The organism is Rubritalea sp. (genome assembly GCF_051252225.1).
GTDB lineage: Bacteria > Verrucomicrobiota > Verrucomicrobiia > Verrucomicrobiales > Akkermansiaceae > Rubritalea.
The window spans coordinates 1-57,671 of record NZ_JBPOGE010000004.1 but is presented as its reverse complement, the minus strand read 5'-3'; the positions used below and the strand labels follow the sequence as shown (position 1 = coordinate 57,671).

Below are 57,671 nucleotides of genomic sequence, written 5' to 3'. Positions count from 1 at the left end.
GACGGTGCTGATGCTACTACTGGTCTAGCAGGTGCTGATGGCACGGCTGGAACAGCAGGGGATTCAGGAACTGATACAGTAGGTGTTGCTGCAACAGGAGACGATGGAGCTGAAGGAAACGATGGAGCTGCTCAAGTTGCCGCAGCAGCTGGTGCACAAGGTGCAACTGGAACGGACGGAACTGATGCAACGGCTGTATCAGCTGATGGAACTAACGGAACAGCAGGAGCTAACGGTACTGACGGAGTAGCTGCTGGTGAGAGTGGAACGGACGGAACGGCTGGAAGCGCCAATGCACAAGCTGGCCAAGCTGGTCAAGCCGGTGGTGATGGCACGGCTGGCCTTGCCGGAGATATCGGAACAGATGGTCTCGCTGGAAATGATGGTGAGACAGGTAGTCAAGGAGTTCAAGGTGATACCGGAGCTGAAGGCGGTATAGGAGGCGTAGGTTCTAATGCATTATCCGCTGGTACAGCAGGTATAGCAGGAACAGCCGCAACGAATGGAGGCAATGGCGATATTGGAGCCAATGGCAATAATGGTCTTGCTGGAACGAACGCAACTGATGGAGCGGACGGACTAGCTGGAGTCAATGGCGGTGCAGGTGCTGCAGGAACAGATGGCGTAGATGGAGCCGATGGTGCAGCAGGTGCTACTGGCGGAGCTGGTATGGTTGTAGGAAATAATTCTGTAGCCACGAATAATGGAAGTATTACAGGTGGCACAGGTGGTGCCGGCGGTGCAGGTGGCACGGGTGCTCAAGGTAGCACGGGTGGAACCGGCGGCGCAGGTCAGGACGGTCAAGATGGTGGCGATGGAGGCATTGCTGGAAATGGCGGAAACGGTAGTGACGGCATTGCTGGTGCTGACGGTGGAAATGGCGGAAATTCCGTCGTAGGAGCCGATGGTGGTGCAGGCGCAGACGGAGGCGTCGGTGGTCAAGGCGGCACTGGACAAACTGGAGGCGCAGGCGGCATTGGCGGCGCAGGTGGAACCGGTGGCGAAGGTCAAGCTGGAGGAGCTGGCGGCCAAGGTGGCACAGGCGGATCTGGAGGAAATGGAATCGTCGGAGGAGCTGGCGGCACTGGTGCTGCTGGAGGAAATGGTGGACTCGCTGTTGCTGGAAGTGATGGCACTAACGGTGTCGATGGAGCAGCTGTAGGCGCTGTAGCCAATGGCACCGACGGTGCAAATGGCGCGGACGGATTGAATGTAGGTTTAAATGGAGCTACTGGCACAGATGGCGCAATAGCAGCCAATGGTGTAGACTCTACAGAAGTCGCTGCAAATGGCACTGATGGAGCCGATGGCACCGACGGTACTACTGGAGGAGTTGGCGGAAATGGTGGCACAGGCGCTAACGGCGGAGCTGGTGATGATGGCACTAATGCAATTGGGGCGATCCCAGGTCTAGATGGCACTGATGGTGGAGACGGAGCTGAGGGACTTGAAGGTGCGGCAGCTATTGCTGGCACTGACGGCACTGATGCTGAAAATGGAGGTAACGGAGCAGACGCTACCGTTTCAGGCACTGATGGCGAAAACGGTAATGCTGGTGAAGCTGGCGAAGCTGGTGGCGTAGGTGATGCAGGTCAAGATGGCGAAAATGGAACTGATGGCGAAAATGGCCTAGCAGGTAATGCAGGTGGCGATGGCGTTGCTGGTCAAAACGGAGGCAACGGCGGAGCTGGTAGTAATGGACTTACTGGAGCAGAAGGCGGAGCCGGTGGAGCTGGTGGTAATGCTGCTGATGGCGGCATTGGTGGCATCGGTGGTGATGCTGGCACAGGCGGTATCGGAGGAATCGGTGGAATTGGCGGCACTGGTGGAATCGGTGGCGTAGGCGGAATCGGTGGAATCGGCGGAAATGGTAGTGCTGGTGGAGCTGGTGCTGCGGCTGCAGCTGCAGGTGATGCTGGCTCAGGAGGAGCTGGTGGATTTGGTGGCTCAGGTGCTGCTGGAGGAAATGGCGGCAGCGGTGGAATCGCCGGAAATGCTGGTAACGGCGGAATCGGCGGTGACGGAGGAAATGCTGGAAACGGTGGCTTAGGTGCTGCTGGTGGCGATGGCGGAGTAGGCGTCGCAGTAGGCGAAAATTCTTATTTATATAATACCGAAGGCGCTACCATCGCAGGTGGTGCTGGAGAAGTAGGTGGTGACGGAGGAGACGGTGGCCTAGGAGGCACTGGCGGAACCGGTGGAGTTGGCGGCGATGGCGGTCTCGGTGGAGACGGTCAAGACGGTGGCACAGGCGGTGACGGTGGACTCGGAGCCAATGGAGGCAACGGTGGAACTGGAGGTGATGGCGCTTCTGGTGGTGCTGGCGGCCTCGGTGGTTCTGGAGGCACTGGTGGAGTTGGCGGCACAGGCGGCATAGCTGGAGTTGGCGGCGAAGGTGGAGTAGGCGGCGATGGCGGCCTCGGAGGAACTGGCGGAGCTGGTGGTATCGGTGGAACTGGCGGTGACGGTGGCTTAGGAGCTACTGGTGGCGTCGGTGGAACTGGTGGAGCTGGTGGCATTGGTGCAGACGGAGCTAACGGTGGAGTTGGCGGAAATGGCGCAAATGGATCAGTTGGCGGAATCGGCGGCGACGCAGGTGCTGGTGGAACTGGCGGCAATGGTCTGGCCGGTGGCACTGGTGGTAATGGCGGCAACGGCTCCAATGGTGGAGACGGCGGCTTAGGAGCTATAGGCGGAACTGGTGGAGCTGGCGGTAATGCTGGCAACGGCGGTGACGGTGGTGTTGGCGGAGACGCTGGCACTGGCGGAAACGGCGGAAATGGCGGTGATGCTGGCGACGGTGGAGCTGGTATAGATTTCGGGCTTTTTGCTGCCGATGGCGCAGATGGAGGCGATGGTGGCGACGGCGGTGATGCTGGAGCTGGCGGAGCTGGAGCCGAAGGCGGAACTGGTGGCAACGGCGGACTCGCTGGAGTTGGCGGAAATGGTGGTGCTGGATCCGATGGCGGAGCAGCTGGAAACGGCGGCGATGCTGGAGCTGGCGCCGACGGCGGAGAAGGTGGCGCAGCTGGAAATGGCGGAAACGCTGGTCTAGCTGGAGTTGGCGGAACTGGTGGAGACGCTGGTAACGGAGCTGACGGCGGTGCAGGAGGTGACTCAGGTGCTGGCGGCGATGGCGGTCTAGGCGGAGTTGGCGGAGCCGGCGGAGCTGGTGGTAATGCTGGAAACGGTGGAATAGGCGGAGACGGTGGTGCAGCTGGAGACGGCGGCATGGCTGGAATCGGCGGAATCGGTGGAATCGGAGGCACTGGCGGAATCGGAGGACTCGGTGGTCTCGGAGGTAATGGTGCTGACGGTGGAGCTGGCGGAGCTGCTAGTAATGGCGGTAACGGTGGAAACGCTGGAGCTGGCGGAAACGGCGGTAATGCAGGACTAGGCGGTGACGCTGGTGATGCTGGAGCTGGAGGAAACGCTGGAAACGGCGGGAACGGCGGCAATGGCGGAATCGGAGGTAACGGCAATGATGGTGGCGACGGTGGTAATGGCGGCGTAGGTGTCAGCCTTGCTGAAGGAGCCACACTACATAATTTAGGAACTGTTCTTGGTGGTAATGGTGCCGCAGGCGGAAATGCAGGTGTCGCTGGAGAAGCAGGCGCTGCAGGAGAAGCGGGCGCACAAGGCACCGCAGGAACAGCAGGTGCAGCGGGAACTGGAGGAGCATCCGGAACAGCAGGAGCTGAAGGCATAGCAGGGACAGCGGGCACGGGTGGTGCAGCTGCTACTGGTGGCAGAGGAGGTGCCGCAGGCGAAGCTGGAAACGGCGGAGCAGGTGGCGCTGGCGGAGATGCTGGTGCAGCTGGTCAAGGTGGACTTGCTGGCACAGCTGGTGTAGCAGGCACCGCAGGAACTGGAGCCGTTAGTGGAGCTGCTGGTGCAGCTGGCACAGGCGGTGCAGCTGGCACAGGTGGAAATGGCGGAGACGCAGGAACCGCAGGCACAGCAGGAACTGGTGGAGTAGCAGGAGCTGCAGGCACAGCAGGAACAGGAGGAGCTGGTGGACAAGGAGCTGCTGGTGGAACCGCAGGCACAGCTGGTGCTGGTGGAGTCGCAGGCACAACTGGATCTGCAGGCGTAGCCGGAACAGCAGGAACAGGAGGAGCTGGTGGTGAAGCAGGTGCTAATGGTCTAGCTGGAGCCGACGGCGAGACTGGATCTGCAGGAAACCTCGGCACACCTGGAACCCCAGGAACACCTGGAACTCCAGGTAATGATGGAGCTGATCTAGGAGCTGATCCCGGAGTCGCTGGAACCCCTGGTGAAGCAGGTGAAGCTGGAGCTAGTGGTGTAGCTGGTGCTGGTGGAACTGCTGGATCAGGCGGTGCTGCAGCGATCGGTGCAGGCACAGCTGGTGCCGCAGGAGCAGATGGTGCTGCGGGCACAGATGGAGTTGCAGCAGCCAACGGAACAGATGGAGCTACAGGTGCCACAGGCATTGATGGAACTACATCTGTTGACGGAGTCGCAGGTGTCGATGGACAAGCTGGAGTGGATGGCACTGCGGGAGCAGATGGTAATCAAGCTTCCGATGGAACCGCAGGCGCTCAAGGTGCTAGTGGAGCGATAGGTGCAACGGGTGCTGCAGGCGTCAGCCCAACGGCTGTTGGGAACAATGGCGCGGAGGGTAGCGCAGGCGCTGCTGCTGACGATGGCCTAGCAGGAAGCGAAGGGTCAACCGGAGCCACAGGTGCTGCTGGAGATAGCGGATTAGCTGGTAACGCAGGTGCCGCTGGAGCTGATAGTAATGCTGGAAACGATGGCGTGGGTGCTGCTGACGGAGTTGCTGGAAATCCAGCCTCAGCCGCCTCAGGTGCCGATGGTGCTACAGCTTCTAATGGTGCTGCAGGAATTGACGGAACTTCTGGATCGGTCGGAACAGTTGGTCTCTCAGGAGGTCTTGCTGGCACAGGCGGAGTCGGTGGCGTAGGAGTAGTTGGTGTTGGTAATACCAAGATCATCAACGGCGGTATTATCGCAGGTGGTCTTTCCTTCGATGGACTGGCTCAATCAAATGCTGTCGAGTTTACAAATGGAGGAAATGACCTAGAAATCTGGGCTGATTCTGACATTCAGGGAAATGCTATCTCCTTCGATGGTAACGATACATTCGCTCTCGGTGGAGCAGATGATCAGACCTTCGATGCCTCTGAAATCGGAACGCAGTATCAAGGTTTCGAATTCTTCGAGAAACGAGGAGCTAGCCTCTGGACGCTTATTAACACGACAGACGAACTAACACCATGGACGCTGGAAGAAGGAACTCTATCAGTTTCTGAAGAAGGTAACCTCGGTGACCTAGCAGGTGGAGTGACCTTCGATGGAGGAAACCTCCAAATCACAGGAACATCCTTCATCACGACTGAACGGGATCTTAACATCCTCGATGGTGGCGGTGGAATCGATATTGACGATGCTTCTAACACATTCACGCTTAATCAAGAGATCACAGGGTCAGATACTGACGGCGGTCTTGCCAAGCTTGGAGACGGAACACTCGTTCTTAATGGAGCCAATACCTACACAGGTATCACAGCTGTGAGGGAAGGTAAACTTGTCATCGGTGATTCAGAGCTGAGTGATGGATCTATCGCTGGAAGTGCTTATGTCGCCGAAGGTGCAACTCTCGCAGGCCATGGAACGATCGGCGAAGATCTCTATAATGATGGTGGACTGGTCACGCCTGGAAACTCCATCGGAACGCTCAATGTCCTAGGAAACTATGCAGGGCAAAACGGTGGTGAATTAGAGATTGAGCTTGATCGGACAGATGATTCTATCTTGAACGATAAACTCATCACTGGCGGAACCGCTGATCTCACAGGGACAACACTACGTCTTGTTAGAAATAACGAAGGGCTAGAACGTCTCGAGCAGATCAATGCTATCGAAACTGGAGGTGGTATTGCTGGAGAAGTAGATGCCTTTGATATTTCAGAATTCGAGCGCTTAATGCTGTTTGATAATGGAACGACTGATGGTCTCAACGGAATCGTTTACGGCACTGGTGTAGATCAAGGTGAAGGCTTAGACGCTATCGCTGGACTTGACTCTAATCAACGAGCTGTCGCTGGAGCGATTTCGGATGAAGTTCTTGATGGTAGCAATACAGTCGATGCCAATGATTCATTCGGTGCCGCTGCGATCGAGATCATAACGGATGAAAGCAATGGTGACTTCCTTGATTCTATATCGCCTGAAGGTTATGCAGGACTGACGGATTACACTCAGCAAACAGTTAGGAACTACAGCAGATTCGCAATGAATATGCCGGGGATTTCTATCAGCTCTAAGGAAGCACCAATTCAGTATACGAATTACAGTGCGAAGGGTGGCAATGCGAAAGAAAGTATTCCAGCTTATCAGCCGCGAGTTGTTAAGGATACCTCGATTTTCGCTGGATACACGCATTTCAATGCGGGAACCGATTCATCATCTGCTGGAGACTACGATCTCGACAGTAATGCTGGAATCGCTGGTATTCGTCATCGCGTTAATAATCTGACTATTGCTGGATTTATCGGAGTCGATTCTGGTAATGTTAATTCTACCTTTATCAACTCTGATGTAGATGGTCTGCTGTTCGGTGGATTTGCATCCTTCCTCGTGAATGCTCAGAATAATACGATTGTTACTGGAGGTCTTACTTACGGAAGTTATGAATATGATGGGACACGTAGCAATGACTTCAATGGAGTTTCTAGCTTCAGCGGAGTTGATGCCAATGCCTTGGATGTTTATACCGAAGCTCAAACTGATATTCATAGCACAGAGAGGCTACGTCTAACACCATCGTTTGGAGTTCATTATATTAGTTCAGAAGTAGATAGTTTTACCGAGAGTGGTGGTTTACTTCCTCTCGATATAGGTCAGATGAATGACGATGCGTTACTTGCTGAAATTGCCTTCCATGCGGAATACAAGGTTAATGAAAACATATTTGTTAACGGAAGCATTGGTTATTCTCATAACTTCATTGATGTTGAGAGAACTGTAGATGCACGTTTCGTCGAAGGATCGACTCCGTTTAGTGTTCGCTCCAATGGCTTCAGCGAAGATATTCTGAGCCTCGGTTTGGGAGCTAATTGGCAAGCAACGGATGCGCTTGGTTTCAATATGAATTACCGTGCTGAGTTCGGCTTAGACCAAGACACGAGCAACGCATTTGGATTCGGAGCTTCTTACGATTTCTAATCTTCTTACGAAAATAAGTAGTTAGGTTCAGGGGTGTGGTAGCAAAGTCTGCCGCACCCTTTTTCTTTGTCCCCAATATTGAGCAAACATTATAAAATATACTAACAGAATAAAAATGACCTCATCGATGGTGCTTCTCTGTATTTTATCATCTTGTGAAAAGCCATCTTCCACAGTCGCGCAGCAGTCAGATGTGAAGGTTTACTCCGAGACATCTGGTGAGAATTTTGATGAAAGCGAGTTCTCGAAATGGATGAGTAAAGCAGATCAGCAGATCAGCAGATCAGCAGATCAGCAGATCGCTTATGATAGCCGAGATCCGAACACCTACTTTGCTTATACGGAAGGGCGCAGCCAGAGCGGCTTCCAGCAATTCCGGCATGTGATCAAACCTCTACCGGTAGAGACTCACTCAGAGTGGGGAGTCATTTGATCCTAGATCTAAAGCGGCGATACTCGGCGCACTCAAAAGCTACGCTCTTAAATATACGTTAACGAAACCGTATAAGTTTTGTGTGCGTGAAGATTTCCGAGGTTTCCGACTACGAGCAGGCCTCTCGCAGGCTCAGCTTGCGGAGATGGCAGGGATCCGACAAGCGACTATCAGTGCTATTGAAAATGGACAGACCCAACCGCATTTTTCGACGATTCAGGCACTCGCGAAGGCATTGAGCTGCTCCTCTGAAGAGCTGCAATCAGCGATCCGCCCTGTTTTCTCTTCAGATGATGCCATAGGACAGTTCACGGGCGATTGGCCATTTCTTGCAGACCTGGACCCTGATTTACGCAAGTATAAAAAATTTGAGAAATATCGTTTTATTACAGTCAACGTCATCCGTAACCGGAAGGACCCACGTCCCGAAAGTCACAAGATTGATTTGACCACACTACATGTCGATGACGAGAAATTAAACATCAAGGATTGCTGGCGGGATCGCCGAAAGTGGGTTCTTGATCGTGCGACTGTCCACACCAATCTCACAGAACTCATCAATAAGGCCAACAAGGAGAACAGTCTTTCCTTGGCTACTTTCAAGCCAACGAAGATCATCAAATTTGTTGCCGAGGAAGAAGAAAACCGGGATTGGGATTCCGATAAAATTGCCAAAATCACCGAAGAATCGAAGCAACAACAGTTGTTTGACGAGTTCCAACCCGAAACTTTAACCAGCCTCGTCGATAAGCGGCCCTATAAATTTTCCTGCGTCTTCGAAGATGACTCAGGGCGGGAATCAAAGATGATGATCGAAGACTGGGAAATCGGAGCCCTTTATCGGAACGCGCTCAAGACCTCGGAATCTGAGGCCGAAGCAATTTCCAAAGTCCGTGAAAAGTATTTCGACGAATTTGGGAAAAAGGACCTTCACCTTTTTCTAGGCACGACAAGAGAATGGCATGGCCGAGGGAAGAATCCGTTTGTGATTATTGGACTTTTCTATCCCGACTACCAAAACGCACCCGAACTTGACCTCTTCGACTAAGTTTCCGTCACCAATCCATATCTATACTTCTGCTGGCCAATGGGGAAGATTTGGATCTCATTCTTTGTTGACAAAGTTGGACAGGATAGACAGCCTACCGAGCACAGAACACTTTATAATGCCTATAGCTACCTTGGACCCAAAAACTAAAGGGGCGTGGTTAGTCCACCATGCGCGCAAACTACAGGACACTAACTGTCAGGATTTTGATTGCATATCTTTTTCTGGAAAATGTGGGACATTGCTGTCCGCCATCTCAGGTGAACAACAGTTGCAGTTAAGTTATACACGGCTTAATGCGCTAGCTAAGGCGAACAGTATTAGTCCTAGGTCAGAGCTACCCACTATTATCGATGAGCTCGAACGACAGAGGCTTGTATCCAAAGGAAACGGAGGAATCGAAACTCTCGGGTTATCAGGTCATCTTGTTTTGGAAAAGACAGCCGCGATTTTTGAAGAATCTGAGAAGACTGCCCACGAACAGGCGGTGATTGATGTTTCCGAGAGCGCATCTGACCTGCCTCTTATCGAGAGTGAGTGTTGTGAAGCGATTTCAGATTACTACAAGCTGACTAGCCAAGACTGTTCGGGGTTATTTGAAGTAGCTGAGGATATTGGGTTTTTCGATTCGGAACAAATTTCAAATGAAGGAAAGCTTATTTTTAATGGCAACCTGTTCAAAAAGGGAGAAGCCCATAAGCTTGCATCAGTTGTAAGTTCATTGAATTCTGAGGAACAAGGGAGGCTGATTGAGTGTAATGAAAAACTCAACTCTTCTGGCTGTATTGCATTGGAGGTTGCTGAACAAATTTTAGGTAAAAATTTGCTGGGCAAGCTCCATTCTATTGGTGTGTTGGAAATTAGTATGGTTGGTAATAGTAGTGGAAAAAGTTACTTTGTCACCCGACCGTCGGCATTTAGCAAATTCAGTAGCACCATAGCCGACGATGCATTAGATTTGGCGAAAGCATTCGTCAGTTCACTCACGTATGGAATGACGAAGAGTTCATACTATCGAGGGCGAATTGGTGCGGTTTCTGCCCTCGTAAATAAATTGATTGATGGTGGTGAAGTTGGTCCAGCCAGCGCGATTGGACAGGACTACCAGGCCCTTGAGTATAGAGGTGTTGTTTCTGTGCGTCATGTTCGTAATGGCATGTATAGTATGAGTTTGTTGAAACCCGAGGTGGGTAGGCTCGCTCTTTCTGTTATTCAACATGGAGATATAACAGCAGAAGCAATCAGCACTCTTCCAGGTGCTGATATTACAGACTTCGCTGGGCCAGAGGTATCGCGTGCAGTTCGCAGGAAAAAATCGAAGCCCGCAATGAAGCAAAGTGCGAAAGAGCTATTGGATACAATTAGAACGGGAGGATTTGGACAATGAATCAAAAATTAGCAAAAGGTGAAAGAGCTGAAGAGGTTTTTCGTAACTACTTTAGAGGTCTGGGTTACTTTGTAGCACGAGGCTGTAAATTTAATTTCGAAGGGTTCGAAATTACAGACGTAGATCTTTTCCTATATTCAAAAACATCTGCGATAGTCCGAGAGAGGGTTAATGTCGATATTAAGAATAAAAGAACCCCTCAAGCAATTGAGAGGGTTTTCTGGGCAAAAGGGCTTAATGAGACTTTAGGATTCGATTCAACTATTGTGTGCACAACCGACAATCGGGAAGCTGTTAAAAATTTTGGACTCCAAAACGAAGTACTTATTTTAGATGGGAAATTTCTAAAGCGATTAGAGTGTAGCGATAAAGGGGAGGACACTAGTCGGTTAAACGAGGAACAATTGTTGTTTGAGATAAATGAATACTCGGGTGGGAAAACTGGAAGTGATTGGAGTGGTCGTTATGAGTTGAGCAAAGGTCGATTACTCGCTCCCCTTACCTTTGATTCAGTGAATAGCTGGTTGTCCGAGGTTGGAGAGTTTGTTAAGTATATACCTATCTCAGGAGAATGTTCTTCTGTCGTATTGCGGATGATCTACTTGTCCGTATCCAAGTTGCTACTTGCGATCGATTTCGTCCTCTCAAGATATATATCAGCGACACAGGACGACCGGCTAGTCCTCCTCTTAAATGGTTTTAGTTTTGGTGGAGCTGGAATTAAACATGCGGAAAAAGTTAGGGACATGGCTGCTGCTCTGGCGAAAGGGGCAACAGGGAGTGAGCAGACCTCCGAATCAATCCGATCAGCTTTCAATGAGCAAGTGGAAGCAGTTAATGCGAATATTTTAGCGGAATTCTTTTGCAAAGGGGTTGTTGGGAAGACCTTGTTTGAAGATGCATGTCTTCTCGATAGAGCAGGATACGAGGCCGAGATTTCTAATCCTGTCACTTTGCCCAATTCTTGTCAGGCTGCTCTTGGAGTACTGGCTGACTTCCATGAAGTGGACAGAAAGCTGGTATTATTTTAATAGCCAGACGGTTAGGTTAATATTATTTTCGGTAAAATGCTAGTGTAGCACTAAGAGGCAGACGTTTTATGATCCAATAACGCTGTGAAACATGGGCTGGTGAATAAGGCGGAGGATTATGATTGGTGCTCGGCAGGGTGGTTTCAGAAGCATGCAAATCCAGCTTTTCAGAAGGTGATTAGTTCCTTCAAGACAGACCAGTTGAGGGTGTATGATGATTTTTAGCCGAAGGTTTTTGAGTGCGGTCGGGGCCGTCCTTCCGGAGAATCACAGCTTTCAATCAGCGGAGGTTTGAGAGGTGTCGAGAGTCGTTTGGCGTTCAATGAAAAGCGGCGATGCTGGCGCGCACTCAAAAGCTTGCGCTGAGCCGGTAAAATGCGCGGCCTTCTGCTTGTAGTTCGTCGGTGATGAGGAATTGGTTTTCTAATAATTCCTCCACAATCCCCGAGCCGAGTGTGCTGCTTTCGTCGTCGAACTCGAAACGATAAACTTCCTCGAAGCTGTCTTCTAACAATGTGGTAGAACGTTCGACGATAAGCACAGTTCCCGCAAGTGGCTCACTACCGCGCCCGAAGGTGAAGGCGATCTTCCCATCAGCGTTTTGCGAAATGGCGGGTCGGGCGGGATTTTTAAAATCAGCCACATCTGGGTCAGTGCCAATCGCGAGTTCGAGCAATAGAGCGACTCCATCTCCATCATTATCTGATGTTAGATCAACTGGAGAAATGATGAAATTAAGTGCTGCTAGTGCATCGATGAGGCCTGCTCCTGAATCTTCGTCGATTCCGGGTGCATTCATATCGATGGCAGTTTCACGAAGAGTGGCGTCGATATCAGAAGGTGATAATGACCCTGGCCCACCCGCTTTCTCGAGGAGAAGTGCTGCAACGGCTGCTGCGTGAGGTGCAGCGGCTGAGGTGCCGAAGAAGTTGGGAAAGGTATCTCCGTCATTAAGCTGCTGTCCGAAAAAGGTCGTGTTGCCACCGTCCGTAGCGGTGATTCTGGGTTGCTTGGTATCGAGTGCTTGTTCGAGTCGGACTCCGTCATCTGTGAACAAAAGAAAATTTCCGCCTGGGGAGGAGAAAGATTCTAACTGGGGAGGGTTTGCTCCGAAGGCTGGCGTTTGGAAAAACGCAGCTGCTGCCACTGCAATGGCCTTTTCTGCATTGGCATGGCCGACGAGGGTGCCGCTCTGGGTATCGAACTCATTGATGGCAAAGGAGCCTCTATCAAAAAATATAATTTTCAAGATCCCTGGCAATGGACCTGCAACTCCTTCTAACACGAGGTTAAAGGTCGTGTCTGCTCCCGGCACACCATCGATGTCGATGGTGCCATCGTTGGCAAAAGTAAAGATTTCGACGGGGTCACCACCCACATTACTGGCAAAGGAACTACCTAGCACCCTAAACTGGCCATTGCCACTGCCCGTCAGAAGTATATCTATATCCGACTGACAACCGGGTGCACCCGAAACACTCGCAAAGGGCTGATCCCACTGCATCGCGAAGGTTACCGATGAGCCTTCGGGAATCGTCAGCTCCATGAATGTGTCAGTTCCCTCGCTAGAGTCAAAGTCATGCAGAGGCCCACCGCTCAGCCCTAAGATTTCTGTCGAGGGTTGAAAGGGGGACTCGTAGGATTGGCGTCCAGAGTTTCCCGCCGCACTGAAGTAGGCGACTCCTTGCTCGGTCACATCATTCACGGCTTGTGCGACCAGTCCGTTTTGAAAGAAAGGTTCTGAGAAATAAAAGACATCATCGACGATAATGTCGCAGCCCGCATCTGCCAGTGCGCGAATTCCATTGGCAAAATTCGCCTGACCATTGAACGCGGTAAAGAATTGCTGCTCAGAGCCAGGTGCTAGATCGTGGATGATTTGCATCATCGCGCGTCCCTCATCGCTTTCTGCTTGGTTAGCATCTTGGAGAACCTCTATCCCTGTGGGGAGATCGTCATTGGTTTCATCCTGCTCTGCAGTGGTGGCTGTTGCAGTCGCTGTGGCAAAGCTGTCTGACAAGGTGCCGATGGTGATGCCCTTTCCAGAAAACCCTGGGGAAATGGCTCTTCCCAGATCCGCTGATAGTGCTAGATCTCCTTGAGAAGTTGTCAGACCACTGCGTGTGGTTCGATAGGCTGGGCGGATGAATTCCACGCCATCTAACTGAGCAGCCTCATCCGTATTCGCGATCGGCAGCCAAGCATTCATTTGCAAGCCAGCGTGGGAAATACCCGTCGCACCTAGGCCGATCAGAGCGGGCTCTAGCTGCATCCATGTCTCATCAGCGCTGCAAGCGATTTCGATGAGATGTTTCCCCTCCACGTAGGGGTAAAGCTCATCTTCGTGCTCATAAGAAACACCAGGATTGATGGTCGTATGGTTCGTCCATTGATAGAGGGTATAAACGAGTGACCAGTCCAGCTTAGATAAGGCGCCGTCAGCGCCAATGAGGTCATTGCCGTGATAGGCCTGCTTAGCGTCCTGATACCAAGTTTTATCCTGATTGACGAAGGCTTGCTGAAGGCCGTCCGGAGAGTTGCCGCTAAATTTGATCCTATCTTCGAAATCGTCTTGAGCGTAGAGGTGACACTGAGTGGAAAGGAGCGTAAGAAAGATGGTGAAAAGTGTTGTGCGTTTCATTATAAAAATATGGGTTCAATAATGGATCCGTAATTTCTGAGGGTGCGTTACAGGCTATTTGGGCGCGATTATTTGTCCACTCGATGGCTCGCTGGATGTATTCCTCAGTCGAATGGGTGATACCTTCTGTGAGCCCTATTTGTGACAAGAGAGAGCTAGAGACGCGTGCACTGTGGCGGTGCCCGTGAAGTGTGAGGACGGGAACTCCCATCCAGAGTGCTTCTAGGGTAGTCGTGGTGCCGCTGATAGGAAATGGATCTAGAATGATATCGACGAGGTGGTGGCTCCTGAGGTGGTTTTCTTTGTGTCCTGTTCTGGCGATGAGTTCGATGCGACTGGGGTCAATACCTCTGCAGGTGAAGCGAGACATCATGAGTTCCTGCCCGCCCAAGTCTTCGGTGCTGGTGATCTTGAGGAGTAGTCGACTTTCTGGAACGGATTTGAGGATGACAGCCCAGGTGTCTAGCGCTTCATCATTCAGCTTGGGCGCGTTATTGAAGCAGCCGAAGGTGATGCCTTTTTCTGTTTCGCAAGGGGCTGATCCTTCTTTTAGCGTAAGGCTAGGTTCTTGGTGGAAACAGTGAAAGCCAGGTTCGAGGCGGAAGACTTTTTCTGAGCTTAGGTGATCATGCTCGGGAGGATCACAGATGGCATCGCTGATGCGGTAGTCTAGGGAGCTGAGTCCTGTTGTTCCGTTATAACCGACGAGATGTGCTTGCACGGGTGCTGGTCTGGTGGCGAAGATCCACGGGCGAGCTTCGCCAAAGTAGCCTGTGAGATCGACTAGGAGGTGGAGATCATCTTCCTTGATGCGGGTGATAGCTTTGTCATCACTTTCCTCAAGGAGGTCTCTCCAATGGTCAGCGTAGGAGCGGAGTTCTTCAGTGACGTGGTTAGGCATTCTGGAGTCGCTGTAGAGGAATACCTCGAATTGTGAGCGGTCATATTCACGGAGAATGGGACGCAGGAAATAGGAGATGGAGTGGTTCCGGAAGTCGGGTGAGTAGTAGCCAATACGGATGCGTCCATTGATGGGCTGAAGGGGAGGCTTAGGAGTAGGCTTGGCATATTTCGCCTCCCATTCTTGTCCTGCGGCTTTGAGATCTTCATCGGTGACATCTGGGATGTATGCGAGGGCCTGGATGAAGTGCATGCCCATCTTTCTGCTGAGTGGGCTACCCTGATCTTCGGCAAGCTGGAAGGCAGCGAGAGCGTCTTCGCTTCTATTTTGTTGGAGATAGACGCTTGCTAGTTTTCCTAAGATTTGAGGGTGATGGTGAGGGATCGCCCACCATGATTATTTCCGTAATTTTGCGCGTGAGGTTACGGTTTCCCCTAGAAAAGATAAAAATCCCTCAAATCAGTCAGAAAATTTAGATTTCTGCTAATTTCTTGTAACGAGGCGGAGAAAAATACGGATTCACTATTGTGAAGAAGTATTTATGAGATTTTTTATTGAAACAACAATGACCGAGCCTTTTGGCTTAGTGGCTTATCTGTGTGGATTATTGAACATCGAGCTGAGGCAAAGATTCTTGCTGCAAGTGAACAGATGATGGGATTTCCAACAACAAATTGGACTGTTCTAGCAGAGGCTACAGTGGATGGTGGCACTTCTGAGAAGGAGGCGCTTGAAAAGTTTTGTAAGCAATATTGGCATCCCATTGCTGCTATGATTCAGATGAAGGGAGGCTCGCCGGATCGCATAGAAGATCTCACTCAGGACTTCTTTCTTAAATTAATAGAGAGGGATTTTATGCGACGAGCCGCTCGGGAAAAGGGAAGCTTTCGTAATTTTCTACTCAAGGCGTTGAACGATTTTCTCGTAGATGATGCCCGCCATACAAGTGCGGCAAAAAGAGGTGGAGGGGTCGAGAACTTAGAACTAACTGAGGATTCTGTTCCCCACTGGGATAACGATCTTGTGTTTGACCGAGCTTGGGCAGAATCCGTCTTTAATATTGCGGTCGAGGAGGTAGCTAAAGAGGTGAAAAGGAAGCGAAGCGATGAGCAATGGCGAGTGTTGCAGTTTTTTTTGACCGTTAAGGAGAATGCGTTAAGTTACGAGGACTTAGGAATGGCCTTGGGATTAAAAGAAGGTGCTGCCAAAACGGAGGTGTCTCGCATGCGAAAAAGGTTCAGAGAGCACTTGAGATTTCAGGTCGGAAAGACAGTGAGTGCTCCTCATGAAATAGAGGAAGAACTGGCATTTTTACGAGATGTGATGATGATAAATCAGGGTTTTCCGCCGAAATAGCTAAATACATAAACTCAGCAGTCATTCGGATATAGTCTAGTTGATCATAGCTTCTATTCGTTGATTTGATAGGTTTTTAAACTTGTAGTATTTTGGTTGAGTTTAATGATTAAAACCGTAAACAAGAATGTGATAAATGACGTTTCCAACAACTAACTGGACAGTTTTAGGGGAAGCCACATTGAGTGGTGGTGATGCTGAGCGCGAGGCTTTGTCGAAGCTCTGTGAATCTTATTGGAAACCAATCGCAACAGTAATTCGGACAAGAGGCGTGCCAGTGGATCGGGTGGAGGATATGACTCAAGATTTTTTCTTAGTGCTCATGAATGGAGGGTTTTTCAGAAGAGCGACACCTGAGAGTGGTAAGTTTAGAAGTTTTTTACTCAATGCGTTAAGAAACTTTCTCGCGGATGATGCTCGGAAAAATAGAGCGAGCAAGCGAGGTGGCGAATTAGAGCGGGTGGAATTAAGAGAGGATTCAGCTGCGCTTGAAGCTGAGGTGTCACGGTTTGATTGGACTTGGGCGGAAGCTTTGTTTGATTCTGCTGTGGAGACGACAGGGGCAGAGATGAAGAAAAAACGAGGTGAGAAGGGCTGGTTCGTGTTGCGTGAGTTCTTAGTTGGGTCTGGTGAGGTGATGAGTTATGAGGATTTAAGTAAGGCATTGGGCTGTAGTGCCGGTGGAGCGAAGACTGAGGTGTCACGGATGCGAGGGAAGTTTCGTGAAAATCTGAGAAGCGAGGTTGCTAAGACGGTGAGTGCGCCGCATGAGGTGGACGAGGAATTAATATTCTTACGGGAAACGCTGATGCAAAAATCAATTAGTGGAGATGTGTGATGAAGAAGCTCGGCGGCAGGTAATGCTCGGCGCCTTCGATGACGTGATCTCAGATCGTGAATTAGCACCGCCCGGTTATGAAATTTTGCACGAGTTAGATCGTGGGGGGATGGCTGTAGTTTATCTAGCGAGGCAACTGCAACCTGATAGAGAAGTCGCGCTGAAAGTGATGCTGCCTCGATTCGCGGGTGTGGAGGAATTTAGGATCCGCTTCCAGAGAGAGGGGCGTGCGATGGCTGCTCTAGAACATCCTGGGGTGCTACCAGTCTATCAAGTCGGAGAGTGGGATGGGATGACATTTCTGTCGATGAAGCTAGCGAGAGAAGGCACTTTACAGGAACGTTTACAGGAAGGGTTACCTGATATCCGTGAGGTTGTGGATTGGATGATTCAGGTGGGTGGAGCTGTGCATTTCGCGCATCAGCGAGGAGTTCTACACCGGGATCTTAAGCCAGCGAATTTGTTGTTTGATGACGATGGATCAGTTTATGTAGGTGACTTCGGTGTGGCGAAGCTGGAGTTCGCTGAGGATGGGGCATTGACCCGGACGGAAGCTTTGGTGGGCACGCCGAACTATTTGGCTCCAGAAGTGGCTTCTGGGGAAACGAATGCAGGGAGTGTCACTGCCGATCTCTATGGACTGGGTGCAGTGCTTTATGAGTGCTTAACTGGCAGACGACCCCATGACAGCGCAGAGAATCTGGCAGCGCAGCTACGTAGTGTGGTTGAAAAAGAGGTGACGCCAGTGCGAAAAGTCAGACCTGAGATAGCCCGAGATCTCGGGGTGATATGCGAAAAGGCATTAGCAAAGTGTCCACTTGAACGTTACGAGAGTGTGGCACGTTTCGTAGAGGATTTGGAACGTTGGAGAGATGGACGCGAAGTTTTTGCAAGACCAGCTAGTGTGCCGGAGAAGATTCTAAGATGGTCAAAGCGGCATCCTTTGCCAGCTACACTTGCCGCAATGCTTACGTTAGCTGTGGTCGCATCAACGGTTCTGTTGGTTGATAATTATCAGCGTCGTGGTGAGGTGTTACAGATGTCCTTGCTAGAACGAGCAAAGGCAAAGCGATTATTAAAGGAGCCTGGATTTCGTGCGCATGCTTTGAGTTTGCTAGAGCAGGCGAAAGGTATCAGTGATTCCAAAAGGATTAGAGAAGAAGCAACGGCAGTGCTAGCCAACTGGGATATTGGTCAAAAACTTGACGTGTCCGAGGGTGAAGCTAAGGAACAAAGGGAGGCGCCCTTTCATTTAGAAATACTCGAAGAGGGTGTGCGTGTTAGCGGAAGAGGATTGGGAAATGAGGGGTGGGTATTACAAGGTGGTGTTCTGCGGTGTGAGCCAGCTTGGTCAGGTGATGGAAGGTTTCTAGCAATGGTGAGAGGGCTAAGAATGGAGGTTGTGGTTTATGATGTTTTCCATAGGAACGAATTTAGCCGGATAGTGGTGAAGGATTGGCCTGAGAAGTTAATTTTTGATGAGGAAGGAGAACGATTGAAGGTTTTGTTCGAAGACGGAAATGCGATGTTGGCAAGTGTACGAGGTAACATTCTACTAGAAGGGTTTTCACAGAAAGTAGAGCTTCTTAAACCGATCGGTTTTACGATGTGGAGGGGTCAAGTTTCCCCGCCGATCGAGGCCAATACTTACGTGGGAAAGCTGTCGAAGAATCAGGCGTTGCTCGCTACGATCAGTGTTTCTGGGGTGCAGATTTGGGATGTAGCAAAAAAATGTTCTCTGGATTTTCATAAGGCAGAAAACCAACGGATTGACGCTCCTACTCATGCTTGGTGGTTGAATGACAGGAAATTACTTTTGCAAGTACCTGGGGCGCTTGAGGTTTTGAATCTAGATGAAGAGGGTAAGTTTTTGGCTGTGGAAGAAATTGAACGAGTGCCAGGAATGATGGTCGAGGAGGTTTTAGAGAATGGAGATTGGATTGTGGAGATGCGTGAGGAAGACGGTCGAATTTCACGGAAAGTTTGGCCAGATGGAGATTTTAACCAGGCCCGAGATTGGTCAATGGATAAGATTCTTCCGCAAAGTGAGGTGTCTGACACAAACGGACGAGTGAGAATTGGAGACTGGGCTTTGACGCAGCCTCAGGGTGAGCTGGTGCAGCAGGTTTTTGTGCTCGATGATGAGGAGCGAGTTATCGTGCTGACTAAGAACTACACTATTTGTGAGTGGGATTTAGCCGTCCTTCGTAAGGAGTTAAATAAACTGGGCCTCTAGCTTAGAAGCGCCATCCTATGGAAACGGCCATGAGGTTTTGAGAGGGTTCGCTGAAGTCTGTGGTGACTAATGTGTAGGCGTATTGTGTTTTAAAAAGAACGTCAGGGGTGATACGCCAGCCGAGAGCTAACTCCCCACGAATCAAGTCCGGTGACCAAGGGACTTCTCCTCCTGAAGGGATGGAGACTTCGTTCGAGAGAGTTTGACCAAAGCGTCCGGCCAACCAAATACCGGGGGCTACTTTATAGCGGGTCTGAAGGTAGTAGCTGAGGGTATGGAAGTCTTCATGCAGCGTATTATAGGTCGTGTGAAAAGCTTCTCCAGATAGAAGCCAGTCTCGATGTGACCAGCGAATATCGAGTCCAACAAGGGTTTGGGTGAAGTCACTACGTTCGAGACCAGCGTCGAGAATGTCGGAAGCATCGGTATTAAGGTAGTGTCCGTAGCTTGCGGAGAGTCCGAACGCCAATGAGGCGTCAGGTCGATAGCCGATGCGTGTCGAGACGGTGGGAGTTTTAAAGTCTCCGTCTCCGAAGTCCCATTCGGATGGTTGAGCGCCGAGGGAGGAGTTTTTCATTTCAAAGGCGTAGTCAAGTGTTTCTGTATTTCCAAAAACCGAGACTCCATTAGAGTAGGCTGGCCCCCAGATGATAGATGACCAGTTTTCTTTGTTATTATGGATGCTTGATCCTCTGAGATTGTTATTAATTTCGATCGCTTCAGGAGAGTTGGCAGCTGGGTTGTTTACATTCACTCCATTGATCGCTGAGTAGGGTAAGGGCGCTAGAATAAAAGGGTTTTCATAGTAGTCGTGAGTCGGCACCCAGTTACCGACCACGGTGGGGGATTTTCCGATTTGAATATTTAAAAGGTTGTTTCCGTGTGGCCTATAAAGAGCAATGAACTCATCAAGGCGCGCTTGACCATCAGGATGAGTCCCTGGGTCAAATCCTCTGTCTGCTCGAAGAGTTGCGTGAAATGAGAAACGGGGATCTGGCTGGTAATCCACGCTAAGGGAAAGTCGTGGATCAACGAGGTAACCTTTTTTAAGTTCTAGAAATGCCGGTGGGGTGCCGTCGGCGAGCCACAGAGTGTTTTCTATGCTGCCACTGAAATTCCAGTCTTGAGCTACAGCTAGATTGTTAAGCAGAACAAAAAGAGATACTCGGGAAAGAATTTTCATTAATTAGGAAATCTAATTTGAGTAATTTGATTAATACCAACCTTAATAGAGATTTTCCATGAAAGGTTACGATCTACTTGAGCGTGGAGAGTGTAATTGCCTTGAGGGATATTCTTGAGAGAAAAAGCGCCGCTGGAATTTGTAACTGTGTAATAAGGTGAATTGACTACGATAATATTTGCTTTCATATGGTCGTGAATCTCACAGTTTAAAGCAATGAAACCGGGTTTATCAAAATGAATGATTGGAGCTGGGCTTTCATCTTTCTTGTAGCGACCTAAGTCGAAACGCTTAGATTTTGAAAGAGAGTAAATGTTATGATAGTCGGGATCGTTGTTTGGAAATGTGACGTAAGTTCCAGTTGGAACGATGATCAATGAGTTGGAGAATTGGTAGTTGATCTGGCTCAGGACGATGGGCTTGGGGGTTTTTGGAGCGGATAAGGAGGAGCTTTCTAGCCAAACTCCGGCGATGGGCGCAGGAGCTGGGTCTACTTTCCCTGAGATTTTACCAAAGTACTTTTTAGCTGGAGCTGTCGTTGCTTCAAATTTTGGAAGAGGTACGATGCCTTTGATTTGACCTTTATTATTTGCACTGAGGTTTAATGAAATCCCCAGAAAAATTAGGAAGCCGAGAGAGAATCTACAATATAAAGATGGATAAATCATTATTGGAATCTTTGTTAGATACGGTTTGATTGTTTACACTAGGCGGGAGAGATGCTAGTAAAATATGTAAGACTTTTGGTTTGAAGGTAAAGGAGTCCACTTCAAGATGAAGCATGATCTTGTGGTCCTCCTCACTAATCTTAGCTCTTTCGGGCTTTAGACGGTTGCGATTCACCTCTAGCAAAGTGGATTGCTGCCTAATTGAAAGTGCATGCTGAGTATAAATCATAGCTTTTCGCTCACATCGATTCCCAGCTGTTCGCACTTTTTTAGAAGGAAGTCCTTCTCTAGCACGAGTTGCCCCACCTTACGCTCCATCTGAGCCTCTTTGACTTCGAGTTTTTTTAACTCTTTCTTGGTGGTGTTAGAACTCTCAAAAAGCTTAACCATTCGAGATTCTAACTCCTTTTTCCACTGACTGACCTGGGACGGAGCTACATCATTGGCTTGGGCTATGTCGTTAACTGAGCGAATACCTTTAAGGGCTTCACTGGCGATACGTGCCTTAAATTCAGCACTAAGGTGTCTTTTTTTACGTTTCATTTGTCTGTTTTTCGGTGATTAAGCCACCGACGAACAGTCAGATCTTTCAATACGCTATTGGCTCCGTTTCACGGGACAACTTCTGTCACCTTATATGCTTAAGTTGACGCCAATGGGAGGTGTCCTTCTGATATTGATGTGGTGAATATTTGTTTCAGGCGTTTGATTTATTGAGTTTTTTGTCAAAATGCGATTTTTAGGTAACCTATTGCGCAGGATTGATAGTGTTCTGTAGTACGTTGCGTATCGGTAAAGGTCTTACTTTACCACTCCATGAAATTCGTTTTTATCCCATTTACTCTATACGCGCTGGCCATCACCAGTGTGGCAAGTGACATCTCTGCACTAGAGGAGGTTAGGCGGGAAGCGATTAAACATTCTAAATATTTGGAAGCTGGGGAGTCTTCCTCAAAAAATAGTGTAGATCTGAAGGCTGATATGGATGGCTTCAGAAAAACGATAGAGCCGATCATTAAAGACAGCTGTATGCCGTGTCATGGCCCTGAGAAAGATAAGGGGGATTTTCGGATTGATGAGCTGGATCCAGATTTAGTGAATGGTCACGATGCTGAATGGTGGTTAGATGTTATTGAGGTCATGACTAATAATGAGATGCCACCGCCAGAGAAGGATGTGGAGCTCACGGATGAGAATAGGGCGAAGGTGATTGATTGGCTTTCAGGGCAGGTGCAGGTCGCGTCGCAAGTGGAACGCAGTGAAGGTGGGCATTCTTCCTTTAGGCGGATGACGCGTTATGAGTACAGTTACGCACTTCAAGATCTGCTGGGACTCACTGAAGATTTTTCTAAGAATTTCCCGCCTGAGACCATTTCTGAAGATGGCTTTCGTAATAGCTCTGAGAGGATGCAAATGACTTCTCAGCAATTCTCGATGTATCGTGAAGTGGCACGCTACGCATTGAATGCAGCAGTCTATAGAGATGAAGAGGCGCAGCCGGTGTATTTCTCCATGACAATGGATGCGGGTGGAGAGCAATTTATCGATTGGGTTGAGACGCGAACACTAGACTTTAGAGAGAGGAAGCAACGTGGAGAGGTTGTGCATACTCTTCCTACTCAATTTGGAAGGGCTTTGAAACACGCCCGAGAGAATGAGCTGGATCGAGGTCAGACGCATTTCCTAAATAAAGAGACAGGTGAGGCGTGGAACCGTGTCGTTCCAGAGGGGTTTAGCTTATGGGAGCCAATGTATGAGAAACCTGTAGACCCTGAAATTCAATCCTACGCTCTGGTTCTTCCTGCGAGGCAAAGTTACGAGCTCGATGTGGGTGTCTCTATGCCTGACCGGGGAATGGTCAAGGTCAGGGTGCGAGCGAGTAAGTCCAGCAATGAAGGTGAAGGCTATCCTAGCTTGTCGCTCACTTGGAAACATGATCCTAAGAATACGCACCATCAGGGCCTCGATTTCAAAGTGTATGATAAAGCGGTGAAAGCGTCGCCGGGGAACCCAGAGTTCTACGAATGGGTAATTTCTTTAGATGGTCTCAAGAGGAATCCCTTTCTGCGCACGGGAACTCTCCACCGCATGGCGCATCCCTCAGAGCAAATTGTTCTCACAAACACCTATCAAGGTACAAAGCGGGAGGAGTCGAACCTACTGATCGACTACATCGAGATTTCGACGATTACAGAGGATGAAATGCCATCAGATTCCTACACGCAGCTTTTCCCTGAGCAGCTGATGACTGGTGATGAGGAACTGGATGCAAAAGAGCTACTGCGGTACTTCATGACAAAGGCGTGGCGACGCCCAGTGGGTGAGGATGAAGTGCAACGTATCACAAAGCTTTATCAGCTCATGCGACCAGCGTACCCAACATTTGAAGAGGCAATGCTAGAGGCCTATGCGACAGTGCTCACGTCTTCCCATTTTCTTTATCTCGCGCAATCTGAGGATGCTGTCTCAGCCAGTGAACTGGCTTCGAGGCTCTCATTTTTCTTATGGGGAAGTATCCCGGATGAGGAATTACAGGCACTTATTTCTGATGAAAAAATTAAAGACCCCAAGGTTTTAAGACAGCAGGCTGAGCGCATGCTGCAAGACCCTAGGGTGGATCGATTTATTAGTCAATTTACGCATCAGTGGTTAGGTCTTGAGATGTTAGAAGCTCTGAGATTAAACAAAAAAGAGTTCCCTCAATTTTCAACTAGCTTGAAAGAATCCATGTTGAAAGAGTCTATGGTGCTCTTCCAGCAGATGCTTAGTGAGAATGCGTCGATTATAGATTTTTTGCATGCCGACTACTCTTATATGGATCAGAGGTTAGCCGCGCATTACGGGATAGAAGTAGTTGGGAATCACTTCCGAAAGGTCGCGTTTCCTCCAGAGCTGAATCGCGGAGGCTTACTGGCGCAGGCTGGTTTGCTCGCGATGAATTCTGATGGGAAAGACTCTCACCCTTTAAGGCGCAGCATATGGTTATTAGAAAACATACTGCATGACCCACCACCGCCGCCGCCTCCAGCAGTACCTGAGATTGATCTCACCGATCCGAGGATTTTAGAGATGACGCTGAAGGAAAGAATGGAGGACCACCGGAATAAACCAGCTTGTGCGTCATGCCATATGAAGATCGATCCGTGGGGGATCGCTCTAGAGGAATTTGATGCCATTGGGTCTTGGCGTAGCGAGGTAGAAGGGAAGCCTGTTGATGCGTCCAGTATGCTGGTGGATGAGACTGAAATAGTAGGGATAAAAGGTTTAAAACGCTATCTACTAGGGAACCGACAAGACCACTTCGCGCAGGCCATGGTGGAGAAAATGGCTTGTTACGCCCTAGGTCGGCCTTTAACTTTTTCAGACCATTCTGAGATAGAACGTATTACACGAAAAACAAGGGAGGACGGTGATGGTCTAAAGACGCTCATCCTTCATCTGATAGAAAGCGACCTTTTTAGAAACACCTAAAAGCCCCTAATTATGAATTTATCTTCTTTAGATCGTCGGAAGTTCTTACGTGGAACAGGCATAGCGCTAGCCCTTCCATGGTTAGAAACATTTGCTGCATCTTTACCTAAAGCAGCTGAAACTAAGAAGCGACTTGCTTGCTTCTATATGCCAGACGGGGTGCCTATGCCTCTCAGTGCGGACCCAGCTTTCCAAGATTGGAGTTGGTTTCCGCACAAGGACGGTGATTCGCACACCTTTACCAAATGTCTCGAACCTCTCAACCCGCTGAAGCAAGATGTTACCGTGATTAGTGGTTTGTCACACCCTTCCGCGAGAATAATCCACGGCCATAAAAATGCAGATATTTTCCTCACGGGAGCGGAACTTTTCGAGGGTGAAAGATTTCTCGATAGAGTGTCTATAGATCAGCTTTTTGCTGAAAAGGTCGGGGATGAAACACGCCATTCGAGTCTCGTCCTCGGAACCGATGGAGGGATTGGGAGTCCAGGTAGGGCGCTTACAATGTCCTATAATAAAAGTGGGAGAGCGATTCCTTCTGAGAATAAGCCTAAGCGTATTTTCGACCAACTTTTTGTAGTTAATAATCAAAAGGCGGCTCGTCAGCTAGCTGCGCAACAATCGGCATTAGATTATCTTTTAGAGGATAGCAGATCCCTTAGGAGGAAGCTTTCCAAGTTTGATCAAGACACTCTAGAGCAATACCTCCAATCAGTGAGAGAGACTGAAGTGAGGATTGAGAAGGCCAAACGCTGGTTAGATATTCCGCTACCATCCGTAAATGTGGATCATCTCAAGCTTGATATCACACCTGAGGATCCGAAAAATTATCTCAGGGCAATGTTCGAGCTTATCTACCTGGCTTTCCGAACAGATTCTACACGGACAGTGACTTACCAGATTGGTCAGGAGAATGGAAAAGGGATCAGTGACCGCTTAGGTAGAGCAGTAGGGTTTAATCTCACACACATGCTTTCACACCATGTAAAGAAGCCGGGGGGCTGGGCAAACTTCGGGGCGTATAATCGATTCTTGATGGAAGAGTTCGGGCATTTTCTGAATTTGCTTCGCTCTACTCCTGAGCCAGAAGGTCAGGGGAATATGCTGGAAAATACGCTTTGTCTCTACGGTTCAGCCTCTAGCGCTTTCCATTTGTCTAGGAATTACCCGTTGATATTAGCTGGCGGGCAAGGAATGGGAATCCGTCAGGGACAATACCTTCAGTACGGTGTAAACGATTTCGATCAAATCTCTGGTCAGAGCCAAGATAGCCTGAGGAGGTCGAATCTAGAGTTAAATGAGGAACCTATGGGACGACTGCTACTCACTATGCTACAGCAATTAGGAGTGGGAACTAAGGAGTTTGCTGGGTGTCAATCCGCGTTACCTGAGATCTTGGCATAGAGTCTTCACTGCCATCCCTTTCCGTGTGGAGGTCGAAATGGTGTTAGGTAATTGAACTTTTTATTCTCTAGTTTACGGGGGCGGAAAAGGCCTTTGGAGGTGTTCTCTCGAGTCTCTTGCATGTATGCATAACTGGAGAAAAGGCTATTAGCAGGTTGTTGTAGATACGTTCTGCGATGGCAGCATCGCCGCAGGTAAAGATATCAATCGCTGCATATTCTTGTTCTGGCCAGCAATGAATGGCGATGTGACTTTCTGCGATGATAACGACTCCGCTTAAGCCTATTGGGTTGAAACTATGGATGACTGTTTTTACAACAGTAGCTCCAGCCGATATAGCGGCTTGCTCCATGCTTTCTTCTAGTCGCGATGCCGACTCGAGGAGTTCGCGATTACAGCCTGAGCATTCTAGTAGATAGTGTATACCGTGGCTACTGTGGAGAGGTGGTTCCATGGATTACTGGATAGTATGTTGGAAACGATTGAATTCGTCTTTTGACTTAGCGAGCACAATGATACGGTCACCTTTTTCAATCCTCATTTGCTTATCTGGATTCAGTATTGGGAGTGAACCTCGGTGGATACCAATAATTTGAAGGTCCTCTTGATAGTCGAGAGCAGCTTTTTGTAATTCGATCACAGTTCGGTCATGTAGATTGGTTTCACAGCTGTAAAATTGACTTCCTCTAGTATTAGTTAGAAGCTGACCAAAGGTACGATGGATACCTGGATGGCAGTATTCTTGCACCATCATTTTGTCGCTCATGCCTTCTACAACAACGAGTCCATCAACAGAGGAACGTTCAAACATTTTCTGGTTTCTGGGACTAACAACTTCCACAACGGTTCTGATAGAATGGTCGAGTTCCTCTTCTATCATTTCCACTATAGTTCCTATGGTGAAAGAGTTATGATCGCTTGAAGTGTCACTTGGATTTTTAGCGAGAATGATAGTACCATTGGCAGTTCTGATAGATGCTTTGTTAAGAATTTCTTCGCTGGTTGGATCACCATGGACGAAACGGATATCATTTTTAAGAAATTCTTCCGGGGTTTCGATGAGTTTGTCATCGATAACAATGATGCCTTTAGAGCTGCCTTCTGGAGTCGCTCTTAGCTCAGTAATGATGTGGAGTACTTTTGCGATAGAGGGGCAGTAGCATACGATAATGTGGTCTTTCATATGAATAGTAACGAGTCCTTTCCGTTTTTTAGCAGTGATGTTGATGAGGCTCTCTGCAAATGAGCCGAGGAGGTAACCGATGAGACCGATACCGAGAAGAAAGCAAGGGTAGCCGATAAAAAATCTGCCAATGAAAGTGACCGGGAAATAGTCACCATAGCCGACTGTGGTCATTGTCACCATAGCCCACCATACGGAGTCGATAAAACTGAGTCCATCTTGGTGCGGCGACTCGACAAGGTAAAAGGCTAAGCCAAACAGTAGATTTAAACAGAGAGCTCCAGCTAAGGTTCGCAGGAGCTTTCCTGGGAGGCTGTGATTCGATTGCTGGAAATAGCGCTTTAGATAGATGACCCACATAAGTGATTAGAGAGTCCAAGGACTTAACCAAATAGGTTTGTCAGATCTTGGTGGCTGTAGAGATGGGTTGTGAATAGCGTGTTGCGGGAACCAAGCATTGAGGTTCGATAAAACTTCAATATCTTCAGAGTAGAGTTCGCGTAAAAGGCTGAATGCTTGATTTGCAATGTCGTCGAGTACAGTTTCTCCTGAGATAATTGCGCCATTGTCATCGTAGCTTAGTTGCTCGCAGCTTATTGCAGAGTCACAGAGATGCCGGATTTTTTTCCATGCCTCGCCGGAAATAAGATCGGTCTGCCAAGCCGCGGTGGTGGTGTCGAGTTGTTCTTCTTGGACGTGTTGGTAGAATACGAGTTCTTCAGGTTCACCACCCAGATGTTTAATGATAGGAATACGAAGATCTTCCCAACGTTCTTCGAGAAGGAAGCGCTTCCATGCTTGTTCTGATTCAAATTCTTGAAAAAATTCGAGAGCAAATGATCCTTCCGCTAGGTCTACATGAGCAAAAATGTCAGTATAGGTGAGGTAGCATTGATAGTGCTGGATGAAGGATTCTGCTGCAGCCTTACCTTGTTTACTAAGCGTGTAATAGTGTGACTTATCGAATTCTACATAACCTTTGCTTAGAAGCCATTGGAGGATGGGTACGAAGTCTTCTGAGCCATCTCCGGCAATAGTATCGTATCGTGTGCCATGCCGTAGCATTTGATGGAGTATGTAGCTCGCAGTGTAGCGTTGGTAGTTCATTTCAATAGATCTCTTAAGCTTAGGAAAAAGATCCAGTAATAATGAGTGCGGCACCGACGCTGGTGGCCACTTCTATAAGAGCAGCTCCCCAGTTTGAGTCGTGGGAAATTTCTTTTTTCAAACAACAAGTTGGAAGTAGTATTTTGTCTACGATTACTCGAGTAATGAAGAGGAGAACAGCTGAGACGAGCGCCCAGATTAGTAAACCTAGCAAGCCGTCGTATCGAGAAATATAGAAGCTAATCAGAAGGCCGTAGCTGAAGAGTGCTCCACCGAATGCAACACCAGTTGCTGCATTGTCCTGCTCTAGCTGTGAGTGGAGTTCTTTATCGATAAACTTATGATAGAGTCTGCTGAATGCATAAATAAGTGTTTGGGAGACTGTAAACCAGATCAGGGAAATCCCGATTTCAACGGGCAGTGTGTAGATGTCTTCTCCTGAAATACTGGCGCGAATAATCAATGCTGTGGTTAAGTAAACTGCAGCTTGCACGGCTCCGACTCCCACGTTCTTATCGATGACTAGTTCGAGCTTAGTAGAAAATTTTGGCAAGACGAAGGTGTCATTGAACCATCGCGAGATGAGAAGCATGGCACAGCCAATAGCTCCCCATATGACAGTGCTAAGAAGGTCCTCAGCTAGAGTTGTAGCTGAGCTAGGAGTGTTTAGAACACCGCTGAGAATGATAGCCACAGCTAGTATAAAGCCTGTAAATGAGAGGGCTATAGCTTTGTTATCGATTTGGGTAATCTGTTCATTCAGCTTGTAACTGGACAGTGCCTGGTTGGCGAGTTTTGCAACGAGAAGGATGACGAGGGAGAGAATGAGGTAGAGTACGACTCTCCAGTCGAGTAACTCGGATAATGGCGCGAGGTTAAAAAAATTATCTAACATTGTATCACTAAGTTGGTGTTATTTTCCGCCTCCGAAAGAAGAGCCAGAGCGAGAACTGGATGAGAACCCTGAGCGAGCTGAACCGAAACCTCCACTACGGACAGTACGAGACGGGTTTCTAGTTTGAAAAGTGCGCTGGCTTGTTGTGGGGTTTTTAAGAGGTGCTTTAATACTTTTCGCAGACTTATTGAAGTTCGGTGACTTCACTGGTTTGCTAATTTGCGAATAGCTATTCTGTTTGATGTTGTTCGAGTAGGAAGCGTTTTTGTGGAAGCCTCGGTATTGATCGTGAGATCTTGGGCGATAGTTACTGTGGTAGGACGGGTAACGATTCCAGCCCCATGAAGAATAGTAGGGTGGGTGTGCATTCCAGAGGTAGGTCCAAAGTAGTATATCACCGATACCAGTACGATGGTGGTAGTAGTGATTATTACCATAGATTTGAGAATTTCCCTGCGTTTCAACATTGGCAGCGTCACCGTCTTTTTCGAATTGGATAGTGCAAAGCTCTTGTTCTTCACCGGGCGCGACTTCGGTAGTGAGTGAGAGGGCGCGCTGGGTGTCGGTGACAATTTCGGTGACTTGGATGAAGTCGACTTTATCATCCTCATTTAGGTCAAGGTTGTTGATCTTATTGTTAGGAGTGTTGAGATTTTTTTCGAACTCTTCAGCGGATTTTGATTTTGTTGCCAAATCTGTAACTGCTTTGAGATCTAGGCCATCAGATGCTGATTGAACGATGGTTGTTACGTATTCAGTTCTACTGCATTGGGTGAGTGTAGCGCAGAGGCTCAAACTGAATAATGAGCATATGATTCTATAATGGAACATGGTGTGGCCTGTTGGTGATTAATCTCTCCACGCTGTTAGGTAGTGAGGTAGGACAGCTGAGTTGGAAAGTGTGTTGATGTCTTCGAATTCTGAATAAAGTTGATTTTTACCAAAATAGGTGGCGGCGTGCACTCTCTCAGCGGTTAGATATTTGGTAGGAACTAAAATGGTGTCCACAGCTTGGAGCTTAGATTTTAGAACGGCTGATGTATATATATAGGGATGCGCAGCGATCCACCAGCCCCATTCACCAAATGAGGGTACGTGGTCGTGAATAGGCAGAGTACTCAAACCGGCTTTTTCCATGGTGCGACCAATGCAAAGAAAAGCTTCTTTAGCTTGGTATGGCGATGTGGATTGTTGGATGATTATGCCATCAGCAGCGAGTTTGTTTTTAAGTTCGCCATAAAAATGGAGGCTATAGAGTTTCGCTAGTTCTGGGCCGGAGGGATCAGGGAAGTCGAGGATGATGATGTCGAACAGGCCTGAGGCTGTACGAATATATTTTGAGGCATCGATATTACGAACTGAGAGTTTTACTTGAGAAGTTTCAGTATGTCTGATCCGCCGCTGTGCTGGCTGAGTGAGAGTCTTTCCTTCCGAAGAATGGATTCCGCTAGCAGGTGGGTTAGTGAGGCGATGATTACTGAGGCTATAGTCGTTGAGCTTACTAAGTATTGTGTGATTTTTCGCGAGGTCCGTCATTGCTGGATCTAGGTCGACGAGGACAATTTCTTCAACGTGTGGATACTTAAGAACCTCTCTTGCGGCCATGCCGTCACCACCACCGAGTATGAGTACGCGTTTGGCTGATTGGTTGATGAGAAATGCGGGGTGCACGAGCTGTTCATGGTAAATGTGTTCATCGTTAGCTGAAAACTGGATGTGACCATTGATGTAACAACGAAGGTTACCTGTGAGGCTTTCAGTCAGGACTATGTGCTGGTATTGGCTGGTATGGGTGAAAATCACCCTATCTTGATAGAGGTTTTGCTCGGCGTGGATAGACCATTGGTTTGAACGAAGAAATCCGGTGGTTACGAGAGCGAGTGAACCTATAGATGCGATAAGAGGTAGAAAGCTCGCTTTCGATTTAAAAAAGAACCAGCAGAGGAGAGCTGTAAAGATACTGATATAGGCTAGAATGTATGCTGTTTCGTGTAGTGTGAAAAATTTGGGCAATAAAAAGACCCAGAGTAGAGCACCAATAAGAGCCCCTATGTAATCCATTTTTAAAACATTGGCTAAATTGGTTCTGATACTATCCGAATAGGCTTCGTTTAGTCTAGAAATGAGAGGGATTTCAAAACCTATGAGAATACCTATGACACTGATGAGTGAATATTGAACTAGGGCGAAATGGTAGGGGAAGTATGAAAAAGCGAGGAGCATTAAGAGCGGTCCAAAACCACCAAGGATAGCAAGTAAAAGCTGTGAATAGACGAGGCTATTAAGTAAATTTTTATTACTAATCCATTTTTGAATATGCGCACCCATGCCCATGCAGAATAACATGACGGCAATGACGATAGCCCATTGTTGAACCGAGTTCCCTATTAAATCGGCAGCTATTTTTGAGAAGGTATACTCATATGCAAGTCCACAGCCACCCATGACAAAGATAACAATGCCTAGCACTAGGCTAGATTGACGTTGGCTATGTTCAGTAAATTGACTCATTTAGTTAGATGTGAGGTCATCATAAATACTGCTCTAACAAAATTATAAAAGTGAGGCTAATTTGTATGAGGTGAGTTTTGATCAAAGCTGAGTGTGGAATAGTGTTATGACACAGAACTACTAGAACTAGTAGCTTACTAAAGTTGTGTGAAATATTACGGTTGAAGCATCGGTATAAAAATCACTTACTGTTGTTAACACATTATATTCACCACATATGATACACCACTTTTTTAGATTTAGCCCTATTTTACTAGCTGTTTCGTCACTACAAATGGCATCGGCTGAGACGTCGAAGTACCCCCACGTGGCTGTGGAAGATTTCCAACTCCCAGATGACCTTGAGGTTACAGTGTGGGCCAAGTCTCCGCTGTTTTTCAACCCAACCAATATGGATGTGGATTATCAAGGTCGCATCTGGGTGAATGAGGGTCGCGCTTACCGAGCATTTCGTAACAAGTTTGCAGCTCCCTATGTGAAGAAAGGCGACCGGATCATGGTTCTTTCAGATACCAACCAAGATGGTAAAGCGGACAAGAGTCACGTTTTTGTACAGGATCCGCAGCTTATTGCTCCACTTGGAATTGCTGTTATCGACAATAAGGTAGTAGTCTCACAGCCTCCTTCGATTATCGTGTACCATGATATAAATCGCGATGCAGTTTTTGATCCTAAAGTAGATAAAAAAGAAGAATTACTCACTGGCTTTGGAGGGCGCGATCACGATCACTCACTTCACGCAGTGACTACTGGCCCTAGTGGACAATGGTATTTTAACTCAGGAAATGCTGGTACGCATGTAGTTAAGGACAAAGACGGCTTCACGATCAGTGTGGGCAGTTCCTATAAAGGGGGAGCTCCTTCAGTCACTAAGAAGGGGCCTAACCAAGGTGGAAAGCCAGGCTTAGTTAGTGATGATGGTCATGTGTATGTCGGTGCAGTAGCACTTAGAATGAATCCAGATGGTACAGGCTTGAGAGTGATCGGTCATAACATGCGTAATAGTTATGAAGAGACGGTGACATCGTTTGGTGATGTATTTCAAAATGACAACGATGATCCACCGGCGTGCCGAGTCACATGGTTGATGGAGTATGGTAACTTAGGTTTTTCATCTGATGACGGAACACGCACATGGTTGAGTGAGCGTCGCCCAGGGCAACGTATGTCGTCTGCACACTGGAGACAGGATGATCCAGGGAAAATCCCTGCGGGTGACATCTATGGTAATGGTTCACCAACGGGGATCTGTTTTTATGAAAATGGAGCTCTTGGCAAAAAGTGGGAAGGACTACTACTCTCTGGTGAGGCCGCTCGTAATGTTATCTTCGGCTATTTTCCGAAGGTTCAAGGAGCTGGCTATGCACTCGATCGCTTCAACTTCCTAGGCATTAAGGAATCATCATTGTCCGGTAATAAGGAAGTGAGCCCGAATAATTTCAGACCATCTGATGTCACTGTCGGTGCTGATGGCTGTATTTATGTCGCTGACTGGTTTGATCCAGGTGTTGGTGGTCATAAAATGGCTGACCAAGATCTAGCGGGAACTATTTATCGAATTGCACCGAAGGGTCAGAACCCTGAGACTCCAAAGATTGATCTGGATACACTTGAAGGCCAGTTGAAAGCTCTGAAGAGTCCAGCACTTAATGTACGAAACCTTGGTTTCACGCGTCTCAAGGAAAGAGGAGATGCTGCTGTCCCAGCAGTGAAATCCATGCTTAGCGAAGAGTCTGATTTTTTCAAAGCTCGCGGCATTTGGCTGCTCGCTCAGATGGGAGATAATGGTATTTCTGAGGTGAAGAATTTCCTTAAGAACACCAAGGACTCACAACTCAAGATTACTTGTTTCAGAGCACTTCGATTCATTGATTATAATGTGCTAGAGTTTGCTAAATATTTCGCAAATGATGAATCATCAGCAGTCAGAAGAGAAGTAGCACTTTCATTGAGAGATCGTAGCTGGCAGGAAGCTGGAAGTGTGCTTTATGAGCTTGCTGTGCAGTATGACGGTAAAGACCGTTGGTATCTCGAGTCGATAGGAACCGCTGCTACAGGTAAGGAAGTTGAACTCTACCAAGAGCTAGTAAAACGTTTCGATACTTCTGACCCTGTCAATTGGTCAGTTCCTATGGCGCGTCTAGCATGGAGATTACACGTTGATGCTGCGGCAGAGGCCTTCCAAGCTCGTGCGATGGATGAAGCTTTGTCCTTAGCTATGCGTAAAGAAATGCTTACAGCTCTCGGTTACATCGAGACTGAACAAGCGGCTTTAGCTATGGTTGCTCTTGCTGAGGGTGGACCAAAGGATACTCAGGAGCTTTCTAGATGGTGGCTGCATAGCCTCAGCACTGGGAAGTGGAGTCAGTATACAGGTCAGATGAAAGGTCTTAATAAGAAGCTCAACGCGCTTTCAGATAAAGAGAACTATATTGTGCCTATTGATGGGCCAGCTATCACTCAGCCAAGTGTCGAGGAAGTTCTCAAGCTCACAGGTGATGTGGCAAAAGGTAAGACGACGATTACTCGTTGTTGGATGTGTCACCAGATTGATGGTCAGGGTATCGAGTTCGGTCCAACACTGACTGAATGGGGTATAGGAAGATCAGTTGAAGCAATCGCGGATGCGATCATCAATCCTAGTGAAGGTGTGGCTCACGGTTTCGATGGAACTATTGTTAAGATGAAGTCAGGCAACACGATCCAAGGGATAAGTCTTTCTGGTGGTGGCAAGGCTAAGAAACTTGTTGTTCGCGTGATGGGCGGCAAAGAAGTGGAAATTAACGATAAGGGTATCGCTGGGCGTGAAGAGATGGAGAGATCCCTCATGCTCTCAGCTGGTCAGCTAGGGCTCAGTTCACAAGATGTTGCAGACGTTGCCGCTTACTTACGTGAACTTGGTAAGCAAAAGGCGAATGCAGGAAACCAGTAAACTAGCACATTAAAACATTTTCACCCTAGCTCTGCAGATTGCGGAGTTAGGGTATTTTTTTTGCTAGGGAGCTTGATCCTATTAGTAGCGTGGAATGCTTGGATCTATTTCGAGCGACCAGTGCTCGATGCCGCCGCGCATGGAGTAGGTGTGGGTGTAGCCTTGTTCACGAAGGTAGAACACTGCATTGAGCGAGCGCACCCCGTGGTGGCAATAGATGATAGCTGGGGTGTCCTTGTTGGCGAACTCAGCCTCAGCGGTCCCCGTGAAGTTTGAGAGTGGGACTAAATGTGAGCCTTCAATTCTGCAAAATGCATACTCGTTGAGCTCACGGCAATCGATGAGTAATGGGGGCGTGTCGCTAGTGAGTAATTCCCTGCATTGAGCTACATTGAGTTCATTAGTGAAGGCGGGGTCGGGTAGCATTATTCTACAATGACAGGTGTGCCATTTTTTGAGTTATCGAAATAGATTCTAGCCATTTCCTCAGGAAGTCGAACACAGCCATGAGATGCAGGGTATCCTGGGAGGAAACCCGCATGCATGCCGATGGCATTATTAAAGCGCAAGAAATAGGGCATAGGCGCGTGGATGAATTCTTCTCCTGCACCAGCTTTGTGCTTACGAGTATCGGCATCACTGATGACAGTATGACCCGAAGCTTTGTTTTTGATCACACCATAAAGGCTTGATGTATGATCGATTGATTTCTGAGTAACTTTAAAGCTGCCGGTAGGTGTCCCATATCCATCAGAGCCCGTTGATATAGGTGCCACGCCTACGAGAGTGTCACCTTTATAAAAATAGGCGCGTTGGTCGTTTAGGTTAATACGGATTTTTGATGATCCTGTTACCCCTTCGTCATCCCAATAACCACGGGGTGCCGCTTGTCCATTGTGTGTAAGAGGTGTTTGTCCAGGGCGAGTTTGCTCAAAACCACTGAGGTAACTATTTCCTCCGTAGATGGATGAGCTTCCATAGTATGAATCATATGGATTACTGCAGCTATTTAAAAATAGGGCACTTAGCGATACGCTAAAGATTGAAAGGAGAGGTTTCATAAAGTGAACTTGTTAGGACTATGAGAGAGCTGGAGCTTTGGGTCAAGAAGCCTCTTAATATAACCTTATGAGCAATGAGATCGTTTTTTCTTCCGATCTTTATTCATCGAACAGAATGAATCTTTTATTCTTGGGGCGTGACAGCCGCGCTATTCTTACCTATTTGTTGTGCAGATTTATCATGCAACGTATCGCCAAAAAAATCACACGATTATTACCCCTCCTTGTGGCTTCTATCAGCTTAGTAAGCTGTGCTTCGAAAGAGGACACCACCACGGAAGAAGTCGCTGCTACCGGGATGAGTGTGAATAGTGGCTATGGAAACTCTAGTGTTCGTGGGCCAGTTCCACAAAACCCTAATGTGCGACTACCTTCTGATATCTCAGGGAGTAGTTCAGTTAGTATATCGAGTGGGGACAGATCCCAGAAGAATATAGCCCTTACATTCGATGATGGTCCGCACCCCGTCAACACTCCACGCTTATTAGACATTTTACGTCGCCGCAATGTGAAGGCTACTTTTTACGTGATTGGAAATTTAGTGGAGCGTTATCCTCACATTGCACAGCGCATTGTAGCAGAAGGGCATGAAATTGGAAATCACACATGGAACCATCCTAATCTGCAAAAATTAGGAGAAAGCCAAGTACGTAGCGAGCTAGATAAGACTCGCGATGTTATTGTTAAAGCGTGTGGTGTACAACCACGTACGATGCGCCCGCCTTATGGGTCACTATCTACTTCTCAACGCAATTGGATCTATCGTGACTATGGCTACCCAACGGTGATGTGGGACGTGGATCCGCTCGATTGGAAAAAGCCTGGTTCTGGAGTTGTCGCGAGTCGCTTAATCAATGGGACGCGCAATGGCTCAATCTTGTTAGTTCATGATCTTCATGCTGGTTCAGTATCTGCAATGCCACAGACTATTGATACCCTCCTTCGTCAAGGCTACCAGTTTGTGACGGTTTCACAGTTGATAGCCGCCAAGGAAACTGTGGCAGTGAGATAAGCTAACAATGCTAGGGGAGGAATATCTCAAGACCCGGAATGGGTTGATAGAAATTATCCGTTATACGAGGGCGCTAGCTAAGCGCTCGAAAACGGAACTTGTGGAAGGCGAGGGAGAGCTTGAGATAGCACTTCAGCGTCCTTTTCGCTTTGTTGTTTTTGGTGATAGCTGTGGAAAGACTAGCTTTATAGAGCGTTTGGTTGAGCTGGAGCTTTCTGAAATCAAAGACCAAGAGAAGAATATATGTATTCTACGTGATGCAGGCTACCGGGTTTTTGAGAAGCTTGAAGATGTTTGTGAGAAGCGCTACATGCCGAGACTGAAGGGCTATGAAATTATCGAAGTCCGAGACATCCAGTCCGAAGAGGAGAGCGCTGCAGTAGATTTTTTATTAGAAGAAGCAGATTTTGTCTTTTGGCTCTTACCTGCAGATAACCCATGGTTAGCGAAAACTTGGGATATAATTGAGAGGACTCATGCCACATGTAGGCATAAGTGTGCGATAGTTCTCCATCAATCCGACCTTCGATCAGTCGCAGATATTCCAATGCTGTTAGGTCATGTCAATGATCTGGTGAAACAGCGCGTGAATAATCAAATCCCAATGCTTGCAGCATCGTCTAAAACGGGACTGGGATTAGACGAAATTCGAGCGCGCGTGAGCTACACATTGGATCGTTGTATTGATAGACGCAGGGGGTTACGAGGAGTCTACCAGCGAGTCTTCGAGTTGCTTACGCGAACTGAAGGGAATATCGATGATCGCTCGCGCAATCTCTCTGGAGATCAGGAGTATCTTCAATCGATTGAAGCTCAGATTGACCGCATGCGAGCTACTGAAGTACAGGAGGTCCTATCTAATATGGGGCAAATGGGAAAGCTACTCCAAGGTCAGCTCAAACGTATCATGCGCTTTACGGCGCTCCGCACAAATATGATTTCTAGTCAGATAGCCCTATTTGGAAAGGGAGATATGGCGATGAAAGTCGAGCGATACATGGTAGACCGAGTGTGTAAAGAAGCTGAGGTTTTTGCTGCGAATGAAGCAGAGAAAATGCGGATTCAGTGCCGTGAGAAATGGTATGAAATGAAGCCTCATCTCGAGGACCGGCTCGGGGTCAAGGTGGAGGGTTTCGATGAAGTTAGCTTTGACGTGCAAGAAGAAATTTTTTGCGAAGGTATGCGTAAAGCGATGCAGCAATCTTTACTTCAGCTTAAACTCAGAAGGTTTCTCGACGTGTTAGTAATGAAGCGACATAGGGTGATGAAAAAGCTTCTGACCTACTGTCTATTGTTTCTCTTTTTAGCGGGGTTGACCGGTTATGCTGGACCTGAAACTATGGGGGTTATCCCTATCGTTTTAGCGATAATCGGTGGGATTATCCTAGTCTCATCAGTTTTCTATGGTCATAAGACAGCGAAGTTGATGAATCGCTTGTTCCTTGAATCTCTTGAGGATGCAGCCCCCGCACTGCGCAAGACCATGCGCGATGGCTACGTCGATCGAGTCCGCGCATACTACCAGGGGTACGGCCCGATGTTTGAGACAATGCGTAGACATATCTCAGATGCTCGTGGTGAGCTACTCCCGCAACAAAAAGTCGCAGGTCAGCTCTTCTTGAGGCTCAAATCTCTGGAACAGGAAATTTAAAAATGGAGCTTAAGCTTCTGGTAGCTCAGGTAGTGCGGTGAGAAGTTCCTTGTAGCGTTCTACATCAAAGTCGCGTTTGTCGATGAACATACGGTTTGATTCATCGGCGAGACAAAGTGCGATCATTTTCAGCGCTTCTTCTTCGTCGATATCGTCGAATTCGATAATACGGTCATAAGCCAGTTTTACGTAAGGTGTGTCCTTTGAATTGAGTTGTTCTTGGATGGCGGGGACAAGTGAAGTGATGAGGTCAGTTTCTTCCATAATGATAGTGTGGTTTGAGTGTTAGACGATTTTGTTAGCTGGTGAGCCATCTAGAAAAGTTTTGATGTTATTGGTGACACCGTCGAGCAAGCGTATGCGTGACTCGAAGCTGCTCCAGGCTGTATGTGGAGTGATCGTGAGTTGTGGGTACTGGCAAGTGATGAGGGGATTGTCCGCAGCTGGCGGCTCGCTCGATAAAACATCAAGACCCGCTCCAGCTATTGTTCCATCAGTGAGCGCTTGTGCGAGAGCTGCTTCATCGATCAATGGGCCGCGGCCGGTATTTATGAGGTAAGCGCTGGATTTCATTTTAGCTAAACTTTCGGTATTGATACATTTTGCAGTCTCAGCGGTGAGCGGGCAGTGGAGGGAAATGAAATCGCTGTTCGGAAAGAAGGCACCGGCGCTGAGGCGCGGAAGCTCGGGCATTCTTTGATTCGAGGAACCTTCGCGTTCGAGGACCAAGACGCGCATGCCAAATGCGATGGCGAGTTTCGCGACTGCTTCGCCGATGGTGCCCATACCAATGATACCTAGCGTTTTGCCTTCGAGATCAAAGATAGGGTGGGCGAGGCTGGTGAAAATTGGGAAGTTTGGCCAGTCGCGGCTCTTCGCGTTGAACTGAGGGATCTGCGTGGCGAAATTTAAGATGAAGGTGAAGACGTGCTGGGCGACTGAGCGGGTGCTGTAGCCTGCTACATTGCTGACGGTGACGCCAGCTGTCTTTGCTGCATCGAGATCGATCTGATTGACGCCGGTGGCACAGGAAACGATGAGCTTGAGCTGTGGAGCGGCGGCAATGTTGGCGGCTGTCATCAGCGCTTTATTGGTGATGACAATGTCAGCGTCCACGATGCGCTCGGGTATTTCGCATTCGCTGGAGGCTGGGTAGCAAGTGAGTGTGCCGAATTCTTCAAGCACGCTGAGGTCAAGTTCCCCACTGTGGAGGGTGGAGGCATCTAGAAAGACAATCTTCATTGGCGGCAGTCTTGCTTACTTTTACTTGTCGGTGCAAGTGCTGATACCGATAAACTGGTACTTGTGTGGGGGTGAAAGCTGGGCTATGGGACTGGCATGAAGGCATTTCAGAAAGTGGCACTCGCGGCTTTAATCTTTACGCTGCTCCTTATGTTTGTAGGGGCTGTGGTTCGCGCTACTGGCGCAGGTATGGGGTGTCCAGACTGGCCGAAGTGCTGGGGCCAATACATTCCTCCGACTGCGGTAGAGCAGATCGATGCCGATACTTTACCGATCGAGCGCTACAAAGATAAAGCAGCGCGCCATGGGCGAAACCCAGATGAGGTGACGCGTGAGAATGTATTGGCGGAATTTAACCCAGTGCACACGTGGACGGAGTTTGTGAATCGCCTATGCTCCTTGCCGATTGGAGTTTTTACGATGCTAACACTAGGCATGTCATTTCGCTATTTGAAGAAGAAGCCAATCATTCCTGCATTGGCCGCTACTGCGACATTTTTAGTGGGGTTAAATGCATGGATGGGCGCGCGGATTGTTTATTCTGGCTTGCAGCCTGGCACCATCACCACGCACATGGCTTTGGCGATGATGTTGCTCGGCGTACAGGTGAGCATCGTTTGGTATGGGCGTGATGAGCCATGGAGAATCAAAACAAGTCACCTAGGGCGCAACTTAAAATGGTATGGTCTCATAGCATTTATCTTCATCATTGCTGAGGGTATGATGGGCTCACAGGTGCGTGAAATGACGGATGCGCTAAAGAAATCCCACGGCGATGCGCCACGCATAGAATGGAGTGCTGAGTTGGAGCAGACTTGGATGTACCTAGTGCATCGTAGCTTTTCGTGGGCAGTGCTTTTGACGACTTTGATGTTCTACTGGGTTGCTAGAAGCTGCCGGATTGGCGGAGCTGGCTGGCATGAAAAAGTGGTGCTCGGATTAGTAATCGCCCAGATGATATTAGGCCTGGTACTTTCACAAGTAGGAATTTTACGGGTGGTTCAGGTGCTACACATTGGCTTTTCTGCGGTGCTAGTGGCGGTCTTTTTCCACTGGTTATTAGCAGCCTTTGCTAGAGTTCCATCTCAGCGGGTATGAATGAGACTGAGAGGCACTGGAAGCGTACATTTTCCCTAGACCTGCTCCGAGCGATCCCGATGGGGATCTCTGAGACGGTGGCGTCTACCTTTGCCATGTTCGTGGCTGTAGCGCTGTTGGATGTTGGCAGCTTATCGAAATCGGCAATCATTGGCGGGCCCGCGTTGGGGATGCTCTTGAGTATGTTTTCGGTAGCGCTTGTGCGTCGTATAGGATTATCGGCTAACGTAGCGGCTGCAATCGGATGGACGGGTGCAGCACTAGGATACGGCTGCATCGCGCTTAGCCCACAGCATGACCAACTTTTTGTGGTGTGTATTGTATTTGCAACCTTGTCCCACACGGTGGTGTTACCACTGCAGGCGCAAATCTATCGGCAGCATTATTCGGATCGTGTTCGAGGACGTTTATTTTCAACTGTAGGTATGATACGGTCTGCAGCTGCGGCTGGCTTTGGTTTTTTCGCGGGAGCGTGGCTACTGCGACAAGGGGCGGATTACGCACCTTTATTCTGGGTGTTTTGTGCTGCGAACCTGCTTCAGGCCGCATTTACACTGGGGATGGACAGGGTGTATTTACGGAAGTCTCAGAAGCTTTCGCTACTCTCAGCATTTGCTCACCTGAAGGAGGATAAGGTTTTCAGAAAGTTGATAAGCTCATGGATGGTGCTGGGTTTCGGTAACTTGCTCTGCATGGCTTTGTTCGTAGAGTACATCACTAATCCAGAATATGGTTTTGGCTATGGGGCTGAAAATGTGAGTTTGATTACAACAACGGTACCGATGTCTATTTTCATTGTGTCGATTGTTATCTGGGGAGCCATTTATGATAAAATGGAGTTCTACAGACTTCGCGTGCTAGTGAACGTGTTCTTCTTCGCTGGCTTGCTCGTGTATTTTCTCGTTCCTAGCTTTTTAGGGTTGTGCATTGGCATGGCGCTACATGGCGTAGGTAAGAGTGGAGGGACTGTGTTATGGTCATTGTGGACCACCCGATTTGCACCCGCGGATAGAGTCTCCGAGTATATGTCCGTCCATACCTTTTTTACCGGTGTGAGGGGAATGATTGCTGCATTCCTCGCGTTTTCTATGGCTAGGTCTTTGGGGCCAGGAACTGTGGCTATTATTGGAGCTAGCTGTATTTTGATCGCTTCACTGATGCTGTTACCTGAGTTGAAAGCGAATTGGAAAAAAGCATGATGATTGCTTGAATGCACTCATTGATATAAGAAGACGCAATGCGATTTCTTATACTCTCTGTACCCTTATGTTTAATGAGTGTGAGCTGTGTGACTACCTTTCCGGGTGAGCCACATTCGGCGGTATCTGAATATAACTTTACTGATTCTGAGGAACACAAGCATGGTGAGTACCTTCACAGCCATACTGTAAACGCAGTAGACCGAGCGCATTTCCACCCGAATAAAAACTGGGAGGAAATACGGACTGTGGCCGAAGAAAAGAAGCGTCGGCTAGACCGGCATTATGCCCAACGTAGGATGAGCATGGTGTTGCGCCCTCGTCAGCACAGGCGCTAAGCTCTGTCTTCGAGAGTTTCGTCGTCAGCCTCGTCTGTCGGTTCGATAGGGATTTCTTCATCAAATGTCTGACCAGCTTCCAAGGCAGCAAGGCGCTGGCGCTCCTCATCATGGGAGACAATCTGTAGAGTGGCATTGATGCTGTCGCGGATGGCTGCAGCTTTGAGTACATTTCGGATGGCGCTGGCTGTGAATCCATTACGACCGATGAGTATGGCTACATCCGCTTTGTTGAGAACCAAGCGGAATCGAATGTGTTCATCGCTGACTTCAGCTACTTTTAGCTGCGCATCTTCAGGGTGACTGATGAATTGCAACGCGATAAACTGAAGGAAATTGCGAATCTGCTCCGTGGTTTCTTGCATGGTTTTTACCTTCTAACTAATCCTAGTGATTCTCAAGCGAAAATGTTATTCTAAGTCTTAAATTAGCTAGTTCTGGCACTGAATTCTTCTTGTAACTTGGGTAGTCAAGTTCAAGACTGCGCGCATGCGCTACGCAGAGAAACTTGCACAACGAATCAACGCTACTGGCTCACGCCTGTGTGTTGGGCTCGACCCACGTCCGGACGACTCCGGTGGTATCGAAGCTATTCCTGATTTGCTTAAAAAAGTTATCGATGAGACTTGGGAGCATGCCGCTGCATTTAAGCCAAATATGGCATATTTTGAGGCGATGGGTTTACGTGGTCTCGAGATTCTTGAGGAAATGTTAGGAAACATGCCGAAGGAGGTTCCGATCATTCTAGATGCTAAGCGCTCAGACATTGGAGAGACTCAGAAGTACTACGCGCGTTCTTATTTTGAGAACTGGAATGTCGACGCTGTGACGCTGAATCCATTTCTCGGTTACGACACGATGGAGCCATTTCTTGATTGGGAGGGCAAAGCTATCTATATTCTGGCGGTAACTTCGAACCCAGGTAGTGCAGACTTCCAACGCCAAATGGTGGGGGATCGCTATGTTTTCGAACTGGTACAGGATATCTGCAAACGCGCTAAAGCGGAGCAACGTAAGACGGATGTCGGCATGGTCGTTGGTTTAACCAATGCGAGTGAAGACGTGTTGAGTCGGATTGAAGATTTTCCATTATTGATTCCTGGGCTTGGAGCTCAGGGTGGTGACCTAGAAAATATGGCGGGTAAGGGGCGCACAGCTCCGGACACGATCAATGTTTCTCGCGGCATCATGTATAAGGAGATGGAGAAGAGCTACGGACAGAAAGCCAAGGAGTGGGCTGAGAAGATTGCGGCAGCGTATCCACCAGCCTAACAATCGATGCTGACAACTCTCCGGCTTATTGATTTCCGCTGCTTTGAGAACCTCAGTCTTGAGTTTTCTGAATGTGGGGGGATTTTTGTTGGTGACAATGCTCAGGGTAAAACCTCTATTTTAGAGGCCATTTGTGCACTCGTGCGCTTACAATCTCCGAGAGCCAAGACGATGCGGCCACTGGTGCGCTTCGAGTCTAGCTCATTGGGCATTGCCGGGGAGTGCTGGGAGCGTGATCTGACTCTTCGCTATGGCCGTGGAAATGCTCAACTCCAGATCGATGGTGAAACTATTGAGACGCAAAACCTGTATCTGCAGCAGAGTGGACTCATCGTGTGGATGGGAAATGAGGATGTGGATCTGATTCGCGGCAGTGGTGGTGGACGTAGGCATTATTTAGATTTTATATGCTCGCAGCTAGATGCTGGGTACCGACGGGCATTATCCCGCTACCGTCGAGCTCTCAAGGCTCGTAACATGCTGCTGAAAGATCGCGTGACTAGTGACGCGGAGCTGAATGCCTATGCTGAGGTGCTCATAGAAAATGGTGATTACCTAACCAAGGTTCGTGGAGAGATTCTTCTCCTGCTAGAGCCGCTTGCCAGCAGTGCTCAGCAACAGATTAGCGGGAAAGGTGAACAACTTCAGTTGGAGTATCAATCTGGTGGTACAGGGAACATGCGTGAAGCCTTAGCTGCCACTGCAGAAGCTGAACGCCGACAGCGTCAAACTCTGGCTGGTCCGCATCGCGATGATATTCGTATTACGATCAATAGCATGGCTGCAGCTGATTTTGCGAGTGAAGGGCAGCAACGAACGATAGCTTTGGCGCTGAAGCTCGCACAAGGATCAGCCATCCAGTCAGTTGCTGGGAGAGTTCCCGTGTATTTACTCGATGATATATTTGGGGAATTAGACCCTGACCGGAGGAATGCTCTGATGGAGTATTTACCAAAACATGCGCAAAAATTTATCACGACAACGAATGTGGATTGGCTGCATGGTGAGTGGACAGATTGGGATAGATATGAGGTAAACGATGGAGCTGTGAAAAGATTGCTCGCTGAATCGTAATTTGTTGGCCAAGATTAATTGCACTTTTTTTCAAATCTTAATGAATATTTCTCGTCAGATAGCGTCCAATTTTTTGATGGGGAAGGTGACTAGTGAAGCTATAGGAAATGGCGGAGCTGGTGACGGTCCTAGTGATCAGGAATTAGTGAAAAGGGCGCAAGCTGGAGACTACGCAGCCTTTGACTCTCTGGTCACCCGTCACAGAGGAAAGGTATATGCGATGATAATGAATATGGTACATAACGATGCGGATGCATGGGACTTTGCACAGGATGCTTTTGTGAAGGCATGGAAGGCATTGCCAAAATTTGAAAATCGGGCGTCATTTTCTACGTGGATGTTTCGAATCACACATAATGTTGTGTACGATGCCATGCGCCGCAAGAAGATGCATTCCGAAGGCGAGCTCGATGATACCATTTTAAATGCAGATCGTATCGATAGTTCAGCGCGTACTGCTCCTAAAAATCCGGAGAGACCGGATGAGCATATGGACCGGCATGAACGTCGCGAGGAGATCGAGCGTGCGCTCCAGCAGCTCACTCCAGAACACCGAGAGGTTATTTTACTAAGAGAGGTACAGGGGATGGATTATGCTGAGATTGCAGAAGTCATGCAGTCAACTAAAGGGACGGTGATGAGCCGCCTTTTCTATGCCCGCAAGAAATTACAAACATTGTTAAAACCATGAACAAACCTGAAAATGCAACAATCCAATCTTGGCTCAATGGCGAGCTCGAAGGTGGCGCTCTCCGCGAAATGGAAGCTTGGGCTGAAGAGCACGCTGAGGAGCTAGAAATGGAAATGGGTTGGCAACCTTTGGGCCAGGAAATTACAGAGATAGTGCCAGCGAACGAGCAACCGCCACATGCTGATTTTTTCAATGAACGTGTGAAGTTACACGCTCTGGCTGCAGATGAGGAGGTTACTCCAGCAAAGCCTGCGAGTTTCTGGCAGAAACTTAACTGGCTGCTCGCGCCTACTGCTATCGCAGGTGTGGCTTTGGGTTTCTACCTCGGTAGCAGTGTTGATTCTACTGACACAGCTGTCGCGTATACTCTACAGGCTGAAGAGGTTTACACTCCTGTGAAGGGGGTGAGCTCAGAAGTAGTGGAATCTGAGTCTGCGACAATTATTGTTTTAGAGGGACTCGATGAAATTCCTGAGTCAATCGACATTGTCATGGGTGAGTCCAGTTTTGGTGTGTCACCTATGTTACTTGTGACCGCCGACCGCAGTGAACTCATCTACTAAACTCATGATGAAATTATTTCTCATTCTTTTTAGCATCTGCAGTTTGATCCAAGTCTCTTGGGCAAATGATCTCGGTAAGGAATCGATCGGGATAATGGAGGTTGATGTCTATTATGCGACAAATAGTGATCCCAAGAAAGCTGGGATCAATACGCAAGTAGTAAACCCGCAAGTGGTCGGAAAGCTGTCGAAGCTACGTGATAAAGCATACAACCATTATGTGAAGCTAGGTTCTGATAGGCAGCCGGTGTTCCGTAGTTATGAGAATTGGTTAGCGCCACTGAAACCTTCAGAAGAGCTTTTGATCAGTTTCGAACCACGGGAAGCGGCGAGTGGAGGAAAGTTGAAGCTCGATTTGGAGCTTTGGCAGAGTAAGAAAAAAATTATGAAGGCTGGTCCGACCTTGCAGAAAGGAAAACCACTTTACATATTTGGGCCGAAGTGGCGTGACGGCAGGCTCATTTTGTCTATTCAATTAGTGGAACTCCTTCAGTAATACATATGAAATTAATTAACTCCATTTTGGCTTTTTCAGTACTGGGTTTAAATACTCTCTATGCGGATCTTGTGTTCGATCAGACAGTCAAAAAGATCGACGCGGCAGCCGACGCGAAAGAAGTAAAGGTTGAATTCCCATTTCAAAACACAGGGGCGAGCCCCGTCGTAGTAGAACGCTTCGATGCACCCTGTAGCTGTATGTTTGCGAAACTTGAAGGTGGGGAGAAGCAGAAGGATGGATCTGTCTCGATAGCACCAGGAGAAAAGGGTGTCTTTAAGGGGCGCTTTGAATTGGGCAATTTCAAAGGCACCGTCGATAAGAAAATAGTGGTCTGGATGAAAGGCGATGCTGAAGACGATCCGTCGGTTTCACTGAATACTCAGGTTTCTATTCCCTATCTTATCGCAGCGTTTCCACAGTCATTGATGTGGCAAGTGGGTGAGGAGGCTGTTGAAAAGGTAATCGAGGTGAAAGTAGATCACAGTGAGCCGATTAAGGTGATTAAACACACGAGCTCGAGCCCGAACTTTAGTTATGAATTCATTACTAAAGAAGAAGGGGAATTCTACGAGCTTCGGGTGAAACCAAAGTCTACCGAGAAGGTAACTTTTGCTGCAATTCGACTCACCACTGATAGCCCTAATCCACGCTATAAAATGGTGCAGACTTTCATGACGGTGAAGCCTGAGAAAAAATGATCCGCTGGATTTATCAAACTTTAGCAATAGTTCTGCTAGCTGGCTTAGCAACAGCGGTGATCTATCTCGTAGTCGGAGCTCCTGACCGAACGGTCGCTTGCGTACAGGCGGATTTAAAACCAGATCAAGTGTGTCTAGAGACAGTTATGACGGAATGGTCTGGAGATGTACTCTGGGTAGATGCTCGGTCTGAAAGAGAATATCACAAAGCACATTTGCCTGAAGCGATCTTAATTCCTGAGACAGATGCCGAAAATCAAATTGCTGTCCCTGAGCATATGGAACGCATCGGGATGGCAGGAGTGAATGGGCGTAAACTTGTAGTTTACTGTGGGACGGATGCGTGTGGTAGCAGCGAACTCGTTGCTGAAAAAATCCGTGCTACAGGCTTCCACTCTGAAGTGTTTGTCCTCTTTGGTGGGTGGAAGGCTGTGAAAGCTTCAGGTATGGAAGTAGTTATTCCGTAATCTGATAGATTTTCCCAGTGTGAGAGATGATGTAGAGCTCTCCCTGAGGGTCTTCACCAAAGGAACACATTTGCCCGATTTCTTTACCATCTTGGCTAAAGTCATCTTTGTGGTGTTGTAGATTACTTAGATCACTGATGCTAAGTTCTCCGCTCCAAATATGAGGCTTGATATAGTCTGCAAATAGATAGCGACCTTTGAGTGAGTCCACAGAGCCATTGTACACATAGCCGCCAGTTACGCTGAAACCACCGATGTTCGATGTATCATGCTTATATTCATAGACCGGCATGATCATGGGTCCTTTGTTAGGCTTAGCTTCGGCCTTATTTTTAGTTCTATGAGTACCCTCATATTGTGGCCACCCGAAATTGGCTCCAGAGAGTTGTTTACGCTCTACATTATTTATTTCTTCCCAAGCATTCTGTCCGACATCAGCGATGATAAGTCGGTCATGGTTCCAAGAGCACCGCCATGGGTTTCTTAGTCCATACGAAAGGATTTCTGGTTTGATCGATTTATTTTTCCCGAAAGGAGTGAGGAAATATTTAACGTTGTTTTTGGCAAAGGGGTTGTCTCCTGGAATGGTGTAACCACGAGCGGTGCTCACATCGATACACAGAAGCTTACCTAAAAATGTACTGAGATCTTGAGCTCTATGTTTGGGGTCATTCGCTTTCCCTCCGTCGCCAAGAGCAATGTAGAGAAGGTCATCGGGTCCAAATCCTAGCCAACCACCATTATGGTTTTTGAAGTCCTGTTCTTGTTTTAGGAGAACCTCTTCTTCTAGGTTTACTTTAGTTGCAGAGGCCATGGTGAAGCGTGAGACTCTGGTATCACCATCGTTGTTTGTATAATAGAGGTATAAACGCCTATCGGATTTAAAATCTGGAGAGAAGGCCATACCTAACAATCCCTGTTCATTCATTTTGATAGAAATCTTATCAGAGATATCGAGTGCAGGCTCTTTTAGTAGAACTTTTTTCTTTCTATCGAAAACTCTAACACGACCTTCCTTTTCTAAAATATAAAGAAAGTCCTTTGAGCCATCTGGAGCTGTGAGAAAGGTGGGGTTCTTTAGTTTCTCAACTAGAAGCTCAGCTTTTGGGGCCGCGTTGGTTAAGCTGGCCGCTATTGTTAGAGCTGATAAAATCGTCAAAGGAGTTTTCATGAAGAGCATTATCTTCATACGAGTCACGGCTTGTGAAGATTATTCCTCTAAATAGCTTTCAAGTGATGTTCTTAACTCTGTGCGGGCTCTGAATAGGTGGCTCTTCACGGCGGAGACTGAACAGTCTATGACATCTGCTATTTCTTCATAGGGCATGTTCTCGTATCTCCTAAGGATAACTGCAAGTCGCTGTTTTTCGGGTAACGCATTGATCGCCTTATCGACGGCGTCTTGCAGTTCAGATTGCAGGGTTTCGGCATCTGGGGACTTTGAGGCGTCATCTGCAAATTGTTGGAAGCTCTCGTCCTCACGCTCTTCTAGAGAGTGCGTTTTCCTGCGCGAGCGTTTCTTACTCTCATTGAAAACGAGGTTTCGAGTGATGGTGAAGAGGAAGGTTGTGAACTTAGCTTTTCGTTTATAACGCTTGGCTGATTTCCAGAGGCGGAGAAAAACTTGTTGAGCAATGTCAGGTGCGTCAGAAGCATTTCCTAACATTTTGGCGACAGTGCCGATGATCATGTCTTGGTGACGTTCAACGAGCTGCTGGAATGCCGCGTGATCTCCTTCTTTCACACGTAGCATCAAGGCGACATCAATTGCGTCGTCTGAGTCGTGAGAAGAAGTTTCAGTCATTGGTAGGGCTATGCTCGCAGTATTCGCCATAATGCTATAGGAGGATAGAACTCAGCATCAACGGAGAAGTTGCAAACTGTTTTAAAAAAGAGAGCTAACGGATAAATCGCTCACGTAAGTTCTTAAGCAGGAGATTGATTTCCTGCACTTCATTGAGCAATGATGTGAGTTGTTCCGTACTTAGATTCGACTGCTTGAGAGCTGTACGAATAGTGGATTCACGCTGTTGAAGCTGCTTACTGATAAGCATGCTAGAAGTTTCTTCCGCTGCACGAATGGGGCTTTCTGGGACTTCTTCGGCGAAATTCCTCTGGAGAGCCTTCTGGTCAGCGGGGGAGAGAGTCATGAGGAAACTCTGTACGGAAGAGGCCTGAGCAGGGTTTGGCTTACGCGAAAGAATATGGGTTAGAACATGACCACCCGTAGTAAGCGATAGCGGCTCGTGGAGAGATTCTATCTGCTCGCAGAGCCAGTCTTGAGCTTCTAACGAGCTTAGAGCGAGGAAGCAGAGGTAGGCGACGGTACCGTCCATCGGTGTGGGCTCGATGATTACTGGTATAACTTCGTTTGGGTCGCGGTAGTTATTGGGGCGGCTATCTTCGAAGCGCTTTTTCTTCGCAGCTTTGACGGTCATAGCTCGGAAATCTTGGTCACTAGTGCCAAGTCTAGCTGCGACTTTAGAAATAATGGTGTCCTGTGCGACTTTATCTTTCACTGAGACAGCGAGCGCTGAGAGGTCGTTTACTAGTTTAGAGCGATTTCTAATATCGGAGAGATCCGAGTGTGCTGATTCGTAGTCGAGTGTGTAATCAAAAAACTCTTGAGCATTTGCGAGAAGTTCTTTGAATGCTTCAACACCCTGAGATTGGATGAAAGAATCTGGGTCTTCACCTTCTGGCATGGTGACACAGCGCACATGGATTTCCTCGGCCGCGAGGACTTTGAAAGCTCTGGTAGCTGCCTTGTAGCCAGCAGCATCTGCATCATAACAAAGCACCGCACTTTTAGTGTAACGCTTTAAAATTTTGGCATGTTTTTCAGTGGTGCCGGTTCCCAGCGCAGCTGCTACATTCACAATACCTTGTTCGGATAATGCGATAACATCGATTTGACCTTCACAGAGAAGAACAAATTTTTCTTTAGAGATAGCTCTACGTGCTTTGTCTAAACCATAGAGAGTCTTTGATTTGTCAAATAGTGGAGTTTCTCGTGTGTTGATGTATTTTCCACTATTAGGGTCATTGACGAGCTGGCGAGCAGAGAAGCCAATGATGTCTCCGTAATCATTGTGGATCGGAAATAGCAGGCGGTTCTTCCAGTTGACGTAGATACCAGATTTTGGGTTTTGTGGGTCTCTCAGATTACAGATACCTGAATCTGCGAGCTCCCTCCCTGAGTAGCCTTTTTCTTTCGCCCATTGGAGAAAAACTCTGGTGTCTTCTGGCATCCAGCCGAGCAACCAGCGCTCAGCGATCTCAGAGTTGAGTCCGCGCTTTTTTAGGTAATCACGTGCAAGCTGTGCATCAGGAGACTTTCTAACGAGCTGGTGGAAGAACTTTGCCGCATCGTTGTGCAGTTCTATTAGTCGAGACTTCGAGCGACGGCGCTTTTCCGCTTGGGGATCATAAACGTCTTCAATGATGGGGACACCGGCGCGGTCAGCGAGTTTTTTGACGGCATCTACGAAGGGGAGGTTTTCGTATTTTTGGACAAAGCCAATGGCCGATCCGCCTTCGCCACAACCGAAGCAGTAGAAGAACTGGCGTGATGGATTGACATTGAATGAAGGAGTCTTTTCGTTGTGAAAAGGGCAGTTTGCTTTAAAGGTACCTCCTGCACGCTTGAGGGGAATGTAGCCGGAGATCACATCGACAATGTCGGTTTGATCTAAAACTGCCTGAATCGTTTCCTCGGGAATGCGTGCCACGTGAGCAGTAGTGCACTGGAGTGGGACGCTGATCAATCTCGAAAACGTGTGAGCTTAGTGTAATTTCTTCGGATCGATGAAGATGCTCACCAGACTATCCTTTCTATAAATTTCATGAGTAGGTTTGACGTCTTATTTATGGATCTGATTAGCTAATAAAAGATACTCAATGAACTAATCGTCTACAACTGCAGCTTACGATCCAATGCACGGTACTGCACGGCTTCCATGATGTGGTGAGCCTCGATCATCTTTTTTCCCTCAAGGTCTGCCAGCGTCCGTGCAACTTTTAAAATACGATCATACGCTCGAGCTGAGAAATTAAGTTCTCGCATCGCCATTTCTAAATAATCTGACGATTCAGTATCTAGCTTACAATGCACTTCCATTAACCCACTAGGCATCTCTGCATTTGTTCTTGCTTCGGACGAGTTAGCGAGCCGCTCAGATTGAATACGCCTAGCGTTAACAACACGCTCACGCACAACATCCGATTTTTCACCCACACTTCCATTTCTAAGATCGTTGTATTCCACCAACGGCACATCGATATGGATATCTATACGATCGAGTAAGGGGCCGCTGATGCGCTTTCTGTAACGCTCGATCTGGACCGGCGAGCACCTGCACTCACGTTTAGGATCGCCGTAGTATCCACACGGGCATGGATTCAATGCGGCAACTAGCATACAATTACATGGAAATGTCACGGAGCCTGCCGCTCGTGCGATTGACACATATCGATCTTCTAAAGGCTGTCTTAGCACCTCGAGTGTCTGACGTCGAAATTCGGGGAGTTCATCAAGAAATAACACTCCGTTGTGGGCTAGGCTGATTTCTCCTGGCCTTGGATTTGATCCACCGCCTAACAACCCGGCATCTGAAATAGTGTGATGGGGAGCTCTAAACGGTCGATACACTTTAAAGACTCCATTTCCTTTCAAGAGGCCTGACACGGAATGAATTTGGGTAGTCTCAATGGCCTCATCTAAATCCATTGGAGGCAAAATACTAGGTACTCGTTTGGCAATCATCGACTTACCTGTACCGGGAGGCCCGATCATCAGTAGATTATGATTTCCGGCCGCGGCAACCTCTAGAGCACGTTTCACTTGGTACTGTCCCTTGACGTCTGATAGATCGGACGAAAGTGTCGGTTGGGAATTGAATAGTGCGTCTCTATCAATTTGAGTGGGTTTTCCTATCAAATCACCCGATAGTATATGCCACGCTTCATTTAAGTTTGAGACTCCGTAAACATCAATTCCCTCAACAACGGCAGCTTCCTCCGCATTTGCCACAGGTACAATGAGCCTAGATCGACCTCTTCTTTTAGCCTCGAGTGCGATAGCTATAACGCCTTTTACAGGCCTCACTGAGCCATCAAGTCCGAGCTCTCCTACCATCGTGTATTGATCAAAAAACGGAATATCCTTCTGCATGCCACACGCCGTCATTCCAATGGCAATGGGTAAGTCAAAGCTCGGTCCTTCTTTTCGCAAATCAGCAGGGGCCAAATTCACAGTGTTAATGCCGTTAGCAAAGCTCAGCCCACTATTTCCAATTGCGCTCAATACGCGTTGTGAGCTCTCCCTAACCGCCGCATCAGGCAGCCCTACAATCTGCATACTAAATTTTTCACGGTGAAGGTTATTCACCTCTACCTCCACCTCAGTGGCTTCAACTCCATACAACGCTGCAGAAAACAAACACACAAGCATGCCTAACAGAGTAAACTAACAATCCAACTCTTAGCAAGACCCTAAGTAGGAACGACAAAAAAGCGCGAATGTTGGAGCGCTCACGAATATTTTTATTCGTGTCAATTGCAGATCCTAACAGATTTTTTCTAGAAATATTTAAAGTCTGATTACCACAGCTGATTGCTCAAAGCCTAGTGAGCGTGTGATTTGAGTACTGTCGTAACTTCTCGAGAGCGAGTATTAGCCAAAAAAAATCAGAGTCGATAACCCCCATAGTTTATCTACTCCAACTAAAGAGTAATTAAACAATCACAAAACAATATGGGACCGCATATATATTTTTTAAGTTCACGAGGCTTGTAATAATCTAAAGCCAGTGGGTGAATGACCAGCCAACTTCTTGAATGAACGACTGAAGTTATTGGCATTTGCATAGCCAAGAGCATTAGATATTTCTTTGATAGAGTATGAAGGGTTTTCTAATAGCTGCTTAGCTCTCTGGTAGCGTAATCTTTCCACGATCTGTATAAATGATGTGTTTTCAGCTTTCAGTTCTCTGAATAGTGATGTTCTACTCATTTGCGCAATTTCAGCAGTTTCGATAGAGCTAGGTAAGTAGCCGTTATGCAGCAATGTTGTGAGTATTGCTGTAAGGCTTTGGGCTACCTCACCAGGTTTTGGTAGCTCGACAGCGTCTACAATAAAAGATGGATGGGTGACATTAAACTCAAGCTGTTCCGCTAGAGCTAGAGAGGGGATAGTGACTCTAGTATTTTTCTCTCCGAACATAGGTGAATACTTTTCAATATTACCAAGACTACAACATGGCTCATCGGATTGAAGGTGCACAGCAGTGGGTGTATAGCAGCTCCCTTTAATGGATTCGATCAAAGTCAAAGTGTATTTGATAGTTGCTTGATCTGCAGTCTTACAAACCCCATCATGATTTCGTATATAGTCGATATGTGTGAACTCACCTTCAGTAGAAAGATTTAATGAAATACCTTGTACGATATGAGGTATAAGAGATGAGGTTACTTGTAGCGCTTCATATAGGGTTGTAGTCTGAGTTATAGCTACGCCGATGTTCCATAACTCATGTAAATTAAGTGAGTCTCCTGCTAGGAATCCAATGTTATCTATTCCTTCAGATTCTTCGATCTCGTCAAAAAGGTTCCAAAAGTGATGGATTTTTCCTAGAGGTGCATACTTTTTTGCCAGTACTTGAGGTGTTAGCCCAACACCATTGAGATATTTTTGTATGTCTACACCATTTTTAGATAGAGTTATAAGTCCTGGTGTTAGTATGGAAGCTTGAACTAGAGGTAGGGATCTCGACATGTACTCTGGAGTATAGTGGGTGAAACAAAATGATAGATCGAGGGGGTTGAATGTCAACCGGATGTACCTATATCTTTGCATTCTATGAAAAGTAAACCTCTCATAGTTTAACGTCTATGCACAGGAGCTTTCCTAAATTCAGCCTAAAAAATTAGGAATATAACCCAAAGAAAAAATGCCAATTAACTCAATACACATTAATAAGAATTATATTTTATCGAGGCCACTACGACGAATTTTACAAATACTCTCAATGCTAACAGCATTTTTAGTGAATTTAATTCCAGCCTTTGGCCAAATAAGTTCTGAGTCTATCAAAAGTACAGCTGATCATGAAAAAGAGATCATTGGCTATGTGCCGCAATGGGATGCTTGGAAGGCAGCGTCAGCTGGATACACGCAGCAAGGTGTTCTTAATCAAATGAATTTAGACTACAGCCAATATACGATGCTTAACTTTTCATTTTTTGGTGTTGCTAATGATGGCTCTCTTCACAGTGCAGATTTAAGAAATAAGCAAGTCTATCAAGACGGAGTGGACCAAGAACCTGGAGAACTTCTAATGACTGATGTATATTCGAGTTGGGATTATTGGATTCTCAATGGTGAAATCACAGCGCTGTGGTTTATAACAGAAGAAGCTGCTGCTGCTGGATATGAAAGTGATGGTAGCGGTTGGAAAAATGAGGGTTTAGGAATAAGTAGTCCTAGTTTTCCTATACCTTTTCCTGATTCAAATGGTCCAAAAGGCTTGCTCGATCTGTGTCAGGAAAATGGTGTGATGTGTATGGCTTCTATCGGTGGATGGTCGATGTGTAAGCATTTCCCAGAAATGGCTGCTGACCCTGTAATGCGTGCACGGTTTATTGCTGATTGTAAAAAACTCATCAATATGGGATTCGATGGTATCGACATTGATTGGGAGTTTCCTGGACCGTTTGAGGGAATGAATTTTGTGGGATCAGATGATGATTTCGCAAATTTCACAACTTTGATGCAGGAACTGAGGGCGATCCTTGGTGAGGAGGTGATTTTAACAGCGGCATTCAATGCATCATCTACGAAAATGGCAGGGCTTGAGTGGCAAAAACTTGATGCGGTCATGGATTATTTTAATATCATGGCTTACGATTACCATGGTGGGTGGTCAAATACCGCTGGTCATAATTCACCCTTATTTGCGTATACTTCAGAAGAAGGAGGCGCTGCATCTTGGAATGATTCGATCGAAGCTCTCGCTGGATATGGAGTAAACCTTGAAAAAGTTACTATGGGCCTCGCTTTTTATGGGCGAGGTGTAGTCACTGATGGTAATGCTGAGCTAAACGGGCCAACTGTTAAAGTTCTCAAAAAAATTCAACCTGACGGGCCCATTAGTACAGCTGCTGACTATACAAATTGGGACGCTTTCGAGGGAACTCCTTACTATTCAAGAATACTTCAGAAAAAATCAGAATGGAGTGAGTATTGGGATGATGAGGCGAAAGTGCCTTACCTTACAAAGCAAAATGCATTCCTCAGTTATGATGACCCACGCTCTATTGGACTGAAGGCTAAGTACATTAGAGACAATAACCTTGGGGGAGTCATTGTGTGGACTGCTTTTGGTGACGTACTAGTGGGTGATATTACTGGAGGCAGTGCTAAGCTTCCTCATGCACCTAATAGTACAAGCCCGCTTATTTCTGAGGTTAACTCAGTTTTAGCAGGTCAGGATGTTACTTTTGAAGTAGGAAATACACCTTATATAAGTGTTGCTTCAAATAATACTTTAGAAGGGAATGATGATAGTAATACTCTAGAGTTTACAGTGAGTCTTTCTACATCTTCGACTGCTTCGGTTAGTGTTGATTATTCATTAAATGATATTAGCGCCATAGGAGGAGTAGATTACGGTTCTAGTTATGGATCGATATATTTTGCTCCGGGAGAAGATACCGTGGAGATTTCAGTGCCAATATATGGTGATGAAGATGCTGAGTTGAACGAGCAATTTTCACTCAATTTATCAAACGCTCAAGGTGCCTCTTTAGCGACTGAATCAGCTATTGGTACTATTATCGATGACGAGGGTGTAGTAGAGATCGCTCAGCCTAAAGTTACTATACAAGGTTTTGAGTACAATGAGGGAGATGAGAATTCTCTGATTTCATTGACTCTTACATTGGATAAAGCGGTAGAGGTTACTTCATCAGTGGCATTTCAGACGGTAAATGGATCTGCTATCGCTGGTGATGATTACGTTGCTCAGAACGGTAGTGTGGTTTTTGTCGAAGGTGAGACAGAAAAGTATATTCAATTAACAATCATGGGTGACGAGCTTATCGAGGAAGATGAGAGCTTTACCCTTCAATTATCAAACCCAGTAGGACTTACGTTAGAGGTAGCGAATGCAGAGATAACCATTAAGAATGACGATACCGATAACTCTGATGGCAATTCTACTGGAATTGTCTTGTTTGGGTTATCAAAGCTCCCAACTGATAGAGCTATTACGATGGGTTACATGAACTCACTTCGTTCATCTTCCGGACAAGATCAAAATCTAACGGCAGCTCAAATCGATACTGAAATAGCTTCAATCAACTGGGATGGATTTGATGTTGTAGTACACGCCTTTGCTGAGCCGCTTACTGATGCCACAATAGGAGAAGACCTGGGGAATTTTAAAGCATACCAAGAGCCATTATTGCGACATGCTCATGATGAATCAAAAAGCGTACTTCTTTCTCTAGGAGGAGCATATCCAGCACGTCTTGCAAACCAGTTTTATACTATTGCGAGTAATGATCAATTGCGAGCTCAGTTTGTCACTAATATCGTGAATTACATGAAGATGTATCAATATGATGGTATTGATATAGATTGGGAGTTTCCCAATGCTACTAACGAAAAAACTGCACTCACAGTACTTATGCGTGATCTATACACAGCTGTGAAATCTGAAGATGATGATTATATAGTAATGTTTGGCACTGGTCCTGGATATTATATGGGGTCTTATGATTTTTCTGAACTAGCTAACTATTCAGATTATTTCTTCTACTTTGGTTATGATTGGAAGAGTCCATATAACGGTCCAATTAGTAGACCAAATACAGGGCCTCAATACACAACATTGAATGACACTCTCTATGAACAATCAGTAAGAGCGGGTATTCAGTATGTTTTGGACAAAGGGTATCCAGCAAATAAAATTATTTGTGGTCTACCATTTTATGGTTCCGGAAACACATCTTGGTCAGCTGTTCGTAATGAATACATAGCAAACAAAGAGACGTACGATGCTGCAATAGATTCGGATGCCCTAGAGGTATCGATTAATGGTCAATGGTTTACCACACCTGTTGCAATGAAGCGTAAAATGGATGCTCTACTCAAAGCGGAAACTTCAGTTTTAAATGATTCAAGAGTTATTGCTGGTGTAGGTACTTGGGAAATAGGCCATGAGCATAGCTCTGCACCTGACTTATCTACAGCTTTTTCTGAGTGGATAGGAACTACTGATGGCACTGATGGTACTGATGGTACTGATGGTACTGATGGTACTGATGGTACTGATGGTACTGATGGTACTGATGGTACTGATGGTACTGA

At 47.4% G+C, this 57,671-nt stretch carries 45 protein-coding genes (1 of these 45 running past the window's edge); 24 read left to right on the top strand and 21 right to left on the bottom strand.

The window, feature by feature from the left end:
- The 5 genes from ACSHX2_RS05625 to ACSHX2_RS05605 form a co-directional block, all read left to right on the top strand.
- Positions 1–7,209: the 3' portion of a PE family protein gene (locus ACSHX2_RS05625; RefSeq protein ID WP_435691426.1), read on the top strand. Its footprint begins 747 nt before the window's first position; only the last 7,209 of its 7,956 coding nucleotides appear in the window; the start codon falls outside the window, past its left edge; its stop codon occupies positions 7,207–7,209.
- Positions 7,210–7,324: 115 nt separating this feature from the next.
- The gene (locus tag ACSHX2_RS05620; RefSeq protein WP_435691424.1) at positions 7,325–7,642 is read left to right on the top strand and encodes a hypothetical protein; all 318 of its coding nucleotides are present in this window, start codon (positions 7,325–7,327) and stop codon (positions 7,640–7,642) included.
- Between the two features lie 82 nt (positions 7,643–7,724).
- Complete coding sequence (locus ACSHX2_RS05615) at positions 7,725–8,690, top strand: helix-turn-helix domain-containing protein (RefSeq protein ID WP_435691422.1); 966 nt, start codon at positions 7,725–7,727, stop codon at positions 8,688–8,690.
- Positions 8,691–8,823: 133 nt separating this feature from the next.
- Positions 8,824–10,077, top strand: a complete 1,254-nt coding sequence (locus ACSHX2_RS05610; protein WP_435691420.1) for a hypothetical protein — start codon at positions 8,824–8,826, stop codon at positions 10,075–10,077.
- Entirely contained in the window at positions 10,074–11,108 is a 1,035-nt protein-coding gene (locus tag ACSHX2_RS05605) for a hypothetical protein (protein WP_435691418.1), read from the top strand. Before ACSHX2_RS05610 ends, ACSHX2_RS05605 begins: the two co-directional genes overlap by 4 nt.
- A 349-nt stretch (positions 11,109–11,457) precedes the next feature.
- Here the strand turns inward: ACSHX2_RS05605 and ACSHX2_RS05600 are convergent, their stop codons facing one another.
- Both ACSHX2_RS05600 and ACSHX2_RS05595 read right to left on the bottom strand, forming a co-directional pair.
- On the bottom strand, positions 11,458–13,749 hold the full coding sequence (locus tag ACSHX2_RS05600) for a S8 family peptidase (protein ID WP_435691416.1): 2,292 nt from the start codon (positions 13,747–13,749) through the stop codon (positions 11,458–11,460).
- A complete protein-coding gene (locus ACSHX2_RS05595; RefSeq protein ID WP_435691414.1) occupies positions 13,664–14,902 on the bottom strand; it encodes a hypothetical protein in 1,239 nt (412 codons plus the stop codon). Before ACSHX2_RS05595 ends, ACSHX2_RS05600 begins: the two co-directional genes overlap by 86 nt.
- A 345-nt stretch (positions 14,903–15,247) precedes the next feature.
- Between ACSHX2_RS05595 and ACSHX2_RS05590 the strand changes: the two genes are divergently transcribed.
- The 3 genes from ACSHX2_RS05590 to ACSHX2_RS05580 all read left to right on the top strand — a co-directional run bounded on the left by ACSHX2_RS05590 (position 15,248) and on the right by ACSHX2_RS05580 (position 19,080).
- Positions 15,248–16,006, top strand: coding sequence for an RNA polymerase sigma factor (locus tag ACSHX2_RS05590; RefSeq protein WP_435691412.1), 759 nt, complete (start codon positions 15,248–15,250; stop codon positions 16,004–16,006).
- Positions 16,007–16,142: 136 nt separating this feature from the next.
- Positions 16,143–16,844: an RNA polymerase sigma factor gene (locus ACSHX2_RS05585; protein ID WP_435691410.1), complete on the top strand. Its 702-nt coding sequence runs from the start codon at positions 16,143–16,145 to the stop codon at positions 16,842–16,844.
- On the top strand, positions 16,837–19,080 hold the full coding sequence (locus ACSHX2_RS05580) for a serine/threonine-protein kinase (RefSeq protein WP_435691408.1): 2,244 nt from the start codon (positions 16,837–16,839) through the stop codon (positions 19,078–19,080). Before ACSHX2_RS05585 ends, ACSHX2_RS05580 begins: the two co-directional genes overlap by 8 nt.
- A gap of 1 nt (position 19,081) precedes the next feature.
- Here ACSHX2_RS05580 and ACSHX2_RS05575 read toward each other — a convergent pair whose 3' ends face one another.
- The 3 genes from ACSHX2_RS05575 to ACSHX2_RS05565 form a co-directional block, all read right to left on the bottom strand.
- Positions 19,082–20,263: a hypothetical protein gene (locus tag ACSHX2_RS05575; RefSeq protein WP_435691407.1), complete on the bottom strand. Its 1,182-nt coding sequence runs from the start codon at positions 20,261–20,263 to the stop codon at positions 19,082–19,084.
- Positions 20,263–20,931 (bottom strand): hypothetical protein, encoded by a 669-nt coding sequence (locus ACSHX2_RS05570; RefSeq protein ID WP_435691405.1) that lies wholly within the window; start codon positions 20,929–20,931, stop codon positions 20,263–20,265. The genes ACSHX2_RS05575 and ACSHX2_RS05570 overlap by 1 nt, the downstream gene beginning before the upstream one ends.
- A 225-nt stretch (positions 20,932–21,156) precedes the next feature.
- On the bottom strand, positions 21,157–21,474 hold the full coding sequence (locus ACSHX2_RS05565) for a transposase (protein ID WP_435691403.1): 318 nt from the start codon (positions 21,472–21,474) through the stop codon (positions 21,157–21,159).
- Positions 21,475–21,747: 273 nt separating this feature from the next.
- Here ACSHX2_RS05565 and ACSHX2_RS05560 point away from each other — a divergent pair, with 273 nt between their 5' ends.
- Both ACSHX2_RS05560 and ACSHX2_RS05555 read left to right on the top strand, forming a co-directional pair.
- A complete protein-coding gene (locus ACSHX2_RS05560; RefSeq protein ID WP_435691401.1) occupies positions 21,748–24,402 on the top strand; it encodes a DUF1592 domain-containing protein in 2,655 nt (884 codons plus the stop codon).
- A 12-nt stretch (positions 24,403–24,414) separates the two neighbouring features.
- Positions 24,415–25,806, top strand: a complete 1,392-nt coding sequence (locus ACSHX2_RS05555) for a DUF1552 domain-containing protein (RefSeq protein ID WP_435691399.1) — start codon at positions 24,415–24,417, stop codon at positions 25,804–25,806.
- Between the two features lie 67 nt (positions 25,807–25,873).
- Here ACSHX2_RS05555 and speD read toward each other — a convergent pair whose 3' ends face one another.
- The 6 genes from speD to ACSHX2_RS05525 are packed head-to-tail and all read right to left on the bottom strand — an operon-like array spanning position 25,874 to position 31,502.
- Positions 25,874–26,260: an adenosylmethionine decarboxylase gene (gene speD / locus ACSHX2_RS05550; protein WP_435691397.1), complete on the bottom strand. Its 387-nt coding sequence runs from the start codon at positions 26,258–26,260 to the stop codon at positions 25,874–25,876.
- A 3-nt stretch (positions 26,261–26,263) separates the two neighbouring features.
- Entirely contained in the window at positions 26,264–27,349 is a 1,086-nt protein-coding gene (locus ACSHX2_RS05545) for an ion channel (RefSeq protein ID WP_435691395.1), read from the bottom strand.
- A 6-nt stretch (positions 27,350–27,355) separates the two neighbouring features.
- Positions 27,356–28,096: a hypothetical protein gene (locus ACSHX2_RS05540; RefSeq protein WP_435691393.1), complete on the bottom strand. Its 741-nt coding sequence runs from the start codon at positions 28,094–28,096 to the stop codon at positions 27,356–27,358.
- A gap of 19 nt (positions 28,097–28,115) precedes the next feature.
- Complete coding sequence (locus tag ACSHX2_RS05535; protein WP_435691391.1) at positions 28,116–28,991, bottom strand: DUF350 domain-containing protein; 876 nt, start codon at positions 28,989–28,991, stop codon at positions 28,116–28,118.
- A gap of 18 nt (positions 28,992–29,009) precedes the next feature.
- Positions 29,010–29,822 (bottom strand): hypothetical protein, encoded by an 813-nt coding sequence (locus tag ACSHX2_RS05530; protein WP_435691389.1) that lies wholly within the window; start codon positions 29,820–29,822, stop codon positions 29,010–29,012.
- An 18-nt stretch (positions 29,823–29,840) separates the two neighbouring features.
- The gene (locus ACSHX2_RS05525) at positions 29,841–31,502 is read right to left on the bottom strand and encodes a polyamine aminopropyltransferase (RefSeq protein ID WP_435691387.1); all 1,662 of its coding nucleotides are present in this window, start codon (positions 31,500–31,502) and stop codon (positions 29,841–29,843) included.
- A 217-nt stretch (positions 31,503–31,719) separates the two neighbouring features.
- On the opposite strand from ACSHX2_RS05525, the gene ACSHX2_RS05520 reads away from it, so the two are divergent.
- Positions 31,720–34,434: a PVC-type heme-binding CxxCH protein gene (locus tag ACSHX2_RS05520; protein ID WP_435691385.1), complete on the top strand. Its 2,715-nt coding sequence runs from the start codon at positions 31,720–31,722 to the stop codon at positions 34,432–34,434.
- Between the two features lie 81 nt (positions 34,435–34,515).
- On the opposite strand, the gene ACSHX2_RS05515 is transcribed toward ACSHX2_RS05520, so the two are convergent.
- Complete coding sequence (locus tag ACSHX2_RS05515; protein WP_435691383.1) at positions 34,516–34,860, bottom strand: rhodanese-like domain-containing protein; 345 nt, start codon at positions 34,858–34,860, stop codon at positions 34,516–34,518.
- Positions 34,860–35,495, bottom strand: coding sequence for a L,D-transpeptidase family protein (locus ACSHX2_RS05510; RefSeq protein WP_435691381.1), 636 nt, complete (start codon positions 35,493–35,495; stop codon positions 34,860–34,862). Before ACSHX2_RS05510 ends, ACSHX2_RS05515 begins: the two co-directional genes overlap by 1 nt.
- Positions 35,496–35,610: 115 nt before the next feature.
- Here ACSHX2_RS05510 and ACSHX2_RS05505 point away from each other — a divergent pair, with 115 nt between their 5' ends.
- Together ACSHX2_RS05505 and ACSHX2_RS05500 are read left to right on the top strand one after the other, a co-directional pair.
- Complete coding sequence (locus ACSHX2_RS05505; protein ID WP_435691379.1) at positions 35,611–36,507, top strand: polysaccharide deacetylase family protein; 897 nt, start codon at positions 35,611–35,613, stop codon at positions 36,505–36,507.
- A gap of 7 nt (positions 36,508–36,514) precedes the next feature.
- Positions 36,515–38,158 carry a GTPase domain-containing protein gene (locus ACSHX2_RS05500; protein WP_435691377.1) on the top strand — a complete coding sequence of 548 codons (1,644 nt, stop codon included), beginning with the start codon at positions 36,515–36,517 and terminating at the stop codon, positions 38,156–38,158.
- A 9-nt stretch (positions 38,159–38,167) separates the two neighbouring features.
- On the opposite strand, the gene ACSHX2_RS05495 is transcribed toward ACSHX2_RS05500, so the two are convergent.
- Together ACSHX2_RS05495 and ACSHX2_RS05490 are read right to left on the bottom strand one after the other, a co-directional pair.
- Complete coding sequence (locus ACSHX2_RS05495) at positions 38,168–38,422, bottom strand: hypothetical protein (protein ID WP_435691375.1); 255 nt, start codon at positions 38,420–38,422, stop codon at positions 38,168–38,170.
- A gap of 21 nt (positions 38,423–38,443) precedes the next feature.
- A complete protein-coding gene (locus ACSHX2_RS05490; RefSeq protein WP_435691373.1) occupies positions 38,444–39,400 on the bottom strand; it encodes a D-2-hydroxyacid dehydrogenase in 957 nt (318 codons plus the stop codon).
- Between the two features lie 96 nt (positions 39,401–39,496).
- Here ACSHX2_RS05490 and ACSHX2_RS05485 point away from each other — a divergent pair, with 96 nt between their 5' ends.
- From ACSHX2_RS05485 to ACSHX2_RS05475, 3 genes are all read left to right on the top strand, one after another.
- Positions 39,497–40,498, top strand: coding sequence for a COX15/CtaA family protein (locus tag ACSHX2_RS05485; protein WP_435691371.1), 1,002 nt, complete (start codon positions 39,497–39,499; stop codon positions 40,496–40,498).
- Positions 40,495–41,697, top strand: a complete 1,203-nt coding sequence (locus tag ACSHX2_RS05480; protein WP_435691369.1) for an MFS transporter — start codon at positions 40,495–40,497, stop codon at positions 41,695–41,697. The genes ACSHX2_RS05485 and ACSHX2_RS05480 overlap by 4 nt, the downstream gene beginning before the upstream one ends.
- A gap of 89 nt (positions 41,698–41,786) precedes the next feature.
- Positions 41,787–42,035 carry a hypothetical protein gene (locus ACSHX2_RS05475; RefSeq protein ID WP_435691368.1) on the top strand — a complete coding sequence of 83 codons (249 nt, stop codon included), beginning with the start codon at positions 41,787–41,789 and terminating at the stop codon, positions 42,033–42,035.
- On the opposite strand, the gene ACSHX2_RS05470 is transcribed toward ACSHX2_RS05475, so the two are convergent.
- Positions 42,032–42,400: a KH domain-containing protein gene (locus ACSHX2_RS05470; RefSeq protein ID WP_435691366.1), complete on the bottom strand. Its 369-nt coding sequence runs from the start codon at positions 42,398–42,400 to the stop codon at positions 42,032–42,034. The genes ACSHX2_RS05475 and ACSHX2_RS05470 overlap by 4 nt on opposite strands.
- A gap of 124 nt (positions 42,401–42,524) precedes the next feature.
- On the opposite strand from ACSHX2_RS05470, the gene pyrF reads away from it, so the two are divergent.
- Genes pyrF through ACSHX2_RS05435 form a run of 7 tightly spaced genes read left to right on the top strand, consistent with a single transcriptional unit; the run spans position 42,525 to position 47,299 of the window.
- A complete protein-coding gene (gene pyrF, locus ACSHX2_RS05465; protein ID WP_435691364.1) occupies positions 42,525–43,307 on the top strand; it encodes an orotidine-5'-phosphate decarboxylase in 783 nt (260 codons plus the stop codon).
- 6 nt (positions 43,308–43,313) lie between these two features.
- Positions 43,314–44,381: a DNA replication/repair protein RecF gene (gene recF / locus ACSHX2_RS05460; protein ID WP_435691362.1), complete on the top strand. Its 1,068-nt coding sequence runs from the start codon at positions 43,314–43,316 to the stop codon at positions 44,379–44,381.
- Between the two features lie 40 nt (positions 44,382–44,421).
- Complete coding sequence (locus ACSHX2_RS05455; RefSeq protein WP_435691360.1) at positions 44,422–45,072, top strand: RNA polymerase sigma factor; 651 nt, start codon at positions 44,422–44,424, stop codon at positions 45,070–45,072.
- A complete protein-coding gene (locus ACSHX2_RS05450) occupies positions 45,069–45,635 on the top strand; it encodes a hypothetical protein (protein ID WP_435691358.1) in 567 nt (188 codons plus the stop codon). The genes ACSHX2_RS05455 and ACSHX2_RS05450 overlap by 4 nt, the downstream gene beginning before the upstream one ends.
- Positions 45,636–45,639: 4 nt before the next feature.
- On the top strand, positions 45,640–46,131 hold the full coding sequence (locus ACSHX2_RS05445; protein WP_435691357.1) for a hypothetical protein: 492 nt from the start codon (positions 45,640–45,642) through the stop codon (positions 46,129–46,131).
- Positions 46,132–46,136: 5 nt separating this feature from the next.
- Complete coding sequence (locus tag ACSHX2_RS05440) at positions 46,137–46,832, top strand: DUF1573 domain-containing protein (RefSeq protein ID WP_435691355.1); 696 nt, start codon at positions 46,137–46,139, stop codon at positions 46,830–46,832.
- A complete protein-coding gene (locus ACSHX2_RS05435; RefSeq protein ID WP_435691353.1) occupies positions 46,829–47,299 on the top strand; it encodes a rhodanese-like domain-containing protein in 471 nt (156 codons plus the stop codon). The genes ACSHX2_RS05440 and ACSHX2_RS05435 overlap by 4 nt, the downstream gene beginning before the upstream one ends.
- Here ACSHX2_RS05435 and ACSHX2_RS05430 read toward each other — a convergent pair.
- The 5 genes from ACSHX2_RS05430 to ACSHX2_RS05410 form a co-directional block, all read right to left on the bottom strand.
- Complete coding sequence (locus ACSHX2_RS05430; protein WP_435691351.1) at positions 47,289–48,470, bottom strand: PQQ-dependent sugar dehydrogenase; 1,182 nt, start codon at positions 48,468–48,470, stop codon at positions 47,289–47,291. The two genes, ACSHX2_RS05435 and ACSHX2_RS05430, sit on opposite strands and share 11 nt — an antisense overlap.
- A 39-nt stretch (positions 48,471–48,509) precedes the next feature.
- Entirely contained in the window at positions 48,510–49,103 is a 594-nt protein-coding gene (locus ACSHX2_RS05425; RefSeq protein ID WP_435691349.1) for an RNA polymerase sigma factor, read from the bottom strand.
- 94 nt (positions 49,104–49,197) lie between these two features.
- Entirely contained in the window at positions 49,198–51,030 is a 1,833-nt protein-coding gene (gene dnaG, locus ACSHX2_RS05420; protein ID WP_435691347.1) for a DNA primase, read from the bottom strand.
- A 182-nt stretch (positions 51,031–51,212) separates the two neighbouring features.
- Positions 51,213–52,745 (bottom strand): YifB family Mg chelatase-like AAA ATPase, encoded by a 1,533-nt coding sequence (locus ACSHX2_RS05415; protein WP_435691345.1) that lies wholly within the window; start codon positions 52,743–52,745, stop codon positions 51,213–51,215.
- A 336-nt stretch (positions 52,746–53,081) separates the two neighbouring features.
- The gene (locus ACSHX2_RS05410) at positions 53,082–54,074 is read right to left on the bottom strand and encodes a helix-turn-helix transcriptional regulator (RefSeq protein ID WP_435691343.1); all 993 of its coding nucleotides are present in this window, start codon (positions 54,072–54,074) and stop codon (positions 53,082–53,084) included.
- A 253-nt stretch (positions 54,075–54,327) separates the two neighbouring features.
- Between ACSHX2_RS05410 and ACSHX2_RS05405 the strand changes: the two genes are divergently transcribed.
- The coding region (locus ACSHX2_RS05405) for a glycosyl hydrolase family 18 protein (RefSeq protein ID WP_435691341.1) at positions 54,328–57,671 on the top strand (3,344 nt) is incomplete at its 3' end.

Excerpts from the sequence above, each read along its gene's own strand:
- ACSHX2_RS05500 (WP_435691377.1), top strand. The coding sequence starts at position 36,515 with ATGCTAGGGGAGGAATATCTCAAGACCCGGAATGGGTTGATAGAAATT.
- ACSHX2_RS05495 (WP_435691375.1), bottom strand. The coding sequence starts at position 38,422 with ATGGAAGAAACTGACCTCATCACTTCACTTGTCCCCGCCATCCAAGAA.
- ACSHX2_RS05620 (WP_435691424.1), top strand. The coding sequence starts at position 7,325 with ATGACCTCATCGATGGTGCTTCTCTGTATTTTATCATCTTGTGAAAAG.
- ACSHX2_RS05530 (WP_435691389.1), bottom strand. The coding sequence starts at position 29,822 with ATGTTCCATTATAGAATCATATGCTCATTATTCAGTTTGAGCCTCTGC.
- ACSHX2_RS05450 (WP_435691358.1), top strand. The coding sequence starts at position 45,069 with ATGAACAAACCTGAAAATGCAACAATCCAATCTTGGCTCAATGGCGAG.
- ACSHX2_RS05525 (WP_435691387.1), bottom strand. The coding sequence starts at position 31,502 with ATGAGTCAATTTACTGAACATAGCCAACGTCAATCTAGCCTAGTGCTA.
- ACSHX2_RS05445 (WP_435691357.1), top strand. The coding sequence starts at position 45,640 with ATGATGAAATTATTTCTCATTCTTTTTAGCATCTGCAGTTTGATCCAA.
- ACSHX2_RS05430 (WP_435691351.1), bottom strand. The coding sequence starts at position 48,470 with ATGAAAACTCCTTTGACGATTTTATCAGCTCTAACAATAGCGGCCAGC.
- speD (WP_435691397.1), bottom strand. The coding sequence starts at position 26,260 with ATGGAACCACCTCTCCACAGTAGCCACGGTATACACTATCTACTAGAA.
- ACSHX2_RS05585 (WP_435691410.1), top strand. The coding sequence starts at position 16,143 with ATGACGTTTCCAACAACTAACTGGACAGTTTTAGGGGAAGCCACATTG.
- ACSHX2_RS05580 (WP_435691408.1), top strand. The coding sequence starts at position 16,837 with ATGTGTGATGAAGAAGCTCGGCGGCAGGTAATGCTCGGCGCCTTCGAT.
- ACSHX2_RS05520 (WP_435691385.1), top strand. The coding sequence starts at position 31,720 with ATGATACACCACTTTTTTAGATTTAGCCCTATTTTACTAGCTGTTTCG.
- ACSHX2_RS05535 (WP_435691391.1), bottom strand. The coding sequence starts at position 28,991 with ATGTTAGATAATTTTTTTAACCTCGCGCCATTATCCGAGTTACTCGAC.
- ACSHX2_RS05515 (WP_435691383.1), bottom strand. The coding sequence starts at position 34,860 with ATGCTACCCGACCCCGCCTTCACTAATGAACTCAATGTAGCTCAATGC.
- ACSHX2_RS05575 (WP_435691407.1), bottom strand. The coding sequence starts at position 20,263 with ATGAAAATTCTTTCCCGAGTATCTCTTTTTGTTCTGCTTAACAATCTA.
- ACSHX2_RS05455 (WP_435691360.1), top strand. The coding sequence starts at position 44,422 with ATGAATATTTCTCGTCAGATAGCGTCCAATTTTTTGATGGGGAAGGTG.
- ACSHX2_RS05425 (WP_435691349.1), bottom strand. The coding sequence starts at position 49,103 with ATGACTGAAACTTCTTCTCACGACTCAGACGACGCAATTGATGTCGCC.
- ACSHX2_RS05560 (WP_435691401.1), top strand. The coding sequence starts at position 21,748 with ATGAAATTCGTTTTTATCCCATTTACTCTATACGCGCTGGCCATCACC.
- ACSHX2_RS05480 (WP_435691369.1), top strand. The coding sequence starts at position 40,495 with ATGAATGAGACTGAGAGGCACTGGAAGCGTACATTTTCCCTAGACCTG.
- ACSHX2_RS05505 (WP_435691379.1), top strand. The coding sequence starts at position 35,611 with ATGAATCTTTTATTCTTGGGGCGTGACAGCCGCGCTATTCTTACCTAT.
- pyrF (WP_435691364.1), top strand. The coding sequence starts at position 42,525 with ATGCGCTACGCAGAGAAACTTGCACAACGAATCAACGCTACTGGCTCA.
- ACSHX2_RS05490 (WP_435691373.1), bottom strand. The coding sequence starts at position 39,400 with ATGAAGATTGTCTTTCTAGATGCCTCCACCCTCCACAGTGGGGAACTT.
- ACSHX2_RS05600 (WP_435691416.1), bottom strand. The coding sequence starts at position 13,749 with ATGAAACGCACAACACTTTTCACCATCTTTCTTACGCTCCTTTCCACT.
- ACSHX2_RS05565 (WP_435691403.1), bottom strand. The coding sequence starts at position 21,474 with ATGAAACGTAAAAAAAGACACCTTAGTGCTGAATTTAAGGCACGTATC.
- ACSHX2_RS05485 (WP_435691371.1), top strand. The coding sequence starts at position 39,497 with ATGAAGGCATTTCAGAAAGTGGCACTCGCGGCTTTAATCTTTACGCTG.
- ACSHX2_RS05605 (WP_435691418.1), top strand. The coding sequence starts at position 10,074 with ATGAATCAAAAATTAGCAAAAGGTGAAAGAGCTGAAGAGGTTTTTCGT.
- ACSHX2_RS05410 (WP_435691343.1), bottom strand. The coding sequence starts at position 54,074 with ATGTCGAGATCCCTACCTCTAGTTCAAGCTTCCATACTAACACCAGGA.
- ACSHX2_RS05595 (WP_435691414.1), bottom strand. The coding sequence starts at position 14,902 with ATGCACTTCATCCAGGCCCTCGCATACATCCCAGATGTCACCGATGAA.
- ACSHX2_RS05540 (WP_435691393.1), bottom strand. The coding sequence starts at position 28,096 with ATGAACTACCAACGCTACACTGCGAGCTACATACTCCATCAAATGCTA.
- ACSHX2_RS05555 (WP_435691399.1), top strand. The coding sequence starts at position 24,415 with ATGAATTTATCTTCTTTAGATCGTCGGAAGTTCTTACGTGGAACAGGC.
- ACSHX2_RS05510 (WP_435691381.1), bottom strand. The coding sequence starts at position 35,495 with ATGAAACCTCTCCTTTCAATCTTTAGCGTATCGCTAAGTGCCCTATTT.
- ACSHX2_RS05435 (WP_435691353.1), top strand. The coding sequence starts at position 46,829 with ATGATCCGCTGGATTTATCAAACTTTAGCAATAGTTCTGCTAGCTGGC.
- recF (WP_435691362.1), top strand. The coding sequence starts at position 43,314 with ATGCTGACAACTCTCCGGCTTATTGATTTCCGCTGCTTTGAGAACCTC.
- ACSHX2_RS05440 (WP_435691355.1), top strand. The coding sequence starts at position 46,137 with ATGAAATTAATTAACTCCATTTTGGCTTTTTCAGTACTGGGTTTAAAT.
- ACSHX2_RS05470 (WP_435691366.1), bottom strand. The coding sequence starts at position 42,400 with ATGCAAGAAACCACGGAGCAGATTCGCAATTTCCTTCAGTTTATCGCG.
- ACSHX2_RS05570 (WP_435691405.1), bottom strand. The coding sequence starts at position 20,931 with ATGATTTATCCATCTTTATATTGTAGATTCTCTCTCGGCTTCCTAATT.
- ACSHX2_RS05545 (WP_435691395.1), bottom strand. The coding sequence starts at position 27,349 with ATGTGGGTCATCTATCTAAAGCGCTATTTCCAGCAATCGAATCACAGC.